This is a genomic window from Ruegeria sp. CDSB022 (assembly GCF_059611145.1).
Window position 1 is genome coordinate 1 of sequence record NZ_JBXWOZ010000001.1, and the last position, 55785, is coordinate 55785.

The window sequence follows — 55785 nt, forward strand, 5'->3', positions numbered from 1 at the left end:
CGGACGCGATCAATTCGATCTCGTCGCGCTGACGGCCCAGCTCGGACGTGATCGAGCCGAACAGCTCTGGGTCGCGCGCTGAGAGAGACTGGGTGAAAAAACCGGTATCACGTAGATTGGCGTTCATGGGGGCTCCACAATGCTGGGATTTCTTGCGGATTTCCTATCGGAAACGGGCCATCGGCAAAAGGCTTAAAGCGACGATTTGGCCAGCGGTGGCGTCAAGTCTGGTCTAAAGGGGAAAGGTATGATTGTTTCGGAACCAAATGTGCAGCACTGGAAACCACAATAGATGATTCAAAGAATCGCTTTTCTTGCCAGCGACGCCAAGGTGGCTCAAACCGCACGCGACAAACTGGTCAGGCGCTATGGCAATGCGGCGCCGCGTGATGCCGGTGTAATTGTCGCGCTGGGTGGGGACGGCTTTATGCTGCACACTTTGCACAACATGCAGCACCTCGATACGCCCGTATATGGCATGAATCGTGGAACAATCGGGTTCCTGATGAACGAGTTCCACGAAGAAGATCTGATGGACCGTCTTTCCGCCGCTGAAGAAGAGGTCATCAACCCGCTGGCGATGCGCGCGATGGATCAGTCCGGCAAGATTCATGAGGCGCTAGCCATCAATGAGGTCTCTTTGCTAAGGGCAGGCCCTCAGGCGGCGCGGCTGAGGATCAGTGTGGACGGTCGCGTGCGCATGGATGAATTGGTTTGCGATGGCGCTTTGCTGTCAACGCCAGCAGGATCGACGGCTTATAACTATTCCGCGCATGGGCCAATCCTGCCGATTGGATCGGATGTTCTAGCTCTGACCGCGATTGCAGCCTTTCGTCCGCGACGCTGGCGGGGCGCACTGCTGCCCAAAATCGCCCAGGTGCGGTTCGATGTGTTGGATGCGGACAAGCGGCCGGTCATGGCGGATGCGGATTCAAATTCATTTCCGGATATTGATTGGGTCGAAATTCGATCTGAACCGGCGATTCGGCACCGTATCCTGTTCGACCCGGGCCACGGCCTGGAAGAGCGTCTGATTTCGGAACAATTCACGTAAATGAAAGGCCAGGTACGAATTAATCGCGCTTGTGTGAACCAGTTCACACGAATCCGATTAACATTAAGGTAGTGTGAACTTGCCTGGAGAACACGCCATGGTGGAAGTGAGTGGCCATCAACAGCGGTTTCGAAATGAACGTGCAGTTTATGTGCGGGCGAGGGTAGGTGGTGCTACGCTCGTTATCGGATTTCTAGGCATATTTTAGAAAGCGGACCCCGGGTACAAAACCCCGGGGTCAATTTTTTTTGGACAACGTCTATTTAGAAGGACGTCCCCATTTTCTTCCACAATGGCAGGCACATTTGCCCTACCCGGTCTTCTATCGCCGCGGCGGCGTCTACGGCCATATCCTCGCGCCATCTGCGGGCTGCGATCTGGATGTTGATCGGCTGCGGCCCATGCGGCAGCTCGGCCAGCCGCGCCGGAACACATGCCGCGGGCAGGCCGATGAAGTTCATCGCATAGGAATAGACCGCACAGCCCAGAACTTCATGCACGCCCTCGGCGCCCTCGGTATCTCGGTCCGGTTTGAAGAACGGCTGTGGCAGGAATGGTGACAGGACCAGAGGATAGTTTTGCATGAACAGAGACCACTCGCGCGCATAGTGGCTGCGCTTGGCCAGCATTTCGATAAGGTCTGTGCCAACTATGGGTGGGAATTCCTGAAAGTAGACCTCGAATATGTCGCGGATTGTTTTAGATCCCGCAGCCTCGATATCGGCTTTCAACAAGGTCAGAACTTCGCCCATCAGGGCGCGGTACCCACCACGACCAGCTTCAAAGATATCGGGTGGTGCGACCTCTTCCACTACATAGCCTGCATCGATCAATGCATCGCATGCAGTATCCAGAGCCTTGTCGACTTCGGGATGCAAATCGTATCCAAAGGTCTGCTTGGTGAAGGCGACCTTGATCGGGCCGGTTTGGTCCTCACCCCGCCACGGCATCGGCACGTGAAACGGATCGCGCGGATCGGGCGCGATCAAGCTGGGCATGGACAGGTGCAGGTCCGCTGCGGAGCGCGTGATCAGACCCTGCACCGACATCGATTGTGCCAATATGCCCCGTTCTGCCGATTGGCTGGGATTCCACGCCGGAACACGACCCAGACCCGGTTTGACGGTGACCGCCCCATTGGCGGCGGCAGGAAATCGCAGACTGCCCCCTATATCGTTGCCATGGGCAAGCGCACCGATCCCAGCCATCACAGCCGCGCCCGCGCCACCAGAAGATCCCCCGGGCGAGATATGACGCCCCCAGGGGTTATACGTGCGGCCATGCAGTTCGTTGTCTGTGTCAGCACGGAACGAAAACTCGGGCGTGTTGGTGCGACCGATGACGATGGCGCCCGCCTTTTGCAGGTTGGATACAACCGGCGCATCATCCGGGGCGATCACGTCTTTCAGGGCAACGACCCCATTCGAGGTCGCATGTCCTTTTTGATCGACGTTGATCTTGATGGTGACCGGCACACCATGCAGGGGGCCGGGCTGCTCTCCGCCACCGACCGCCTTGTCCAGATATCGCGCACGGTCCAGCGCTTGTGAACTCAGATCTTCAACAACCGCATTCAGCGCAGGATTGACCTGATGCATCCGGTCGATGGAGGCTTTGACGGCCTCTTCCGCGCTGATTTCCCTGTTGCGCGTCAACGCGGTCAGATCGGTGGCGTTCAGACGCCAGATGTCGGTTTCTGTCATGGGGCCTCACTGTCTTGGTCAGACAGTAGAGGCCCGGTGTCAGGTTGCAAGAGGCGGCAGGCGCGCCGATTTTCTACTGGGCGTAGCCGATGGATTTGAGGGCCTCGGTGATCTCGTCCAGAATCGCCGGATCGTCGATGGTGGCGGGCATCTTGTAGTCCTTGCCATCCGCAATCGAGACCATGGTTCCGCGCAATATCTTGCCCGACCGCGTCTTGGGCAGCCGGTCGACAACCACGGCCAGCTTGAAGGCAGCGACCGGTCCGATCTTTTCGCGAACCAACTTGACGACATCCTGAACGACGTCACCATGGTCGCGGTCACAGCCCGCATTCAGACACAGGAAACCAACCGGCATCTGGCCCTTCAGCTGGTCCGACACGCCGATCACGGCGCATTCGGCAACGTCAGGGTGTGCGGCCAGAACCTCTTCCATGCCGCCGGTGGACAGACGATGGCCGGCGACGTTGATCACGTCATCGGTGCGCGCCATGATATAAAGGTAGCCGTCCTCATCGACCATGCCCGCATCGCCGGTTTCATAGTATCCGGGGAAGTGGTTCAGGTACGAGCTTTTGAACCGGTCTTCGGCGTTCCACAGCGTCGGCAGGGTGCCCGGGGGCAGGGGTAGTTTCACCGCAATCGCACCCAGCTCTCCGGGTTTCATCGGGTGGCCACCTTCGTCCAGGATCTGCACATCGTAACCGGGCATCGGCTTGGCAGGTGACCCTAGCTTGGTTGGCAGTTCTTCAATCCCCAGCGGATTGCCCGCGATGGTCCAACCGGTTTCGGTTTGCCACCAATGGTCGATAACCGGAACGTTCAGCGCGTCTTTAGCCCATTCGATCGTGTCGGGATCCGCCCGCTCTCCGGCCAGAAACAGGGCTCGCAGGCAGGAGAGGTCGTATTCAGGGATTAATTCCCCTTTGGGATCTTCACGTTTGACCGCGCGGATTGCGGTGGGAGCAGTGAAGAAACTGCGAACATTATGCTCGGATATCACCCGCCAGAAGGTGCCCGCGTCTGGGGTTCCAACCGGCTTGCCCTCGAACACTATCGTGGTGTTGCCGTGGATCAGCGGCGCGTAGCAGATGTATGAGTGGCCAACGACCCAGCCGACATCAGAAGCCGCCCAGAACACGTCGCCGGGATCCACGTTATAGATGTTCTTCATCGTCCAGTTCAGCGCGACCAGATGGCCGGCCGTCGGCCGTACGACCCCTTTGGGCGCTCCGGTCGTGCCTGATGTATACAGGATATAAGCTGGATCATTGCCATCGACAGGAACACATTCCGCAGGCTCAACACCGTACTGGAACCCGTGCCAGTTGAAATCACGCCCCTCGATCAAATGCGCAACCTCTTGTTCGCGCTGGAATATCACGCAGAAATCGGGCTTGTGGCTGGCAAGTTCGATGGCACCGTCAAGCAGCGGTTTATAATGCACCACACGGCCCGGCTCCATCCCGCAAGAAGCGGCGATGATTGCTTTTGGTTTGGCGTCATCAATACGGACCGCCAATTCGTTGCTTGCAAAGCCACCAAACACAACCGAGTGCACCGCACCCAGCCGGGCACAGGCCAACATCGCCTCAAGCGCTTCGGGGATCATCGGCATATAGATGATAACCCTGTCGCCCTTTTCGACACCTTTTGCCCGCAATGCCCCGGCCAAAGTAGCGACCCGATTGCGCAGTTCGACATATGAGATCTCGCGCTTGGTGTGGGTGATTGGGCTGTCATAGATGATGGCCGTCTGTTCACCGCGACCATTCTCGACATGGCGATCAACTGCATTCCAGCAGGTGTTGACCCTGGCATCACAGAACCATTCATAAAGAGGAGCATTGTCGTCAAACAAAGCCTTGCTGGGTGGCCGAACCCAATCAATTCCTTTTGCAGCTTCCATCCAGAATGCCTCTGGATCGGATTTCCAGCTCTGGTAAACGTCCTGATATGCCACTTTGGTCTCCTCCGAAAAATCCCTGCACCGTGTCTAGGGCGGGGTATAGGGGGCAGACAAGCGGTCGAAGTGACGGGGCGTCACTTTATCGCAAAATATTTGCAGATGTATAAGAATTTCCCTGCTAATTTTTGCAAACCTGTCGGCAATTTATGGATTTTGCGCGCCGAATTCACAGTTTTGCAAAACTGCAAATGTATTGGTGCAAATATGAAGGAATCAGTCCGGGCACCTGTTTCGGTGCCCGGAGGGGATCCGTGACCCTTTACCCGTAATGAGCGACAGGCGTTCCTGCGATCGCCGCCATGTTCAGTAACCCGCGTGCGGTGATCGAGGGGGTCACGATATGTGCCTTGTTGCCCATACCCATCAGGATCGGGCCAACTTCCAGCGCGTTGGCCTTCATCTTCAGGATGTTGCGCACACCGCTGGCGGCATCTGCGTGGGCAAATATCAGGACGTTGGCGACACCTTCTAGACGTGAATGCGGGAAGATGCGCGACCGCAGTTCAGGGTCAAGCGCTACGTCCAGATTCATCTCACCCTCATATGTGAAATCGCGCGGCTCCGAGTCCAGAATCTCCAAAGCGGCCCGCAGGCGCTTGCCCGAGCCTTCGGCCTGATTGCCGAATTGAGATTGCGAACAGAACGCGATTTTTGGCTCCAACCCGAAACGCCGGACATGACGGGCCGCGCCCAAGGTGGTTTCGGCAAGCTCTGCAGGCGTTGGTAATTGCCTCACATGTGTATCGGCGATGAACAAGGGGCCGTCCTCAAGAACCATCAGAGACAAAGCGCCATGTGCGCGCAGGTCGCCATTGGCCAACACCTGTTCGACATAGCTTAGGTGCCAGCGGTATTCGCCAAAGGTTCCGCAGATCAGGCTGTCGGCCTCGCCACGCTGGACCATGATCGCCCCAATGGCTGTGCTGTTGGTGCGCATGATGGCCTTGGCCAGATCAGGGGTGACACCGCGGCGCTGCATGATCTGGTGATATGAGGTCCAGTAATCATAGTAGCGATTGTCATGTTCCGGGTTCACGATCTGAAAATCCTCGCCGGGACGCACGGTCAGGCCCAGGCGCTCGCATCGCGCTTCGATGACTTCGGGACGTCCGATCAGGATCGGTGTTTCCGTGGTTTCTTCCAGAATGGCCTGAGCGGCGCGCAGCACACGTTCGTCCTCGCCCTCGGCAAATACTATTCGGCGCGACGCAGCTGCTGCGGCCTCGAAAACCGGGCGCATGATCAGGGCGGATTTGAAAACCGTCTGGTTCAGGCGCTCTTTATAGGCCTCCATATCTGGAATCGGACGCCTGGCAACGCCACTGTCCATAGCCGCCCGGGCCACTGACGAGGACACAACAGCGACGAGGCGCGGGTCAAAAGGTTTTGGGATCAAATAGTCAGGTCCGAATGTCAGTTGCTCGCCCTTATAGGCGGCGGCGGCTTCTGCACTGGTCGTTGCCCGGGCCATATCAGCGATACCGTCTACGCAGGCGATCTGCATAGCGTCGTTAATTTCGGTCGCACCAACATCCAGGGCGCCCCGGAAGATGAAAGGAAAGCACAGAACGTTGTTCACCTGATTGGGAAAATCACTGCGACCGGTTGCGATGATCGCATCGGGGGCCACTTCGCGAGCTGCGTCCGGCAGAATCTCGGGCGTCGGGTTAGCCAGCGCGAAGATGATTGGTCTGTTGGCCATTTTCGCGACCATTTCGGGTTTCAGGACATTCGGTCCGCTAAGCCCCAGAAACAGATCGGCATCCCCGATCACGTCATCCAGCGTGCGCAGATCAGTCTTTTGCGCAAATTGGCTCTTGTGCGGGTTCATGTCCTCGGCTCGCCCTTCATAGACAAGCCCGTGAATGTCACACAGCCAGATGTTTTCGCGTTTCACACCCAGCTTCACCAGCATGTTCAGGCAGGCGATCCCAGCCGCGCCTCCGCCGGTCGAGACGATTTTGATATCCTCGAACTTTTTCCCGGCAACGTACAGCGCGTTCTTGGCAGCGGCGCCCACGACGATTGCGGTGCCGTGCTGGTCATCGTGAAAAACGGGGATGTTCATCCGCTCGCGGCACAGTTTTTCGACAATAAAACAATCGGGGGCTTTGATGTCCTCAAGATTGATCGCCCCGAACGTGGGTTCCAGCGCGCAAACGATATCGGCCAGCTTTTCGGGGTCGGATTGGTCAACCTCGATGTCGAAACAGTCGATCCCTGCGAATTTCTTGAACAGAACCGCTTTGCCTTCCATCACCGGCTTAGAAGCCAGAGCGCCTATATTGCCCAGGCCCAGCACTGCTGTTCCGTTCGAGACCACGCCAACAAGATTGCCCCGCGCAGTGTAAAGCTCGGCGTTGGATGGGTCGGCCTTGATTTCCAGGCTGGCCTCGGCGACGCCGGGCGAGTAGGCGCGCGCCAGATCCCGACCGTTGGCCATGGGTTTCGTAGCCCTGATTTCGAGCTTTCCAGGCTTTGGGTGAGCGTGATAATCAAGCGCGGCCTGTCGCAGGTTGGGAGTGTCAGACATAGGCAATTCATCTCCGTTCCGAATTTGGTTGAAGGGTTAAACTATTTCTGGCGCCTTGGCTACGTGACGTCACTTCATAAATGGATTTTTGCCAAACACGGCCGTAGGTTGAATTATGTTCTAATATGGTTACGGTCGCGCATCTTCATATTCGGCACCGCTTCCACAGGAGATCGAAGGCCCAAGATGACCCCGGAAAAACAATCTCAGTCGATACCCGTCACAACCGATACCAAGCGGTCCTTTGGGCTGGACCAGCCGCTGTTTCGTGCAGCGATTGGAGTTGCGTTGCTGATCTTGGTGGTCCTCTGTATCTGGCCGGTGCAGGCGATGTCCCTCAGCCATGAGGGTGGCCCGTTCGAATCCATTTCGGCCGCGGCGCTTGTTCTGGCCGGGGGCATTGCGCTTTTCCGGTATCGCGGGATTTCCCGTCTCTATATCGGTCTCGTCTGTTTGCTGCTGGCAGAGCGCGAACTTGCTGCGGATATCTATGCCGTAGATAGCTTGCCATATGGGATTCTGAATGGGCTGGACACGCTGCTCGATATGAACGCGGTTCGCGTCATCCTGGCTGTTTTGGTTCTGGGCGGCTTGCTCTGGCACGGGGTGCCAAACGGGTGGCGTGCGTTCAAGCATCGGGTCCCGTTTCTAATGGTGTTCTTTCTGGCCGGTATGTGTGCGGTGGTTGCGCAGGGGTTGGAAGAAGTCAGTGGCGCACTGAAAGACGACCTGTCGGACCAGATGATCATGCGTTTGTTTGTGTTGGAAGAAACGCTTGAGATGTTCTTTTCGATTGGCATTTTGGCTTCTGTTCTGATCGGATGGCCCAAAGCCACGACCGAAGAGAACTTGAATGACCAGCAATCAGACCAAAGCTGAGATTCGTCTGCCGACGCAGGAATTACGTGACGACATCCCGTTTTTTACCAAGGTACTGGGGATGCGGATGGATATGATCTATCCGGCTGATGACCCTCGGGTCGCCGTGTTCTCGGGGCATGGATTGCGATTACGGATCGAACAGGATGCACCCGAGGCGCCCGGAATGTTGCGCATTCTGACCGAAAATCCGGATGAGTTTGCTGCTGGCCAGCGCAGTTTGGTCGCGCCGAACGGGACGCGTGTTGAAATTGATGAACTGAACCCGCCGATGGTGATGCCGGATACCGTGCATTCCTTTGTCGTGCGCAGACTCAAGGATCAGGCCCCGTGGGTCATCGGGCGCGCCGGAATGCATTATCGCGATCTGGTACCCGATCGCTTGGGCGGGTCGATCATTGCCAGCCATATCCGCATTCCTGATGGCGGTCCGGTTCCAGACATGGTGCATTTCCACAAGGTCGGGTTTCAGTTGATTTTCTGCATCCATGGCTGGGTCGATGTGGTTTACGAGGATCAGGGCGATAAGATGCGCCTGACCGCCGGCGATTGCTTTATCCAGCCGCCCGAAATCCGCCATCGTGTGTTGGAGGCATCGGACAATGTGCAGGTGATCGAAATTGGTGTTCCTGCCGAACATGTTACCGAAATCGACCACGAAATGCAGTTGCCGACCCCGCAATACCGCCCGGATCGCGAATGGCAGGGCCAGCGCTTTGTCTACAACCGGGCCGAGGGAGCAGAATGGGGGCCGTTCCGTTTGCCGGGCTATATCTGTCGCGACACCACGATTGCCCAGAACACGATGGGTGTCGCAGGCGTTCAGGTGGTGCGTCGGGGGCAGGGTGACACCGCCTGGGCTACACATGATATCGATATTCATTTCACCTTCGTTATGAACGGTGAGTTGACGCTCGAAGGCGAGGGGCGTGACCCCTATCGGCTGGAACAGGGCGATGCCTTTGTCATCCCGCCGGGTATGCGCACACGCCTGTCTGATCCGACCGATGATGTTGAACTGCTTGAGGTCACGCTGCCTGGCGTGTTCAATACGGTTCTGGATTAAGCATTTTGGCTCAGGAATTCTGCGCTCGGGGCTTCAATTCCCCGGGGGCTTTCATTTAGGGTATGACTTTCTGACCAGATGATCAAAAAATAGGGAATCGCCATGAGCTTGAAAGACGCAGCCTTGTCCGTGCGGGAAAACGCCTATGCGCCTTATTCCAATTTCAAGGTCGGCGCGGCGATCCGGTCCCTGTCGGGGCAGATCTACTCCGGTTGCAATGTGGAAAACGTGGCCTATCCCGAAGGCACTTGCGCCGAGGCCGGAGCCATTGCCGCCATGGTTGCTGCTGGCGAGCAGGAACTGACCGAGGTTTACGTGGTCGCGTCGTCTCCTCAGCCAGTACCGCCGTGCGGGGGGTGCCGCCAGAAACTGGCCGAGTTCGGCAAGCGTGACGTCAAGGTGGTATTGGCCAGCTTGGACGGGGCGGAGTTGAAAACCACTATCGGGGATCTGCTGCCAGGCGCATTTGACGCCTCGCATATGGAGGATGTCTGACCCCATGGACGCCCGCTCGATCATCGCAAAGTTGCGCCGCAAGGATATACCCTCCGCCGAGGAACTGCACTGGTTTGCCCAGGGGCTTGCCGATGGTGGGGTCAGTGACGCGCAGGCAGGGGCCTTTGCGATGGCGGTTTGCATGGGTGGGTTGGGTGCGCAGGGCCGTGCCGATCTGACCATTGCGATGCGCGACAGCGGCGATGTCCTGAACTGGGATGTGGAAGGTCCGGTAATCGATAAACACTCGACCGGGGGTGTGGGCGACAGCGTCAGCCTGGTACTGGCCCCCGCACTGGCCGAGCTTGGGGCCTATGTGCCAATGATTTCTGGCCGGGGACTGGGACATACGGGCGGCACGTTGGACAAACTTGAATCCATCCCCGGTGTGACCACCCAGATCAGCCAGGACCGGCTGGTGCAGGTGCTGAACGAAACGGGGGCAGCCATTGTCGGCGCCACCGGGCAAATCGCGCCAGCGGACAAACGGCTTTACGCCATTCGGGATGTCACGGCGACAGTAGAAAGCCTCGACCTGATCACCGCGTCGATCCTGTCGAAAAAGCTTGCAGCCAGCCCGGATGCACTGGTGCTGGACGTTAAGGTTGGCAGTGGGGCCTTTATGAAAACCCTTGATGACGCGCGCAATCTGGCACAGGCGCTGACGGAAACCGCCAACGCTGCAGGGTGTCGGACCTCGGCAGTCATAACCGATATGAACCAGCCGCTTGCCTCTGCGCTGGGCAATGCACTTGAGGTGGATGAGGTCATGAAGGTATTGACCCAAGCGCCTGACGCGCCGTTGGCTGTGATCTCTGCCGAACTGGGTGGGGTTCTGTTGGCTGACGCCGGTATGTTTGCCACTTCGGAAGAAGGCCGGGACAAAATCGCCAAGGTCATCCGCGATGGCCGTGCCGCAGAACGGTTTGGCCGCATGATGGCCGCAGTTGGGGCACCCATTCACTTTGTCGACGATTGGTCGCGCTATTTGCCCGAAGCCAGCGTGATCCTGGAAGTGCCCGCTCCCGCTGCGGGCTATGTAACCACGATAGACGGAGAGGCTCTGGGCCTTGCGGTTGTCGAATTGGGTGGCGGACGTCAGGTTGAAAGCGATGTGATCGACCCTGCGGTCGGGCTGTCAGATCTGGTGCGACTGGGCGACCGGGTCGAAAAAGGCGTTCCATTGGCTGTCGTCCATGCCGCCCGCGAGGATGCCGCGCGACGTGCGGCTGATGCTGTTCAAAAGGCGATCACGCTTGGAACGGGTAAACCAGTGGTGCCATCCCTTGTCCACGAGAGGATCACGCCATGAGCCGCGCCTTCCTTGTGGTGATGGATTCTGTGGGTATCGGCGGCGCGCCCGATGCTGATCAGTTCTTTAATGGCGACATGCCGGATACTGGGGCAAACACTCTGGCCCATATCGCGCAGGCTTGTGCACAAGGTCAGGCGGAAGAGGGGCGATCCGGGCCTTTGCATCTACCGCATTTGGATGCGCTGGGGTTGGGTGCTGCGGCACGGCTGGCCTCGGGTGCGGAAACGCCGGGTTTGCTGGCCCAGCCGACAGGTCTGTGGGGCTGCGCCTGTGAGGATTCTCCGGGCAAGGACACGCCATCGGGGCATTGGGAGCTAGCAGGGCTGCCTGTGCCGTGGGACTGGCATTACTTTCCCAATACAACACCATCATTTCCGGCTGATCTGAGCAAGGTCGCAGCCGAGGCCGCCGGAACCGAAGGGGTTTTGGGGGATTGCCACGCCTCGGGCACCACGATCATCGCCGAATTGGGGGCCGAGCATATGCGAACCGGTTGGCCGATCTGCTATACCTCGGCCGATAGTGTCTTTCAGATCGCCGCGCATGAAGAAAGTTTCGGCCTAGACCGTCTGCTTGACCTCTGCCGCGCGCTGGCCCCACGTTTGCACCAGATGAAAGTGGGGCGTGTGATCGCACGGCCCTTTGTCGGCTCGCCCGAACAAGGGTTCACCCGCACGACCAACCGCAAGGATTTTGCCATCGTGCCGCCCGCTCCGGTGCTGACGAACTGGTGTCAGGATGCGGGCCGCCGTGTTCATGCAGTGGGCAAGATCGGCGATATCTTTTCCATGCAGGGAATCGACACGCTGCGCAAAGGGTCGGATGCTGACTTGATGGGTCATCTGTCCGATCTGGTCGATGAGGCCGAAGAGGGCAGCCTGACATTCGCTAATTTTGTCGAGTTCGACAGTCTCTATGGCCATCGGCGCGACATCAGCGGCTATGCCAGCGCGCTGGAATGGTTTGACCAAGAGATAGGTGCAATTCTGACCCGGTTGCGCCCCGACGACCTGATGTTGTTGACCGCTGATCACGGCAACGACCCAAGCTGGATCGGCACCGACCACACGCGTGAGCAAGTACCTGTCCTGATTGCAGGGCAGGGGGCGGGGCAGATCGGTCAGGTCAAATTCGCCGACATTGCCGCCAGTATCGCACATCACCTGAATATCCCGGCACAAGGGCCGGGGCGGAGCTTTCTATGACTGTCGCTGACCTACCCAAGATCGAACTGCACTTGCATCACGAAGGTGCCGCGCCGCCTGCCTTCATCCGTCAGCTGGCGCATGAAAAGCGCATCGACCTGAGCGGGATTTTCAAACATGACGGGTCTTATGATTTCCGGGATTTCGCCCATTTCCTCAGCGTATATGAGGCCGCCTGTGAGGTGCTGAAATCGCCCGAGGATTTCCGCCGTCTGACGTTGGCTATTCTTGAAGAAAGCGCGGCGAACGGGGTGGTGTATTCGGAAAGCTTTCTGAGCCCCGATTTCTGTGGCGGTGGCGATTCGGTGGCCTGGCGCGACTATCTAAGTGCCATTCAGGATGCCGCTGATGAAGCCGAGCGGAAATACGATATCACTCTGCGCGGCGTGGTGACCTGTGTCCGGCATTTCGGACCCGAACAGGCCAAGCTCAGTGCATATTGTGCCGCTGAAACAGCGGGCGACTGGATCACCGGGTTCGGTATGGGGGGCAATGAATCCATGGGGGTTCAGGGCGATTATAAGTGGGCGTTTGACTGCGCGCGCGAGGCCGGACTACGCCTGACCACCCATGCCGGGGAATTCGGTGGGCCGGATAGTGTCCGCGATGCGATCCGTGATCTGGGAGTTGAACGCATCGGCCATGGCGTGCGTGCGATCGAAGATCTCGACCTTGTGCATGAGATCGTTGATCGTGGTGTGACGCTCGAGGTTTGCCCGGGCTCGAACGTGGTTCTGGGCCTGTTTCCCGACTTTGCCAGCCATCCGATTTCCAAGTTGCGCGAGGCAGGTGTCAAGGTCACCGTGTCCACCGACGATCCGCCGTTTTTCCATACCACAATGCGGCGTGAATATGAGATGTTGGCCAAGGCCTTTGGTTGGGAGGCCGAGGATTTTGCCGCCCTGAATGAAACCGCCCTGAATGCGGCTTTTTGCGATGAAGCGACCCGTGCGCGGGTCAAGAAAAGACTGGAGATATCATGAGCGAACACCTGACCGTCGTCGACCACCCGTTGGTGCAGCACAAATTGACGCTCATGCGGGACAAGGGCACTTCGACCGCCGAATTCCGTCAGTTGCTGCGTGAGATCACCTTGCTTCTGGCCTATGAGATCACGCGCGAAATGCCATTGACCACCCGGCACATTGAAACCCCGATGGAAGAGATGGACGCCCCCATCCTGGCAGGTAAGAAACTGGCGCTGGTTTCTATCCTGCGCGCCGGTAACGGAATGCTGGACGGCGTTTTGGAACTGATCCCCTCGGCCCGCGTCGGCTTCGTTGGCCTGTACCGCGATGAAGAGACTTTGAAGCCCGTCCAATATTACTTCAAAGCGCCCGAGGGGCTGAAGGACCGTCTGGTCATAGCCGTCGACCCGATGCTGGCAACCGGCAACAGCTCGGCCGCTGCGATTGATTTGCTGAAAGAGGCTGGCGCGACGGATATCCGTTTCCTCTGCCTGTTGGCCGCCCCCGAAGGTGTTGCCCGCATGAAAGAGGCGCACCCGGATGTTCACATCGTCACCGCCGCACTGGACCGTGAGCTGAACTCAAAAGGCTATATCATGCCAGGTTTGGGCGATGCGGGTGACCGGATGTTCGGGACCAAGTAAGCGGGCTTATCCGCCGCAGATATTCTGCAGCCGGACCCATTCGCGATCTGGCAGTATCTGTTGCAGGGGCTGGCCCGCCATCGGGTCGGCCTCGATCAGGCCCAGCACGGTTTCACCTGTGACGTCCGTCGCATAAGCAAAGGGGACTGAGGGCAAAGCTGCCTCGGCAAAAATTTCCAGCAGGTTCTCGTCTGGTACAGCCGGACGGGGTTCTGATAGAACTTCTTCGGTATAACTGTCGACAATCTGAGGTGTCAGCTCACCGGTTGTCAGCAGGCGGAACGCAGATCTGATGCCGGTCCGGTCCAGCAGATCATCCAGTGGGTCCTGTGCCTGCACACGTGCACGTTCCGCAATGATGTACCCGGCCACGACCGAGGGGTCTTCGTGATCTTCGACCAGAGATCGGTTCAACAGGACAATTCCACCCGGCAGGGTCAGGCTGGTCTGTACTCCGGCGGGTAGGATAACGATTGCGCGCACGCCCGTTCTTGCCGCCAGATGATCCAGTGCTTCCTGAGTGCCCTCGGACACGCAGGCGCGGCCTGACACTCTTTCGATGCGCCTCAGGATTGTGTCACCGATGTCGATACGTTTGATTTCGGGAACGACGGATACGACATGGTTTTGTAACGCTGACGGTAACCACAACAGCATGAGCGCGGCCACAGCAGCCACAACCCCGGCCACGCTGAACCACCGCAAACGCCCGGGGTGGGGGCGTGACCAGTCGATGGCACGCTGCAGACGGTCAATGGCTTCGATCATCGTGGTTTCGGATTGGGCCAGTTCCAACGTCTCTTGCGGGTCGCCATCCGGGTGGTAAATCGCAGGGAAAACACCGGGGTTCTGGCGCTCTAACGCAGCCAGCGACCAATGCGTCAGTGCCCGGTCGTTGAAATCTGATATCGTCAGAGTCGCTTCGCCAATCGACACAACAACCTCGCGCCGCTGAACATCGGGCGAGGGGCGCCACAGACCGGTGGCTTCGATCCGCTGGAACTGTTTCAGTGCCGTCATCGGGGTGATGTCTGCTCGTTCTTAATTGGAGCCAGCTTAACACGCTAAATTCAACCGGCGCAAACCTGTTGCGCGATGTTCAGGAAATGTGCTGGATACCTAGACGAGCGGAATATTCTGTTACCGCTCTCCATCATGCCGCGGGGAAAATGATGCAGGCGGACACCCAGACTTCACCGGTTTTGGCCTCGGTGCTGATGGTCAGTGCTATGGCAATCATCGGCGTAATTGATAATGTGGTCATCTTGGTGGCCGAAACGATCGGACTGTGGCAGTTCCATTTCAGCCGGGCTCTGCTCATGCTACCGCTGATAATGGGCCTGTCACTGCTTGGGCTGGGCCGCTTGCGCCCGATTAGGCTTGGCCCCGTGATCCTGCGTAGTGTTCTCATCACATTGGCCATGTTGTTCTATTTTGCCTCGCTTGCGCTGATGCCGATTGCTCAGGCGTTGGCGGGTTTGTTCACGTCGCCGATCTTTGTGCTGTTGATTACAACCGTCGCCATGAAGCAACGGATAGGCCCATGGCGTATTCTGGCCGTTGCAGTAGGGTTTGCCGGGATTTTGTGCGTGTTGCAGCCGAATCCCGGCGAGTTTGATGCAAAAACGCTGTTGCCGGTCGCCGGAGGGCTGTTCTACGCGTTCAGTTCAGTCATCACCCGAAGCCACTGCGCGCAGGAAAGCACAACGGCATTGCTGGCGGCTATGGTGACAACCTTGGGAGTGGCCGGAGCGGTAGGGCTGATCGTGTTATCCTTGTTTCCGGGGGTTCCGGTCGCTGGGCCGGAGGGCTTCGTCACCCGTGGCTGGGTCTGGCAAATGGGACCGGCAATTCCTTGGATTATAGTTCAGGCAATAGGGTCGACGATTGCGGTATTCATGCTGATCAAATCCTATCAGATCGGTGAGACCTCTTATGTGGCGGTGTTTGAATACTCGGTGATGATATTTGGACCCTTGTTCGCCTGGAGGGTCTTTGGGCAGAATATCGGTGTTCTGCAGATCCTCGGCATATGCCTGATCGCAACGGCCGGAGTTCTGCTGGCCTGGCGGTCCACGCGTCCCGCCGCTACAGAGGCCGCATCGTGATCATTTCGCGCGGTCGCTCTTATATCTTCGTCCACATTCCCAAAACTGGAGGGACATCTTTGTCGCTGGCTTTGGAACAGCGCGCGATGAAGGATGATATTTTGCTGGGAGATACGCCCAAGGCAAAGAAACGCAATAGGCGGATCAAACAGCTATCGGCGCGTGGCCGCCTTTGGAATCATTCAACCCTCGCCGATATCGAAGGTGTTCTTTCACCGGATGAGTTGTCGGGGATGACAGTCTTTACCCTGGTCCGAAATCCCTGGGATCGGCTTGTCAGCTATTATCACTGGCTCAAGGTGCAAGGCTTTGATCACCCCGCAATCGCGCTGGCCCGCGCCCATTCGTTTGAAGGATTTGTCTGCCACCCTGCGACGCAACAATCGCTCCGTCAACATCCGGCGCGGCACTACGTGACGCGAGCCGATGGTATCGAGCAGTGCCAGTATTTCATCAGACTCGAAGCGTTTGATCAGGACGCAGAGCCTCTGTTTGACCACCTGGGGTTCCGGATCACACTGCCGCATCTGAATCGATCAGAGCGGGCGAAAGATTACCGCAGCTATTATTCAGCCGCATCACAGGAGGCCATCGCCGAGGCTTGCGCTGAAGATATAGACAGATTCGGATACTCTTTTGATTAGATGACAGAAATATCGTTTCCCTGTGGGACTTAATACAGGGCGATTGCAGATCGTTGTTCCGCTTTTAGCGTTATCCAACGGGGTTTGGGACCCAAATCAGGCTCAAATGTGTCAAAATTTGGACGCGTGATCGGTTTGGATGCTAATGAATATCTATTGTTTTTGGTGCCAGCAGGGGGGGGAGGCACGTGTTTGAAGTAGTGAGTGACATGGGTATTTCAGATGTTCCGGAAAGCCGGACACAATTCGAAACCAGAGTAGAACTGAACGCGCGCCGTGGCGGCTTGATCCACGGGACCAGGGTTGCAACTGTCGACGGCTGGACGCCGATTGAAGACATTCAGCCTGGTGATCTGATCCGGACAGTCGAGAACGGCTTTAAGGCAGTAAGGCGCATTTCTGTCGATACGATTTCGGTTCCTACTGAAGAAAGTCGGATCGAGTATTTGCCAGTCCGCGTACCCCCAAGTGCCGTCGACAGCCCAGGTACGATTTGGATCATGCCTGAACAGGGTATAGCATTGGAGCATGGCACTGCAGATCTGACTGTTGTGGCAGCACGAAAGTTGAGCGGTTTGTTCCGCATCAAGTCGGACGTCCCGGCATCATCATTCGATGTCAGCGCACTGTTCTTTGACGAGGATGAAGTGGTCTATATGGAAGGCGGCATGCGCGCCTTCTGCCCGTCAGGGCGATTCGGCGGCCACAGCGGCACAAGTGCGGGCTATCAAATTGCCGAAAGCGAAACAGCGGCGGAATTGGTCGAAGATATACGAACCGAGGGCCGCGTGGCAGCCCTTGCCAACCCGTTGGGTGCGCTGCCTGCACCCATCTCGCTGGAACAAGTTGTCCCTTTGAGACCCAGCAGGGGCGCGCGTCGCCCGGGTCGTCCGGGCCGACCTCTCCCAGTGATCTGAACGGCAGACCAACCAAACACGACAAGCAGGGTGCTGGCGTAAGGTCTCTTACGCCAGCACCAACTGTTTAGGCAGCCTTGGCTTCGGGGTTGAAACGCCCGTAGAAGCTTTGGCCTTTATCTGCCATCTCACGCAGCAGCGGCGGGCAGGTAAACCGTTCCCCATATTGTGCGGTCAACTGATCGCAGCGCTCGGCCGCATAAGGGGTGCCGATGATGTCCAGCCAGCTCAGTGGGCCACCTGACCAAGGTGCAAAGCCCCAGCCCAAGATTGCGCCGACGTCACCCTCGCGGATGTCTTCCAGAACGCCTTCTTCCAATGCGCGGACGGCCTCCAGAACCTGAGCGAACATCAGGCGTTCCTGCACTTCGATCAGGTCGGGCTGATCCTCTGCCAGCGGATACTTGTCCTGCAGACCCTTCCAATATTCGACGCGCTTGCCTTTTTCGTCATAGTCGAAGAAGCCCGCGTTTGCCTTGCGGCCCAGACGGCCCTGTTCTTCCATCCAGAAGATCAGATCATCGGACGGGCTTTCAGGATATTCGTTGCCCATCGCGGCCTTGGTCGCGCGTGCGATCTTGGCACCCAGATCAATCGAGGTCTCATCAGTCAGCTGGATCGGCCCGACAGGGAAGCCCAACTGGCGTGCCGCGTTGTCGATCAGAACCGGGCTGACGCCTTCGGTCACCATCCGGGCACCTTCATTGATGTAGGGAATGATGCAGCGGTTGGCGTAGAAGAAGCGGGCATCGTTGACCACGATCGGCGTCTTGCGGATCTGGCGCACATAGTCCAGCGCCTTGGCCACTGCGCGATCACCGGTTTCCTTGCCTTTGATGATCTCGACCAAGAACATCTTCTCGACGGGCGAGAAGAAGTGGATGCCGATGAACTGATCCGCACGCACCGAAGCTTTGGCCAGGTCGCTGATCGGCAGGGTCGAGGTGTTCGAGGCAAAGATGCAGTCCTCGGGAATGATCGCCTCGACCTTTTTGGTCATCTCGGCCTTGACGCCCATGTCTTCGAAGACGGCTTCGATGATCAGGTCGCAGCCCTTCAGATGATCAAGGTCAGGGGTCGCGGTGATGCGGCCCAGCATGGCCTCTTTCTTTTCAGCCGTAACCTTGCCGCGCTTCATACCTTTGTCCAGGTACGTTTCGGTATAGGCTTTGCCTTTGTCTGCAGCTTCCTGATCGCGGTCGACCAGAACAACTTCCATACCGGCCTGCGCCGATACAAGTGCGATACCCGCACCCATCATGCCAGCGCCCAGAACACCGATCTTCTTGACTGACTGATCCGGTACGCCCGCAGGACGCACGGCGCCTTTTTCCAAGGCTTCCTTGTTCAGGAACAGTGATCGGATCATGGCACCCGAAGACGGGTTCATCAGAACGGAGGTGAACCAACGGGCTTCGATCTTCAGCGCGGTTTCGAAATCAACCAGCGCACCTTCGTAAACAGCGCTTAGCAACGCCTTGGCGGCAGGGAACGCACCCTGAGTTTTGCTATTCACCATTGCCGAGGCGCCGACGAAGTTCATGAAACCGGCAGGGTGGTAAGGCGCGCCACCGGGCATTTTGTAACCCTTGGCATCCCAAGGCTTCACAATGTCCGCATCTTTGGCGTTCAGCACCCAATCTTTTGCTGCGGCAACTGGATCCTCGGCGATCTCATCGATGTAGCCTGCACTTTTCGCCTTTTTGACGTCCAGCATCTTGCCTTCCAGCAACAGCGGAGCGGCTGCAATCGCACCGACCTTGCGGACCATACGGGTGGTGCCACCAGCGCCAGGGAAGATGCCAACCATGATTTCAGGCAGGCCGTATTTCGCCTTTGGGTTCTCGGCTGCAAAGATGCGGTGCGTCGACAGCGGTAGTTCCATGCCAATGCCTGCGGCTGTACCGGGCAGGGCGGTTGCAATCGGCTTGCCGCCTTTCTTGGTCTTGGGGTCCATGCCCGCCAGCTCGATCTTGCGCAGCACGCCGTGCATATTCATGGTGCCTTCGAACAGGCCCTTGGCGGGGTTGTCACCCGCCTGTTCTTTCATCACCGCAAGCAGGTTCAGGTCCATGCCACCGGCGAACGAACCTTCTTTCCCGCTGGTGATAACGATGCCTTTGATCTCGTCATCGGCAAGTGCCTGATCGATGCAATCGCTTAACTGTGCGAATCCGTCAAAAGACATCACGTTCATGGATTTTCCCAGGACGTCCCAGGTGATAATGGCGACGCCGTCCGCGCCTTTGCTCAGAGTGAAATCAGTCATTGTCATCTCCAATCTGGTCAGCCGTTAGCGGGCTGCCATCTTTCCGGGTGAAAGAGAATCCGTTCTCATCATCCTTCACCATCATGTCTAAGTCGCTGTAATAGCCGGTCTCGTTCGGGGTCCGTGTGCCCACCACCAGAAAGGTTGCAGGCGCATCGGTGTTGTTCACAAGGTGATGGCCGTTGGCTTCACCTGCGGGCCATGCGGCGCAATCGCCGGGCTGCATTTCATGCTCGCCATCGTCGTCGATCAGCGTACAGGTGCCGCTTAGCATGATTGCAAACTCGTCCTGCTCCATATGGTAATGGCGCAGCGAGGACATGCCCTGCGGTTCCAGCCGCACGATGTTCACACCGTACTGGGTTAGCCCGCCCGCATCACCGAGGCGCTGAACAAAACGGCCTGCGGTCGCCTCGGCCAGCTTGCCGGGATAGGCCGAGCCGCCCTGAAACGGAATCTGAGAGAGATCCAGCTTTGGCATCAGACGCGCTCGATGATCGTTGCTGCACCCATGCCGGATGCGATGCAAAGCGTGGCCAGCCCGGTTTCCTTGTCCTGACGTTCAAGCTCATCCAGCAGGGTGCCGATGATCATCGCGCCGGTCGCGCCCAGCGGGTGGCCCATTGCAATCGAGCCGCCATTGACGTTGACCAAAGCCGGATCGACATCGAATGCCTGCTGGAAGCGCAGAACAACCGAGGCAAAGGCTTCGTTCACTTCGAACAGGTCGAGATCGCTGATTTTCATGCCGTTGTCGGCGAGGATTTTCTCGGTCACCGGAACCGGACCGGTCAACATAATGGTGGGGTCGGTGCCGATCTTGGCCGTGGCCTTGATGCGTGCGCGCGGCTTCAGGCCGTATTTCTCGCCGAATTCCTTGTTGCCGATCAGAACTGCCGCCGCACCATCCACGATGCCCGAGCTGTTACCCGCGTGGTGGATATGATTGATCTTTTCCAGATGCGGGTATTTCAGCTTTGCGACGTTGTCGAAGCCGGGCATTTGCTCGCCCATCATCTGGAATGCGGGGTTCAAGCCACCCAGGCTTTGCATGTCCGTGCCGGGGCGCATGTATTCATCATGGTCCAGAATGGTCAGGCCGTTCTGATCCTTAACGGTGATGACCGATTTCGAGAACCGGTTGTCGTCCCACGCAGCTTTTGCACGGCGCTGCGATTCCATCGCCAGCGCATCAGCCTGATCGCGTGTGAACCCGTATTCGGTCGCAATGATATCAGCCGAGATACCCTGCGGAACGAAATAGGTGTTCATCGCCAGTGAAGGGTCAGCCGCAATCGCAGCGCCATCGCTGCCCATCGGAACACGGCCCATCATCTCGACCCCGCCTGCAATATAGGCGTCGCCTGCGCCGCCTTTGACCTGGTTGGCAGCCAGGTTCACAGCTTCCATGCCCGAGGCGCAGAACCGGTTGATCGCCAGCCCGGGGATCGATTCATCCAGATCAGAACCCAGCACTGCGGTTCGTGCCAGACAGCCGCCCTGTTCCATAACCTGGGTTACGTTGCCCCAGATGACGTCCTCTACGGCGTGGCCCTCTAGATTGTTCCGCTCTTTTACGGCGTTCAATGTCAGCGAGGACAGGCGCGCCGAAGTCAGCTCGTGCAGGCTACCATCCTTGCGGCCTTTGCCGCGCGGAGTACGCAGGGCGTCATAGATATATGCGTCGGTCATAGTTTTCTCCTTAAGCTCGATCCGGCACAGAGCCGGGCATCAGGTCGTAGGGGTGTTTCCAGCCAGGCTGCTGGGACAAGCGTGTCAGCCAGGCGTCGATATTTGGCCATTCGGTGCGGTCAAAGCCGAAGGGTTCAGGATAGTAGAGATAGCCACAGCAGCTGAGATCAGCATTGGTTACACCGTCCCCAACGATCCAGTCGCGACCGTTCAGATGTGCATCCAGGACTTGATACGCAGCCTTCAGGCGACCCTGGTTGAATGCGATCACATCTGGGTTGCGATGTTCTTCCGGCAGAAAGTTGATCAAAAAACGGGTCAGGCCTGCCACCGAGCTGAGTTTGTGGTTGTCCCACAGCACCCAGCGCAGTACCTCGTATTTCTCTTCCTGCGTCTTTCCTCCGAACATGCCTGTCTTTTCAGTTATATAAGTCTGAATGGCCCCGGACTGACTGGTGCGAAAGTCGCCATCAATCATGACGGGCGCTTCACCCATTTCGTTGATAGTGGCACGAAATTCGGGAGTGCGTGTCACTCCTTTGAAGAAGTCGACTTCGACGGCTTCCCATTCTAACCCTGATAACTCCAGAGCCAGCGCCGCCTTGTACGAGTTTCCGCTGACGCCGAAACAATGCAGTTTGATGGTCATCATTTGCCTCCCTTGGCACATGAGTCAGTGCGATGTGCTGTATCACGTAGCCCGCCCTTTTTCGGGCGGGTCTGGTTTCTTATCGTTTGCGCTCTTCAAGTTCGGAATTGAAGATACGCAAACGGTGCGTCAGGCTCTCTTCGTCGATGACGCTGTTGAAGTTCTCGAACAGGAATGACAGTGCCTCACCTTCGTCCAGACCAGCCTCGCGCGCGAACCCTCTGAGTTTGCGATAGCCATCTTCGGTCATGGCGACCGGGAAACGGCGTGTTAGGCGAAATCGTTTTGGCATATCGAGCCTTTCGAATGGCCGGCCCCAAGATGGTCTGGGGCCGGTCAGAGATCAGAAGCTTGCCGCGTCCAGGCCCATGACAGTATCCGCACCGCTCTGGATGCGTGTCAGATGAAGACCGGTGGCTGGCAAGCGACGCGCCATGTAGAACTGGCCGGTGGTAATCTTTGTCTCGTAGAACTCGGTGTCCGAAGTCCCGGCTTCAAGTGCGGCATAAGAAGCTTTTGCCATCTGTGCCCACATCAGGCCCAGGCAGACATGACCGAACATGTGCATGAAGTCATTCGACCCAGCCAGCGCATGGTTGGGGTTCTTGGTGCCGCTTTGCATAAAGTACATGGCAGCGGCCTGCAGATCCTTGGAGGCCGCTTTCAGCGGTTCGATAAACGCCGTATCATAGGCTTCGTTCTGACCTGCGTTTTCCTTGCAGAATTTTTTGACCACTTCGAAAAACGCCATGACGTGTTTGCCGCCATCCTGGGCAAGTTTACGGCCCACAAGGTCAAGCGCCTGAACGCCGTTTGCGCCTTCGTAGATCATCGCGATCCGGGCATCGCGGGTATATTGCGACATGCCCCATTCTTCGATGTAGCCGTGGCCACCATAGACTTGCTGGGCCTTGACCGTCATGTCATAGCCTTCGTCGGTCAGGAACCCTTTGAGGACCGGCGTCAGCAGTGAGATCAGGCCATCGGCGGCATCGTCACCAGAGCGGTGGGCCTTGTCGATCATGGTGGCTCCCCACAGAACAAAGGCACGGGCACCCTCGGTAAAGCTCTTCTGATCCATCAGGCTGCGGCGGATGTCGGGATGCACGATCAGCGGATCGGCTGGACCGTCCGGATTTTTCGCGCCGGTCACATCGCGGCCCTGCAGGCGGTCCTTGGCGTATTCCACCGCGTTCTGATAGGCCGCGTCGGCCTGGGACAGACCCTGCATGGCTACACCCATACGAGCTTCGTTCATCATGGTGAACATCGCGCGCATGCCTTTATGCTCTTCGCCCAAAAGATAGCCGGTTGCCTCGTCATAGTTCATGACGCAGGTCGAGTTGCCGTGGATGCCCATCTTTTCTTCGATGTTGCCGACCGATACGCCGTTGCGTTCACCCAGGCTGCCATCTTCGTTCACCATGAATTTAGGAACGATGAACAGGGATACACCCTTGATGCCTTCGGGGCCGCCCACGATCTTGGCCAGCACCAGGTGAATGATGTTGTCGGCCATGTCGTGTTCACCAGCCGAGATAAAGATCTTCTGACCGGAAATCTTGTAGGAGCCATCCGTTTGCGGTTCAGCCTTGGTGCGCATCAGACCCAGGTCGGTGCCGCAATGCGGTTCGGTCAGGTTCATGGTGCCGGTCCAATCGCAGCTAACCATGTTCGGCAGATAGGTTTCTTTCTGCTCTTGGGTGCCGTGCGCCAGAATGGCCGAGGCTGCGCCGTGGGTCAGACCTTGATACATGGTGAACGCCTGGTTCGAGGCGGAAAACATCTCGGCCACGGCAGAGCCAATGACATAAGGCATGTTCTGGCCGCCGAACTCTTCGGGCATGTCCAGGCCGGTCCAGCCGCCTTCCTTCATCTGACCGAATGCGTCTTTAAAGCCAGTAGGGGTATATACCACACCGTTTTCCAGACGACATCCTTCGGTATCACCGATTGTATTCAGCGGGTGCAGAACATTTGTCGCCACCTTACCGGCTTCTTCTAGGACAGCGCCGGTAAAATCAGGTTCAAGCTCGCTATAACCCGGGATGTCCGATCCCGATACATTGAGCACTTCGTGCAATACGAACTGCATGTCTTTGGTTGGTGCATTGTATACGGGCATTGGGAACTTCCTTAGTTTCGCTTGTCCGGTGGGTGGGTGCCGCCGGGGTTATTCTGCGGCCTTTTTGTCGCTCTTGATCGAGGCGATCACTTTCTCGCCCCATCTCAACTGTTCTTTTAGATCGTCAATGGCCTGGGTCAGCTCTTCACGCCGGGATTCCATATCGGCAAGCCGCTCGCACGCGATCTCATAGGTGCGGGTCATCTGTGTAACCTGCTGATCACCTACGTGATACAAATCAAGAAGCTGGCGAATTTCTTCCAGGCTGAAGCCAAAGCGTTTGCCTCGCAGGATCAGCTTGAGACGCGCCCGGTCGCTTTTGGTGAACAGTCGTTTCTGCCCTTCGCGGATCGGAAACAAAAGTTCCTTTGCCTCGTAAAAACGTAATGTGCGCGGCGTGACATCATAGGTCTCGCACATTTCACGAATGGTCATCAGATCTTCGGTCATGGTTTCTGCACTCTTGTAACTGGCCTTCGTTAAGCTGATTTGCGCAGTCGATGCGCGTCTTACAGCACGTAGATGCCGTTCACGTAACGCGAACGCTGCGTCACAAATAAGTTGACGTAACTTCCGTTCGCGTCAAGGTTTCTACTGCAGGGAATTTCAGGACGTCACGTCAGATCACCTTCCAGATGCAATTTTCCAAACACGGAAAAGCATGCTGAAAGGGTAAAAGAGCCCAGGAAGGGTCTGTTTTTGGCTTTGGCAAATCCGATAGTAAACGCGGTCAGCTGGGCAGCAATGCCTAGTCTAACAATTTCGCGGTCTGGTCACGCATTTGTTCCAAGGCATCTATGGCTTCATCTAACTGTTTTTTCTGATTGTTCAGTTCGACAAGCTGATGTTCGGCCATTTCGATGAAGGCCTTCATCTGTGCCTGATTCCCCTGATCTTCGTAGATCAGCAGCCACTGGCGGATATCTTCCAGAGGAAATCCGTATTTCCGTCCCCGCATGATCAGCGTCATCCGAGCGCATTCCCTAGGCCCGTAAAAGCGAGTTCGGCCTTCGCGGTCAGGCTGCAGAAGTTCGATATATTCATAGTAGCGCAGGGTACGTGGAGTCACGTCAAACTCGGCGCACATCTCTTTGAATGACAAACGGTTGTCGGGCATTCCTGGTCTCCTTCGAAACAGCGTAGGACGTGGCGACTTCAAGCGCAACAGGCGGGCTTGCTCTTTTGCTAGCCTGACGCTCATAAAGGGAGAAACAGAGAGGACACAAGTAGATGGTCGACAAAGCTGCTATAGCACGACAGTTTATTGAGGCCATTCCGCATGCCAAAGCTTTGGGTTTGACACTCACCAAAATGGGTAATGGCGAGGCCGAGATTTCGATGCCCTACAAGGCCGAACTGATCGGTGATCCACGCACGGGTGTGATCCATGGCGGGGCGGTTTTTGCCCTGCTTGACACCTGCTGCGGTTCCGCGGTCATGTGCCATCCTTCTTCGCCCGGCGCCACCGCGACAATAGATCTGCGGATAGACTACATGCGCCCGGCGACGCCAGGACAGAGCATTACGACACATGCTGTCTGTTATCACGTCACCAGAAACGTGGCCTTTGTCCGCGCAACTGCGATGGATGAGGACAAGGACCTGCCCGTGGCAACCGCCACCGGTTCATTCACAGTGGAGAGCCGATGATGTCACGACCTCGGCCCGAAGCCATGCAGCTCATCGAACAGCGTCGCGATGCAGCACTGAAGGCAATCGTGGATGGTGTTCCATATATTCAGTTTCTCGGAATCGAATTTGACCGGCGGGGAAATGAGTTGACCGGGGTACTGAACTTTGACCAAAAGCTGATCGGAAACCCGATGCTTCCGGCGCTTCATGGTGGTGTGACGGCTGCCTTTCTGGAAGTAACCGCGGTTATCACCCTGAGTTGGGAGTATTTCTTTCCCCGGATCGAAAACGGCGAATTGGATGCCAGCACGGTCTTTCAAGATGAAACCATCATGTTTCCAAAAACAGTAGATTTTACCGTTGATTACCTGCGATCGGGCTTGCCACGGGATGCCTATGCGCGTGCCTTTGTTCGCCGATTAGGGCGCCGGTATGCGTCGGTTCGTGTCGAAGCGTGGCAGGACAATCATCAGCGTCCTTTCGCACAGGCCAGCGGGCATTTTCTGATGCCGCAGTCCAAATCGAAAGCTGAGTAGATTTCCATGCAAGACGCCTCGGCACCCATCACGCACAGGCGCGTGCTTAAAATTGCAGCGCCCATCGTGCTGTCGAATGCCACGGTTCCGATCCTTGGGGCCGTGGATACTGGCGTAGTCGGGCAGATGGGTCTGGCTGCGCCGATTGGGGCTGTTGGGATGGGGGCCGTGATTCTGGCCTCGATCTACTGGATATTCGGCTTTCTGAGGATGGGGACCACCGGCCTGGCGGCGCAGGCGCGCGGGGCAGGTGACACTGCAGAAACCGGTGCGCTGCTGATGCGGGGCATATTGCTGGGCAGTGCGGCAGGTATGGTTTTCATATTGGCCCAGGTCCTTTTGTTCAAAGGGGCTTTTGCCCTTTCCCCCGCCAGCCCCGAGGTTGAGGCGCTGACCCGCGACTATCTGCGGATACGCATCTGGGGTGCGCCGGCAACGATTGCGCTGTTCGCCATCACTGGCTGGTTGATTGCGATTGAACGTACGCGTGGGGTCTTTGTCCTGCAGGTCTGGATGAACGGACTGAATATTCTGCTGGATCTGTGGTTTGTGCTTGGTCTGGGTTGGGGCGTCGAGGGGGTGGCCATCGCGACGCTCATCGCCGAGTGGAGCGGGCTGGCACTGGGTCTCTGGCTGTGCCGCAGTGCTTTTACCGGGAATCAATGGCGTGACTGGCCGCGAATTTTTGATCCCACGCGTCTGCGTCGGATGATGCAGGTGAATGGTGACATCATGGTCCGTTCGGTATTGCTGACCGGCGCCTTTACCACATTCCTCTTCGTCGGGTCGGATCTGGGGGATGTTAATCTGGCAGCCAATCAGGTCTTGCTGCAGTTTCTCGAAATTACCGCCTTTGCACTGGATGGGTTCGCCTTTTCCGCCGAAGCACTGGTCGGCGGCGCCATTGGCGCGCGGGATCGGCATCAGGTGCGCCGAGCCGCGGCCATGGCTTCGCAATGGGGGGTAGGGGGTGCATTTGTACTTGGTGCGGTTTTCTATCTGGCCGGGCCAGCGTTGATCGACCTGATGTCAACTGCACCTGAGGTGCGACTAGCCGCACGCGAGTATCTGGTCTGGGCGGCGCTGGCACCGGTGATCGGTGTGGCAAGCTGGATGTTTGACGGCATCTACATAGGTGCGACCTGGACGCGCGCAATGCGCAATGCGATGATCCATTCGGTTGCGATTTATGTTTTGGCCCTGTTCATATTGGTGCCTGCGCTCGGCAATCACGGCCTTTGGGCCGCGCTGATGATCTTGAACATCGCGCGTGCCTGCACGCTGGGATGGCGATACCCCAAGCTTGAGGCTTTGGTCGCTTAAAGAAGGTCCAGAAGGGATTCAGTAGGGCGACCAATGGCTGCGTTGTCCCCTTTGATTGCAAGCGGACGCTCGATCAAAATCGGATGGGCCGCCATTACTGTGATCAGGTCATCCTGAGCGGTATTCTTGGTTAGGCCCAGTTCCTTGAACAGCTTTTCGCTAGTCCGCATCAGGTCGATGGCGGGGATATCAAGGCGTGTAAGTACGGCCCGGATTTCGTCTGCCGAGGGCGTGTCCTCAAGGTATTTGCGAATTTCGACCCGCGCTCCGTTTTCCTCAAGCAAAGCGAGCCCTGCGCGAGACTTAGAGCATCTGGGATTGTGCCAGTATTCGATCATATCCAGTCCTGTCTTTTGCTTCCAACGGCCTGCGCAACGGTTTCAAACCCGTCGCGCGCCAGCAAGTCATCCAAACCTCGCGCGATTTCCGCCGCAAGTGAGATACCACCGAAAACCATCGCGGTGTAGAATTGCACGGCCGAAGCACCGGCGCATATCTTGGCATAGGCCTGTTCTGCTGTGCTGATGCCACCAACACCGATCAACGGAATCTGACCGTCGGTCAAATGGCTAAACCGGGCAAGAACGCGGGTGGATTTTTCGAACAAAGGTGCGCCGGACAGGCCGCCTGCTTCGTCTCTGTGTGCGCTGCGCAACCCATCGCGCGACAAAGTGGTGTTCGAGGCGATGACCGCATCAACGCCCGATTCATGGGCCACTTCGGCGATATCCCGCAGCTCATCCTCGGTCAGATCGGGGGCGATCTTGAGGAATACTGGTAGAGGGCGCATTAGGGTGTTTCGGGTTTCGATCACGCCGCTCAACAGAGCGCTCAGCGCCGCTTTGCCTTGCAAATCCCGCAGCTTTTCAGTGTTCGGAGATGACACGTTGACCGTAGCGAAATCCAGATGCGCCCCACAATGGGCCAGTACCTTGGCAAAGTCGCCGGGGCGATCATCGCTGTCTTTGTTCGCACCAAGGTTCAGTCCGATCACCGCATCCCTGGGGCGCGCCGCCAGACGACGGGCCATGGCCTCCATCCCTTCGTTGTTAAAGCCAAAGCGGTTGATGGCAGCCTTGTCTTCGGTCAGGCGGAACAGGCGCGGCCTGGGATTGCCGGGCTGCGGGCGTGGGGTAACGGCACCGACTTCGATGAACCCAAACCCGGCGCGAGACAGGGGGCCAAGAACCTCTCCGTTCTTGTCGAACCCTGCGGCCAGACCAACCGGATTGGGCAGATCCAGCCCGGCGATTTTGGTCTGCAAACGCTGTGACGTGACCGGCCCTGGTGCAGGCGCAAGCCCTGCCTTCAGGGCTTTGATCGACAGGGCATGTGCAGTTTCCGGGTCCAAGCGGTGCAGGGCAGCCAGCCCCAGCTTTTCAGTCAGTTTCATCCAAAGATTTCTCCGCCTTCGGTCGGCGCGCACCGGATCAGGCGAGAGGTCTTCACCGCAGCCTGACGATGCACGACCGCCTGTTTGTAGTCAGGGTCGGATATCATTTCCAGAAAGGCATGGGCCGATGGGTAACGCGCGATAAATACCGCGTCCCATGCCTCATCCTTCGGGCCAATCAACGTAGTCTGAAACGCGCCGCGCCAAATGATCTTTGCCCCAAGGCGGGTAATGATCGGCGCGGTTTCGATCCCATAATTGCGATAGGCCTGAGCGCCCGACAGACCGCTTCTGGCCAGTTCGTGCCCCGATGGATATTCGGCCCGGCTGCGGAACCTCACCAGGTTCAGCATCTCAATAGACTGGTCACGATCCAGCACCTTGAAGGCTTCGAACTGGGCGCGATCCGGGTCGATATATTCCGTCATTTCATGTCGTCCGGGAAGCGATGCGCGTTGCCGTCAAAGGGCAGGGGGCAGGACCAAGCTATGTCGGTCATGCGGATCTGACGGTAGAGATGCGGAAACAGAGCGCCCCCGCGCGAAACCTCCCACTCCAGTTCCTCGCCCATCGCGTCAGCATCGCAGGCCAACAGCGTCAAACCTTCGGCGCTGGCAAAATGCTTGGCAGCGGTTTCCGCAGCTTGTTCAGCTGTCGAAAAGTGGACAAAACCGTCCGAAACATCAATCGGAGCACCATCCGTGGCGCCATCGGTCTGCAGCGCCGTCCATTCGTTGGCGCGGAAAATCTTGTAAATCAGCATAGAACGGTCATGCCCCGCGCTGCGGCTAGATTCAAGCCGGATTTCCCCCTTTGACTCTTTGCTGAAGGCGGCGCAACATCTTGGCAATTAACAAAGGGAGTTAAAATATGTTCACCCGTTTCCTAGCCTCGGCTGCTGTGCTGGGTTTGACTGCAGGAATGGCCGCCGCCGAATATAAACTGACCATTCTGCACACCAACGACTTTCATTCGCGTATCGAGCCGATCAACAAATATGACAGTGGCTGTAGTTCAGATGACAACGCCGAAGGCAAGTGTTTTGGCGGATCTGCCCGTCTCGTAACAGCAGTGGAAGAAGCCCGCGGACGTGCCGAAAACTCGATCCTGGTAGATGGCGGCGATCAGTTTCAGGGCTCGTTGTTCTATACCTATTACAAGGGCAAGGTCGCGGCCGAGTTCATGAACAAATTGGGCTATAACGCTATGACCGTGGGCAACCACGAATTCGATGATGGCCCGGAAGTCCTGCGCGGCTTTATTGACACGGTTGATTTCCCGGTGCTGATGTCGAACGCGGATTTTTCCGGCGAAGAATTGCTGAACGGCAAGATCAAAAAGTCTACAGTGATTGAAGTCGGCGGAGAAAAAGTCGGCCTTGTTGGTCTGACGCCGGAAGACACGCATGAACTGGCCTCTCCTGGCCCGAACATCACATTCTCGGACCCGATTCCCGCGGTTCAGGCCGAAGTGGACAAGCTAACCGCGGAAGGCGTGAACAAGATCATCGTTCTCAGCCATTCGGGATATGCTGTCGACCAGCGTGTTGCACAGGAAACGACCGGCGTTGACGTAATCGTAGGTGGGCATTCCAATACATATTTGTCCAACGTTTCCGACAAGGCTGTTGGTCCCTATCCGACAGTGGTCGATGGCGTGCAGATCATTCAGGCCTATGCCTACGGCAAATTCCTGGGCGAGCTGAATGTCACTTTTGATGACGACGGAAATGTTGTCGCGGCGGCTGGTGAGCCGCTGATCATGGACAACAACGTGGCCGAAGATCAGGCCTCGCTGGACCGTATCGCGGAACTGGCCGCTCCTTTGGACGAAATCCGCAATAAGGTCGTGGCCAGCACGTCTGAGGCGATTGAGGGTGACCGTTCGATCTGTCGTGTTCAGGAATGTCAGATGGGCAATTTGGTCGCTGATGCTATGCTTGCGCGGGTTGCTGATCAGGGCGTTCATATCGCGATTGCGAACTCTGGCGGCTTGCGTGCTTCGATTGACCCTGGCGACGTGACCATGGGTGAAGTTCTGACCGTGCTGCCGTTCCAGAATACGCTTTCAACCTTTGAGATCAGCGGACAAGGCATCGTTGACGCGCTTGAAAACGGCGTGAGCCAGGTAGAAGAGGTCAAGGGCCGCTTTCCGCAGGTTGCCGGTCTGACCTTTGTTTGGGACGCATCGGTGGCACCAAACGAAGGGCGCGTATCAGAGGTCATGGTATCCAACGGCGATGGGCTTACCCCGATTGATCCGGCGGCGACTTATCTTGTCGTTACCAATAACTACGTCAGAAATGGCGGTGACGGGTACAGTATGTTCGAAGGCGACGATAAAAATGCCTATGACTTTGGCCCGGATCTTGCAGATGTCACGGCGGAATACCTAGCCGAAAACGCGCCTTACCAGCCTTATCTGGACGGTCGCATCAAGCAAAAGTAAGGCGACCAGAGCGAAACGAAAAGGGCCGCACCTTGGGATGCGGCCCTATTTCATTCAGCTAACCTTCAGCCTTGATCGATATCGTATTCCGGCCAAAGCCCTGTATCAAAACCCGCAAGCATGGGCTGGATATGTTCCGACACAGATCGCCATCCCCCAATGGATTTGGTTGAGATTTTGTTGCGAACCTGGTCGATACTGGCAGTCCGGACCTGTTTGGTATTCTCTTCCGGATGCATCATCGTCTCGGTCCATTCCAGGTCGCAGAAAGCGGCGACCTGCTTGCTATAGGTTTCGGGGTCCGCGACAAGCTTTTCATATGGAACGGTCAGGATCTTGTCGCCAAAAACAGCATCCCAATGCGCCATATAGCGACGATATAGGTTGGCAGAATGGGCAATGGTCTCAAGATTCGAGGCATAGTTCATGCCACCCGCAGGGAACCGGCGGATCCATTTCGAAAGACCAACATCGCGCGGATCACGCAGCATGTTTATTATCTTGGCGTTTGGGAATGCCGACAACAGGAAGCCGACCCGCTGAAAATTGTGGGGCATCTTGTCAACAAAAGCGGTCGAGCCATCGGGGATCGGCGGCATCAACTCTCGGAACTCTTTGGCATATTTCGCTGCGGCAGTGGAATCGAAGGTCTTGCGATGTTGTGCGTAGTCGCGCGAAAGATCGGCCCCAACCGTCAGTTCGCCGCAGCCAGCAATGTCTGGCGCGGAGCTCAGCATCATTTCCATGAGCGTCGTGCCAGAGCGCGGCTGGCCCAGAACGAAGATCGGAACCGGCTGATCGGTTTGTTCGGACCAAGGAACTCTTCCTCCTACAGGGAACAGGCCAGTGATACGTTCGAACTTCTGTTCTTCCGCCTCTAAATCATAGGGTTTGACGTTGTGTTGGATGGCATTGGCACGTGCAAATTGCGGCAGTGCTGCGCCAAGGCTATCGGTTTTTTGGATCAGGTGGGCCTTGGCAAATTCCAGTTCCGACAGCTCGTGTACGCTTTCGGATATCGCTGCTTCAACCGCCTCCATCAGTTTCGGGGCGTCCTCTTTGCTGGACATTGTCGAAAGCTGAAGAAGGGTGGCAACATGGAAGGGTTCTTTGGCGTAGATGCCCTGCAGAATATTGGCGCATCCCTTTTTGTCGCCACTCTGGTGCAGATTTACGGCTTTTTGAAAGGCTATCTTTTCGTTGTCCGGTGCCAATTCATACGCCTTGGTTATATCGCGTGAGTTGTGCTCGATATAACCGATGCGGCCATAGGCGCGGGCACGAGTCGACAACAGGCTGACATTTTCAGGGTCGCTTTGAAGTTTTTTGGTCACGTGATCAATGATCAGGCGCCAATTCTGTCCTTTCAGCGTAATCTCATCAATGACCCGGTTCAGTTCCTTGCTGGCTGGGAATTTTTCGGCCTTGAGTTCGGCATATTCCAAGGCTTTGGCCATCTGGCCGGTTTGCATAAGAGCATTGGCGAGGTTTTCGACGAATTGCGGATCGTCAGGTTTCATCCGCGCGGCTTCGACAAAATGCGGGATCGACCTTTTATACTGTTTCATCTCGGTCAGAACAAAACCGGAAATGGCATGAAAATCCGAGTCGGTCGGAAACTTTTTTACGCCAAGTTGAGCCTTTTTCAGCGCAGCCTGGAATTTGCCTTCTTCCAGCGCTGCGACAGCTTTGACTTTTAAGGTTTTCGCCGTTTGATTTTGCATATGACCCCGTGAGAACCTGTGCCTGTAGAAAACGATTGTTGAAAGTTCATTACCTATGTGCGGACGGTTTGCAATAACCCTTCCAAATGATGCCATGGCCCAGTTGTTTTCTGCGCGCCCGGCCAATGCTCTGCCTGTTGTCCCGAATTTCAACGTTTGTCCGACATGTCAGGTGCATGTGGTCAGGGCAGGCGAAACCGGGCGTCAGTTGGATGCCTTGCGTTGGGGGTTTTTACCACACTGGTACAAGTCCAAAACCGCTGGGCCATTGTTGATCAATGCCCGCGCCGAAACGCTAGCTGAAAAACCGGCGTTCAGGGTGGCCTGCAGAGAACGCAGATGTCTGATCGTTGCCAGCGGGTTTTATGAATGGACCAAAACCGAGAGCGGAGACCGGCTGCCCTGGTATATTTTCAGAAAAGACGGGGCCCCGATTGCTTTTGGCGGGGTATGGCAAGATTGGGGACCCGAGGGCGACCAGAAGGGAACATGCGCTATCGTTACGACACCAGCGAACCGCAATCTGGGCATAATTCATCACCGCATGCCCCTGATTGTTGAACCTGAAAACTGGCCTTTATGGCTGGGTGAAGTGGGCAAGGGGGCTGCGCGGCTGTTGTCTCCGGGGCAGGAAGATATTCTTGGCTTTCATCGTGTCGATCCGGGCGTCAATTCCAATCGGGCCAGTGGACCGACGCTTGTCGATCCCATCACAGGTTGACACCGTGCCTTTCCATCCGGTTCAACGCGGGTTAGATCGTTGACATGGTTCTGAAAATCACCAGCCTTCAGCAGTTATACGCGCATGAGTTCGACACAACCATAGACGTGCGCAGCCCGGCTGAATTTGCCGAGGATCATTTGCCCGGGTCTATCAACCTGCCAGTTCTGGATAACGACGAACGGGCGCGCGTCGGGACGATCTATGTCCAGGAAAGCCCGTTTCTGGCCCGCAAGCTGGGGGCGGCTCTGGTTTTCAGGAATGCGGCCAACCACATTGAACACAGCCTGTCCCATCACGAAGGGGGGTGGAAACCCCTTGTATATTGCTGGCGCGGTGGGCAGAGATCTGGTTCGTTTACCTGGATGCTACAACAGATTGGCTGGCGGGCCGAGGTTGTCGAGGGCGGCTATCGGGCTTATCGCCGCTTGGTGAGCCGGTATCTGTATGACGATCCGTTGCAGTTTCAATTCGTCCTTCTGGATGGGTATACGGGCACAGCAAAGACCGAGCTGCTTACACACCTTCAGGAACGTGGTGTCCAGGTTCTGGATCTCGAAGGGCTTTCCAATCACCGGGGGTCGTTGCTGGGGGCAATGCCGGGCGGACAACCCAGTCAAAAGGCATTCGAATCCGCGCTGGCCGCAGAACTTTGTGGTTTTGACCCCACCCGTCCCGTCGTAGTCGAAGCGGAATCGTCCAAAATCGGCTCTTTGATCCTGCCGCCGAGGCTTTGGTCCGCCATGTGTGCGGCCGTGCGCATTCAGATTGATGCCCCGATAGAAGCGCGCGCGGAATATCTGGTCTCGGCATATGACGATGTCCTCAGCGATGCCGAGCGGTTGAAAGATCTCCTGTCGCCGCTGAGGTCTCACCGTGGGCATGAGGTGGTGGATGGGTGGTTTGCGCTGATTGACGGCGGTAACAAGTTGGCCCTTACACGGTCACTTATGGAACAGCATTACGACCCAGCTTATGCCAAGTCCGCGCGCGTACACAGCACCGAGATTGTGGCCTCGATCCAGGTTCCCTCGCTGGCAAGTACCGGTCTGAAAGAGGTCGCTGTGCGGGTCGAACAGGTCCTGGATCAGCTCTGAAGTTTTAAACCCGGCGTATCGTCGATCATGCCGATGATTGATGCCGGATATCCAGCCGCACGTAGGTCTGCACACAGGCCTGGCGCGTCATCGGCTTGGACAGCGGCCAATAGCCCTCCGGCGGTTTGAGGGTCGAAAAGAAGATCAGCCTTGGGTCTGTTGGCGAGTTCAGGCGCAATGGCGCGGTTGTCTTCGAAGATCGTGGACCGAACACCGCTTGCGCTAAGCTCCACAGCCCCGGCCATCACGGGAACCGCATCCAGAGCAATTACCGCACCGCAGCCCGAGGCACCGCAAATACCTTGCAGATGCCCTGCCAGACCAAACCCGGTCACATCGGTCATAGCATGGGCGCTGAACAGAATGCGCGCGGCTTCGCCCTGGGGCTGGACCATGTGGCGGAACGCCTCGGCGACCCAGATGCCATTGGCCAAACCGGCCATTTCGGCGGCCATGATCACGCCGCTGCCAATCGGCTTGGTCAGGATCAAAGCGTCGCCCTTGCGGGCTCCGGACAAGATGATCGGGTCGTTTTCGCACAGGCCGGTCAGAGTGAACCCGATGGTCATCTCATCCCCCATCGAACTGTGGCCTCCGACGATTTCGGCCCCGGTTGCGCGGATGACGTCACTGGCGGTGGCCATGATTTCTGACATTGTACGTAGTTGCAGTGCGGGTGACATCCGAGGCAGAATAATCGTTGCGGTGGCGGCCTGCGGTGCCGCACCCATCGCCCAGATATCACCCAATGCGTGAATGGCCGTGATCCGTGTCATCAAAACCGGATCATTGGTAAAGCTGCGCAAATGGTCCGAGGTCATCACCTGTCGCGCGCCGCCGGTGAGAAGCAAAGCCGCATCGTCACCTGAAAGCGGTATAACGTCTTGCCGATCGGGGGGCGGCAAATCAGACAGAACACTGCGCAAAGCGCGACGCCCAATCTTTGCGCCGCACCCACCGCACATGGGCTTTTCACCCAGGACTTCGGGCACGCCCAAAGCGTGGTCGCGGGGCAACTCTGCTGCTTTCATCGGCGGCAGATTCCGGAACTTATTCATGAAATTCTGGTCGATATGGTTCTTCCATTTCCACATCAACGGACCACTGAGCGAGGTTCCCAATCGCTCGGCCAATGCGGATTTCCCACCCAGCGATATCAGCTTGAGGTAATCTTTTTGCGGATGATAGGGGCGCATCTTTCCGACACCCAGCGAGGCCCGAAGATTGTCATAAAGAATCGGGGCTTCTCGGACGGCATAGACACCTGCTTTTGGTCTGGGGTTTTCTGACAGATGGGCACAATCGCCGGCTGCGAACACAAAAGGATTGCTGGACTGCAGCCGGCTATTCACCGTGATATAGCCATCGTGAAGATCCAGCCCGGACTGCGCCATCCAACCATAGGGTTTGGCCCCCGCCGCCCCCGTCACGAATCCAGCCGCAATCTGGCGCCCGTCCTCCAACCGGATGTGATCCGCATGAATTTCGACGATGGCGGCCTGTTCGATCACGTCGATGCCAAGGTCAGCCATCGCATTGCGAATGATCGAGGCCGCCTTAGCGCCAATCGCGGTCAGGGCCCGAGCATTGTCGATCAGGGTCAATCGGGCGCTGCGGTTTGCGGAACGCAGAGCGTGCGCCATCGCCATGATCAACTCGACACCGGCAACACCACCACCGATCACGGCAACCGAGGCGGCGCCTGCGCCAGATTGGTACTCGGCCCACCTGGCGGCAAAAGACCCTAACGGTTTTGCGGGGACCGCATGGTCGGAAAATCCAGGCAGGGCCGGCATGTCGGATGTAATGCCAACATTAATCGAGGCTACATCATAGGCGACGGGCGGTCGGCCGGGCACATGTACCTCTTGCCGGTCAGGGTCTAACCCTTCGACGGCACCCAATATCACCCGTGCCCCGGCAAAGCGAGCCAGACGCACCAGATCAATATCCAGGTCACCCCGGCGGTAATGACCGGCAACGAAACCGGGCAGCATCCCTGAATAGGGGGCTGAAGGCGTGGGGTTGATGACCGTCAGGCGCGCGCCAGGCAGGGGGTTCATTCCCCATTTTCGCAACACCAGCGCGTGCGTATGACCGCCGCCGATAAGAACCAGATCGCGGGTCAGGGGTAGTGGAGGTCTATGCATAGGTATCAGGTGTTTCTGTGATCAGGAACGTCTTCGACCTGTTCGACCGCATGTGTAGCCCAGATTTTGTCCTCACCCGCGTCCGGCAGATCCTGGGGCTTTTCATGGCGGTGAATATGCCATTTGGCAATAAACAGGGCCGTGATCGGAGCAGTCAGGAACAGAAACAGCGTGATCAGCAGCTCGTGCAGAGACAGGTGATGTTCGATCAATACGGAATGGATGATTGAGGCGATCAGAACGCCACCCACCCCAAGCGTTGTCGCTTTGGTGGGGGCGTGAAGCCTGGACATCGGGTCCTTTAGCTTGATCATCCCGTACGATCCGACAAAACCAAATATGCCTGAAACAACCAGGAAGAAGGCGACCAGAATTTCAAAGATTACCGACATGTCGCCCTCACTCGATGATATTGCCGCGCAGCATAAAGCGCGCGTAGGCAACGGTTGAGACAAAGCCGAGCATGGCGATGATCATGGCAGCCTCGAAGAAGATTTCGGTCCCCAGAAACAGCCCGTAAAGCACCATAAGGGCAATTGTGTTGATCACCATCGTGTCCAGCGCCAGAACCCGGGTGCCCACTCCATCGGCCGTAATGATCCGCCACAGGCACATCATGATGGCTGCGCCGAAACAGGCAAAGGCAAAGTAGATTGCTAGCTCGATCATTCGAAAATCTCCTTTAGCCTGCGCTCGTATCGTTGCTTGATTTGATCGCGTACTTCGTCCGGGTTTGGCGCATCGAGGCAGTGGACCAGCAGGTTGTGACCCTGCGCGGACAGATCGCAACTGACGGTGCCGGGGGTCATGGTGATTGTCCCGGCCAGAACCGTAATCGCCTCTGGTGTGCGCAGTTCCAGCGGAATGCAGACCCAGTTCGGTTCACGGTCGGAATCCCGTTTGAAGAGGATGATCCTAGCAACTGTCATGTTGGCGACAACAATGTCCCATAGAACCACCAATATGTATTCGGCGATCATCGGCCAATTCCGAAGAATGGGCCGGTCTGGCCAATACGGCTGTGTGACGAAGGGGATGATAATTCCCAGCACAAGGCCAAACACCAGTGAATTCAGCGATGGTGTGTTTGCCAGCAAAATCCACACGACCGTCAGCAGGAAAGTCAGATGCGGGTGCGGGAATATCCGGTGAAGCAGTTTTTTCATTCTTCCACCCCTAACACGGCCGAGATGTAGTTTTCGGGTGCAAACAACTGTTCCGCTGTGCTGGTAGCGTAGTTCATTGCAGGCCCGGCAAACAATGTCAGCATGACCAGACCGATGATCAAAGCAAATACCGACGTAAAGGCCAACCCGGGCGAAGGTTCCGGGGCTGCCTGAAAGGCGGTCTCGCCGCCAGTTGTATCGGCTTGGTCGGTGGCCAAGCTGGCGTCATGGCTTTTCCAAAAGATCAAAGTTCCGGCGCGGGCTAGCCCTACTATGGTTACGAATGAGCCGATCAATACCACAGCCCAGACCGTATTTGCGTCTGGTGCATCTCGCGCGGCGTCCAGGACCAGCAGTTTGCCAATGAACCCGGACAGGGGCGGCATCCCGGCCAAAGCAATCGCACCAATAAAGAACAGTGCGGAAATCAGTCCGGTCTGTGCCATAGGGTGCTTTGGGGCAATCGCGCCTCCGCGCCGCTCGATCACCAGATCAGCAATCAGGAACAACAGCGCCGTCGCAAGCGTCGAATGGTAGATATAGAACAAAGCGGCGGCGGTTGCTGTTTCGGTGAACAGGGAAATTGCGATCAGCAGGGTACCCATTGACGCGATGGCGCAAAAAGCCACTAGGCGCGCGATGTGTCGTGAGCCCAATATGCCGATTGTACCAACGGCCAGAGTTACCAAAGCGGCAGGTTGCAGCCAGTTGATCACAAGATCATGCGCAACCAATACCTCGGGGCCAAAGCCAAGCGTGTACATGCGCAAGATCGAGTAGGCCCCGACCTTTGTCATGATCGCAAACAGCGCTGCAACTGGCATAGGAGCATTCGCATAGCTGGCCGGTAGCCAGAAATGCAGCGGTAGAACTGCAGCCTTAATGCAGAATACCAGCAGCAACAGGGCAGCACCCACTCTTATCAGAGCGGTGTCTTCGAACGGAAGCTCGGCAATCCGTACAGCCATATCCGCCATGTTCAGCGTGCCGGTCACTGAATAGAGCGTGCCAAGGGCAAACAAAAACAGCGTTGAGCCCAAAAGGTTGTAGGCGACATATTGCACGCCTGCCTTGAGCCGAACGGCTCCACCGCCGTGCGTCATCAAACCGTAGGACGCGATCAGCAATACCTCGAAGAACACGAACAGGTTAAAGGCGTCACCTGTCAGAAAGGCACCGCATACGCCCATAAGCTGAAAGTGGAATAAGGGATGAAAGTGCTTGCCGCGTGCATCCCATCCGGAGGCAATCGCATAAAGCACTATCGGAAGGGCTAAAAGCGCGGTCAGCAAGACCATCATGGCAGATAACCGATCCAGCACCAGCACGATTCCAAAGGGCGCTGGCCAGTTGCCCAACTCATAGACCAGAATGTCTCCACCTGCGGCCTGTGCGGTGATTGTCAGGGCGATGCCAAGCAGTGTCACGACACCGGCGACCGAGAATATGCGCTGCAAATCAAGGTGGTATCGCAGGACCATGATGATGAACGGAGCCAGAATCGCGGGCAGGACGACTGGCGCAACGATCCAATGGTTCATGCGTCTTCTCCCGGCGCGTCCGTATTGTCATGAGCGGCCATGTCGATGTGGTCATCCTTGGCCGACAGGTAAGCCGAAAGCGAGATCATCACGATCACCGCAGTCATCCCGAATGAAATCACGATGGCGGTCAGCACCAGGGCCTGCGGCAAGGGATCGGTATAGGCGACCTCTTCATATTTGTTCAGAACCGGCGGCGCGTCCAAAGCCAGCCGCCCGGTGGCAAACAAAAAGACGTTCACCGCATAGGTCAGCAGAGACAGGCCCAGAATGACCGGAAAAGTCCGGCGACGCAGGATCAGGAAAATCCCGGCGGCGGTCATCACGCCAACCGCAGAGGCTACGAGCGCTTCCATCAGACCTGCTCCTTTTCTTCTTGTTCTTCTTCAGGCGGATCGTCCCGCAGCGGGTTGATATCCATTGGGAATTCCTGCGCCATGCCGGGCTGCCAGGCCAAGCGGGACAGGCTATCCAGTGCCAGCATCACCGCGCCCAAAACCGCAAGGAACACGCCGGTATCGAACAGCATGGCGGTTGCCCATTCGAACTCTTCCAGTGGCGGCCAGTTCAGATATCCGAAATCGCTGGTAAGGAAGGGACGTTCATTGAACCATGCGCCAATTCCAGTTGCTGCGGCGATCAGAACGCCCCAGCCGATTGTGCCGTGGTAATAGAACCGTTGCCGTTCGATGGCCCAGGTATAGCCGCTGGCCATATATTGCATCAGATAGGCGATGGCGACGACCAGACCGGCGATGAACCCTCCGCCTGGTTGGTTATGGCCGCGGAAAAAGATATAGGCCCCGACCATCAGCGCGATCGGCATCATCACTCTTGTCGCCACGACCATCATCAACGGATGAGAGTCGCCCGATTGCGGCCAGTGCGGTTTACGGTTCAGCAAATACCCCCGGACATTGGTTTCCAGAACCGCCTCGGTCAGGGCAAAGATGATCAGGGCGGCGATGCCCAGAACGATGATTTCGCCGAAGGTATCAAAGCCACGGAAATCCACCAGGATCACGTTGACCACATTGGTGCCTCCGCCGCCCTTATACGAGTTGGCCAGATGGAATTCGGAAATGCTCGGGAAACCGAAATCCCGCAGCATCAACGCGTAGATCAACGCACCTGATCCGATGCCTGCCACGACCGAAATTGCCGCATCCCGCCAACGCCGCGCCGCGCTGCTGTCCCAGGGCGTGTCCGTGGGCAGGAAGTTCAGTGACAACAACAGCAGGATCATCGTCACTACCTCGACAGAAATCTGTGTCAGGGCAAGGTCGGGTGCGGACAGATAGTTGAAGGCCATCGAGACGATCAGGCCAACGACTCCGATCAGCACCAAGGACAGCAGCCGGTTGCGGTGGAACCACATGATGGCCAGCGTCGCGGCGATCAGGCAGATCCAGCCAATGAACGGAATGATCTGAACGGGTAGGGGCGTGCGTGTTTCAACGCCAATAGATCCGGTGGCGAATGCATAATATCCCAGCCCAACCGTAAAGACGATCAGGATGGCCGCATACCGGCTGAGGACCCCGTTATGCAGAGTATCTGTGACCCAGCGGCTGGTCGCCGTAAGCGCAGCGATCACTGCGTCAAAAATGGTTTTCGCCTCGGGTCTGGGCAGGGCATTCCAGATGAACTCACCACGCCGATGCTGTGCCAGCAAGGCCAGGCCACCCAGTGTGGCGAACGCGGACATATACAAGGCAGGCGTAAACCCGTGCCAGAGTTTCAGCGAATAATAGGGCAGCTTCTCGCCCCCGATTACCGCACTTGAAACAACTGCCACCAGCGGACCTACGATGGCGTTGGAATAAAGACCGATCAGGACGACAAGCACGACCAGGAAAGCGGGTGCAAGCCAAAGCCCGGCCGGTGGGTCATGTGGATGGGTTGGGTAATCGTCGCGTACTGGACCAAGGAACACGTGACCAACAAAGCGGAACGAATAGGCTGCAGAGAACAAGGCCGCCAGCAGCGCCAGTCCGGGCACAAGATAATGCGAATGCAGCCAGGTTGTGTGGACCGTTTCCTCCAGCATCATCTCCTTGGACAGAAACCCGTTCAGCGGAGGTAGACCGGCCATGGAAAGTGCGGCAATCGTCCCGATGGTGAAGGTGATGGGCATCAAATGGCGCAATCCGCCCAGTCGCTTGATATCCCGCGTACCGGTTTCGTGATCCACGATCCCGGCGGTCATGAACAGGGCTGCTTTGAACGTCGCATGGTTGATGATGTGGAAGATGGCAGCAACGGCGGCGATCTTGGTTCCAAACCCCAGCAGCATGGTTATCAGGCCCAGATGCGACACGGTCGAAAACGCCAGCAGCGCCTTGAGATCGTCTTTGAACAGGGCGATGCAGGCCCCGATCAGCATGGTTACCAGGCCGGTTGTGGCCACAATGTAGAACCACGCATCAGTACCCGCCAGAACGGGCCACATGCGGGCCATCAGGAACAACCCTGCCTTCACCATCGTGGCCGAGTGCAGATAGGCTGATACTGGCGTAGGGGCGGCCATCGCGTGTGGCAGCCAGAAATGGAAGGGGAACTGTGCCGATTTGGTGAAACACCCCAGCAAAATCAGGATCAGCGCTGGCATGTAATAGGGTGAAGACTGGATCAGTTCTTTGTTCTGGAGAATGACGCTTAGGTCATAAGAGCCAACGATATTGCCCAGGATCAGCATCCCCGCAATCATCGCCAAGCCGCCAGAGCCGGTCACAGCCAGCGCCATACGTGCGCCCTGTCGTCCCTCAGGGAGGTGTTTCCAATATCCGATCAAAAGGAATGAACTAAGCGAGGTAAGTTCCCAGAATATCAGCAAAAGTAGGATATTGTCCGACAGAACGATTCCCACCATCGCGCCCTGAAACAGCAGCAAATAGGTGTAAAACTGCCCCATCGGGTCTTCGCGCGACAGGTAGAACCGCGCGTAGAGGATGATCAGCAAACCGATGCCAAGGATCAGCAGCGCGAACAGAAACCCAAGGCCGTCCAACATGAAATTGGCGTTTAGGCCCAGTGCCGGAATCCAGTCGAACCGGGCCGTAACGACCTCGCCGCGCATCACGGTTGGGATGTGAATCAACAGCCCCATCAGCGCCAGAAAAGTAGTCAACCCAGCGGCCGAGGCTGCTGCGTTTCGTCCAGCCCGGATCAAAAGGGCTGGGAATACAGCTCCGAGGAAGGGAAGGGCCGCGATGAGGAATAGGGACAACTGCGATACTCCGGTCTGGGCGGTCAAAAGTGCTATTGATTTTGTAAGGATAATTCGCGGAGTGTCCAGCGATTGCAAGCCATTCTGCCTGTTCAGGGGCCCCAAGGCAGAGGATGGTACAGGTAAAGCGGCGATGACACGAACTTGAACAGGCAGGTTAATTTCGACACGGAACTGGATAAGCTGCTGTGATACATAGGACCGCATCGGATCAGGAGGGATTACAGTGGCTGCTGGGGCAAACCGGACACGGCGAAAGGTTCTGCTGTTTGGTGCGGCTGCTGTTCTGGGCGGTTTTGCAGTCCGTGAATACCGCCTGATCCCGCAAAGCTATGCGGGCGGTCGGATCAGTGTCGGGGATGCGCATCAACAAGCTAGGCTTGGAGATATATTTTTGGTGGACATCCGTACCCCACGCGAATGGGATGCCTCGGGCGTGGGCGAAGGCGCGCATCCCCTAGACATGCGTCGCGATGATTTTGAAGAGGCGCTGCTGCAGATTGTCGGCGGAGACCACGATGCCCCAATCGCCCTGATCTGCGCGCGCGGTGTGCGCTCGGCCCGGCTGAGCAACCAGCTGTCCGAGGCGGGGTTCGCAAATATCATCGACGTGCCCGAGGGTATGTTAGGCTCAGCAGCAGGGCCGGGCTGGGTCAGGGCAGGCCTGCCGGTTCAACACTATGATGGGAAAGCAGAATGATCCGAAGCTTGTTTCTGTCGGTCGGGATGGCCGTGATCGCGAATGCAGGAATGGCCGCCTGTGTCGATCAGGAAGACATGTGCGAAACGCCGTCGGGTGGGTACCATATCGAACTTCCCGAAACCGAAAACCCACCGCTGGTGGTGTTTCTGCACGGTTATGGCGGGACTGCGACCGGAACGCTGAAGAACCGCAGCTTGGTTGATCCTCTGCTTGCGCGCGGATATGCGGTTATGGCACCGGAGGGGTCCGAGCGTAACGGCCGCCAAAGCTGGAATTTCTTCCCGGGTTGGGAAGGGCGTGACGAAACGGCTTTTCTGCGCGAGGTGGTTCAGGATGCGTCGGACCGGTTCGGGGTCGATGATGACCGCGTCGTGTTGGGCGGGTTTTCTGCGGGGGCCTTCATGGTCTACTACCTCGCCTGCGCGGCGCCGGATACGTTTTCGGCCTATGCTCCGGTTTCAGGTGGGTTTTGGCGACCGCATCCCGAGGCCTGCGATGGCCCGGTGCGCATGTTTCACACCCATGGCTGGATCGACAATGTAGTCCCGCTGGAAGGGCGTCTTTTGGGCGGTGGTCGATTCCATCAGGGCGATATCTTTGCCGGTCTGGAAATTTGGCGGGTCGCAAACGAATGCGCCGATACCAAACCCAGCGGATTTTCCACGACCGGGCAATTCATGCGCCGCAAATGGACCGGATGCGCCGATGGCGCGATGTTGGAATTCGCACTTTTCCCAGGTGGTCACAACGTGCCGCAGGGATGGTCGGATATGATGGTAGAGTGGTACGAGGGCCTGCCGGGTGGTTGATCACTCGGCAGGAGTCATGACGGTTTTGCCTTCGACCAGGCGCTTCAATTCATCCCTGTGGAGACGGGCGGACCGGGTGATTGCCGGTTCCTGAACATCTTCTTTCATTCCGACCATGCGCCGCGCCGGTGAGGTTGAAACACCGCTGAGTGCGGAAAGCGGGATGGCAAAGGCCAGGCTTATGGCAATCGGAGCCAGCCAGATTGACACCAGACCCGATAGGATGCCGGCGCCCAAGGCTATACCGCTGATAGTTTCCAGCGTGTGACATAAGATCAGCGTCCGCAGTCCATAGCTGCCACCATCCCGCGCCTGAGGAGACCAGCCTTTTTGAATACCAAGAATTGTCCGGAAGACGGCGATCATCTGTTGCACCATAAGGATCGGCGCATAGAGGATCGACAGGATGACTTCCGAGATGAATGAGGTCATGAATTTACCTGCGCCACCGAAATCCGCATAGCGCACACCGCTAAGTGGCAGGGCAAGTACGCCAAGTACCTTGGGGGCCAGCAACATAGCATACATGACCAGAATGATCAGCACGTGGCGGGTTTCCGACATCTCGGGCCATTGCGGGAACAGCGGATTGTCGGGGCTGAAATAATGCAGGACCGAGGCATCCTCGCCCTGACCGATCAGCGCCCACATCACCAGCAAGGCAAACCAAAGCGGCGACATCAGATATCCGACTGCTCCATGGAACATGTGGAACCGCGACACAGCGCGGAATCCGGTTGAGCCCAGCAACTTCAGGTGTTGCAAATTGCCCTGACACCAGCGCCGGTCACGCAACGCGTGGTCGATCAGCGTTGGTGGGGTTTCTTCATAGGATCCTCGGATGCGCGGTAGGAACCGCACGCCCCATCCGGCGCGACGCATGAGGCCGGCCTCGACGAAATCGTGGCTCATGATCAGTTTTTCCTGACCATTCATTGCGCGCAGTCTTGGCAGCCCCGCGCAGTTGGCAAAAGCCTTGGTGCGGATGATCGCGTTATGGCCCCAATAGTTACCTTCCTGACCACACCAGCGGGCTAGACCTTCGGCGAAGGCGATACCGTAAACGCCATTGGCAAATTGCTGCATCCGGGCAAAAACCGACTGAGCACCAATTAACTGAGGGTAACTCTGGATCAGGCCCGCACCGGGGTCTCGCGCCAGAGAATCCGTCAGGCGCAGGATGGCGCGGCCGGTCATCAGGCTGTCGGCATCCAGCACGAGCATCGCATCCCAATCCGCACCCCAACGGCTGACCCAATCTGCGATATTTCCGACCTTGCGGTCTGTGTTCTGTTCTCGCCGACGATAATACAGTTCCAGTCCCGGCGCGAGGGTGGTGCGCAACGCTTCGACGCTGGCTTGTTCCTGTGCCGCGATCTCGGGGTCGCGGGTGTCAGAGAGGATGAACATCGCATAGTGGTGCTGACCATCCCGCGCGCGCAGGTCTTCCAGCATGGTGCGGGCGTTGCCCAGCACGTTCCAGGGTACTTCATTATAGACCGGCATAAGAAGCGCGACGCGCAGCGCCTGTGGGCGGCCCTGACGTTTGGGCTGTTCCTGCCGCGACAGGGAAATCATACCCAACAAAACGGTGCAGACCGTGAAAGAGATCCAGAAAAAGTTGAATGAGATCAGAGCCAACAGAATCGCTTCGATCAGATTGATCCCTTCGGCTCCGAACCAGTCGGTCATGACCCAAAGCAAGCCCAGCGTAGCCGCCATCGCAGGCGAGAACGCCAGCGCACGCCAGAATCCCGCAGATGCCTGCCTGCTGCGGGGCGCCTGAGCGTCACGGAACCCAGCGCTGAAATTCTGCTCCGGCATCGCCAGGGGTGCCTCAGGCGGCATGATATGCAGATCGTTGCTCATGATGTCCAACGATACAGCCAGACTTCGGAGGCAGGCTGCTTGTCTTTCAGCAACTGCGCACGCAGTTCCACATGGTTCCGGTCTCCCGGCTCGAAGGAAAAGGCCAACCGCAGGCCGCCAGTATCGGGGTTGCGCTGCAGGACGCCATCCGAGGTCTCTGCATGGGGCGAGTCCACAAAGATCGTCATCGCCTCAGGTTCGTCGAATAGCTCGCTGGCTTCAAAGTCGATCACCGCCAGACGGCCCTCGCCAAATGTGTTGTCACCCATCGCAGTGTTGATCACGCGTGGCATCGGGGTGCGCTGTGGTTCTTCACCCCAGATCAGGCGGTAGGACAGGTCCACCTGGCTTCCGGCCGCATAGGGCTCCATCGGACGCCAATAGGCGACGATATTGTCGTAGATTTCCTGATCGGCAGGGATCTCGACCAGAGTGACCGCACCTTTGCCCCAATCGCCAGTTGGTTCGACCCAGAGGCCGGGGCGTTTGTGGTAACTCGCTTCAAGATCGGCATAATCCGAGAACGCGCGTTTCCGCTGCATCAGGCCAAACCCGCGCGGGTTCATGTCAACAAAGGACGAGAACTGCAGGCGGGTCGGGTTTGCCAAAGGCCGCCACAGGACCTCGCCAGCGCCGTTGCGGATCAACAACCCGTCGCTGTCATGCACCGCAGGGCGGAAATCGTCGAAACGGCTGTGATTGGTCTGATCGAACAGGAACATCGACGTGCCGGGCGCAATGCCGACATGGGTCAACTCGGTGCGCGGGAAGAGCGTCGCCTCGACCTCCATCACGCAATCAGCGCCTGCCGTGACATTGAACCGATAGGCCCCTGTCACGCTCGGGCTGTCCATCAGGGCGTGAACCACCATATTGCGCTGACCGGGCTTGGGACGTTCCAGCCAGAAACGAATGAATTCGGGAAATTCTTCGCCATCCGGATCGCCGGTTTTCAGCGCCAGCCCCCGGGCCGACAGGCCGTAGACCTCGTGAAGGCCGATCGCCCGGAAGTAACTGGCGCCCTGAAACACACAGAACTCATCGGTTTTTCCGGGGCGGTGCATTTCAGTCCGCAGGCGCAGGCCCGAAAAACCCAGCGTGTCGTCGACGGGCAACTGAGGAACCTCGGTCGACTTGTCAAACATCGACAGATCGAAGGCTACGGGTTTAGCCATGCCGTCTTCTACAGTCGACACCTGAACCGTGCGGGGGAAATAAAGCCCAGGGGTGAAGAAATCTACGTTGAAAGGCGTCTCAGATTCGAACCAAAGCGCACGATCCAGGCGGAACCGGATCGAGCGGTATTGCTCATAGGTCAGGTCCTGCCATTCCTGCGGGACCATCTTGCGCTCGGCAAAGGGCTTTGCGGCCAACTCGCGGGCCAGCGAGATCACGTCACTGCGGTCAAACGGGACCTCTCCGCCCACGGCAAAGGTGGCCGGGGCGAAGGCAAGCGCCGAAGTCGTGGCCAAAAATGCGCGACGTGTGAATTTCATTTCTTTGATTTCCAGGGTTGTGACTTAAACCACGCGGCCAAATAGGCCACGCTGATGATCATGGCAAAGCCAATCATATTAGCGACAAAGACAGTGGCAAAATCCCGCCCAAACAAATCGAGCCCAACGCCGATAAGTCGTGCTGCTGCCATGGAAAATACGAATACGGCAAGTGATTGCTGACCCACTTTGGTGACCAGGGTCAGCACGATTTGCCAAGCTTTGGCGCCTGCGCTCTGACCGGTTGCGATCAGGCGGTGTCCATGCTCGCCAGCAGCGACCCAGCCCAGATAGGCCAGCGACAGGAAATGCATGTAGCGAAACAGACCGAAATCGGTCTTGTCGCGGAATTCCTTCGTGATGGGCCAGACTTTGCGGATTTCATCGGCCAAATCCGGGGCTGCGGCATTCACCCATGTGAACACTTTCCACGACCCGAAAGGCATTGAAAAGATCAGGAACAGCGCCGCTGCCCAAATCAACGTTTTTGACACCGGAGGGGCCGGGATCCAGCCGCGCATGAATGCAAAGCCAGTAAAGAAAAGCAACTGCCAGCCAAAAGGGTTAAAGAACCACTGACGATCCGACCAGGGCTCGGCGGGCAGGTCCAGAACGTCGGTCTGCGCCACGAGCCAGATAGCAACGGATGTGGCTGCAACCGCCCAGAATCCGATGCGGGACAGGCCCATAAACAGCGGCATCATTGCAAGAACCACCAGATACATGGGTAGAATGTCGAAATAATTCGGCACGTAGGTCAGGGTGAACAGGCCGACGATCTGCGGAGCAGGATCATTGAAGAAATGCTGCAGGTTCAGGGACGAGATGTAGTTCTTCTCAAACAGGCCTGATTGATTCAGCGCAGCCATCGTCATCGCGACAAAGAAGAACAGGCCGATATGCGCCCAGTAAACCTGCCAGATCCGGTATGATACCCGCGCAGTGCCCATCCACCAGCCCTTGCGCAGGAACGCGCCGCCAAAGGCGATGGCCGAGGCCATGCCCGAACAAAAAACAAAAATCTCGGTTGCATCCGAAAAACCAAACCGGGCAGGGATCCACTTGGCCCAGGGGTCGTTGGGAATATGCGCAATCAGGATGATGAACATCGCGATTCCGCGATAGAAATCCAGACGCGGGTCGCGCGTACTAACAGGGGCGGCCGAGGTGGCTGCCACAGGTGCAAAATCAGAAGCGGGCGATAGAGTCGCCATACGAGTTCTGTCCTTCTTCAGTCTTTTTGTTTTGTTATTCTGCCGGAACGCTTTGTGCGTCTTGGTTATCGCGAGCCGCGTCGATCAATGCGCGGCGCGCCATAGCATAATTGTCCTCACCCCCGGCCCGCTTGGCACGGCGGTCGTCTAGAATGCGCTCGACAGCATCCAAACGGCCGGCACGCAGGCCGGAATCAATAGTGATGCGCTCGAATACATCACGTTGGGCGTGGCTACCACCGGCCAGTTGCATTCCGTCCCGTGCATTCGACAGGAAATCAAATGCTTCGCCGTAAAGGCCGTCGCCAAAAGCCTCAAGCCCTTTGGCTGCGGCAATACCGGGATCCGACATCCGGATCGGAGTGTCGCCCTGATTGCGCTGGGCATCTTTCTGGATGCGCTGCAGCATTTTGCCGGTCGCTTCGGTCCGGTTGTCGCCGGTCAGGGCCAGCAGATAGTGAAGATCGGCGAAGATCAGGCAGCCATCTTCGGTCCGGGCGGCGCTGAGGTCGGCCAGTTCCTCCCAGCGGTTTCCAACTTTGACGCCCTCAAGCTCGAGCCGGGACAAAAGCGACGTGGCATTCGATATGTCACGGTAATCGTCGGTTTTGTCCTGCCGGACATACTGGTCATACAGTTCCATAACCTGATCGACCTGACCCAGGTCCAGATGCATCAGCGCCTTGTGCCACCAGACATGATAGCGAAAGTTGTTGCAATGCGCCCAGGCATCCTCGCGTCCGGCCAGCCAATCAAGACCTTGCTGCGCATTGCCGGTCATCTCGTGCACATGGGCCACTGCGTGCAGACCCCAGGCATCATCCGACACCATCCACAGTGCCTGACGTCCGGCGATTTCGGCTTTTTCATAGGCCCCGGTTTCCTCAAGCGCGAAGGAATGGCACCCCAGAAGATATCCGCGGCCGGCGTGGTCGGGTTCATAAGCAGGCAGGACACGTTCGATCGACCGTCGCATACCAGCGGCATCTCCCAAGACAAACCGTGTTGCGTGGCTGAGTTTCATCGCCAGCGAGTCCTGTGGGTGGAGGCGCAGAATTTCTTCAAACTTCTGGATTGCATGTGAGGGCAGGTCGGACAGGTAAAGGGCCAACGCGTCGACATAAAGCCGCTCGCGATCAGTTACCGGTTGGCGATCCATAGCGGTGTTGGCAGCATTCAACGCTTCCGCTGCAACTGGCATCATCTCTCGCCGGCCCAGCAAGACCAGGAACAGGCCTTTGACGGCGTGACCAAGCGCGAAATCGGGCTCAAGCTCTAGCACTTTGCCCAGATGCAGGGGTGTGACAGCTGAATGCGCCATGAAACCAAGCAGAACACCATTCCACGCCTCGACACTGGCCGAATGGCAAAGAGTGTTCATCTGTCCGAAAACATCTTGTTTCATGCGCGGGATCCAATCCATTTGCGATTTATTACTTTATTCGATTTAGCAGAGAGTCAGGCGGGGTCGTATCAGTATCGGCCCTGCTCTCGAATTGGTGAAAAGCTGTGTGTGGAAAACGTGAAAAAATCCGCCGATTCAACGGCATGTTTCAGCAATATGCCGCCTAGTAAGGCATTGTGTTTCAATCTTCAAATGGGTTCTTCGCGTTCAAGACTGCTGCAGTGTCCGCTCCGAACTGTGGCGGAGCCGTCCGGTAGGTAACCGGTGTCCGCGACAATTTCAGCGGGTTTCCGATCAGTTTTACCTCGGCCGGGGCAGCCTGCATCGCGATCTGCATTTGCCGCGCCGCGACCTGCTCGGTGTCAAAAACCTGATCCAGGGTCTGGACCGGCCCAACTGGTACTTTGCGTGCCTCAAGTTCTGCGATGACGGTTGTTGTGTCATATGACTGAACCGCAGGGCGCAATAGGGCGTTCAACGCATCCCGGTTTTCCAGCCGCGCCGGATTCGTCGCAAAGCGGACGTCATCCGCCAGATCAGGTTGGTCGATGAATTCGCAGAACCGGCGGAACTGACTGTCATTACCTACAGCAAGGATCACATGGCCATCAGCGGTTTCGTAAACGTCATATGGAACGATATTTGGATGACCATTCCCACGGCGTTGTGGCACATTGCCGGATGTCAGATAATTCACGCCTTCATTGATCAGCCACGCAATCTGGGAATCGACCAGAGCCAGATCAATTTGCTGTCCCTCTCCGGTCTGGTCCCGATGGCGCAATGCTGCCAAAATGCCAACGCAGGCATACATACCGCACATGACATCAGCGATACCAACTCCAACTTTCATCGGCGCCCCTTGGGGATCGCCGGTCAGAGACATGACACCGCCATAGCCCTGCGCCATCAGATCATATCCGGGCTTTGATGCGTTAGGCCCATCCTGCCCGTAGCCTGAGATCGAACAATAGACGAGGCTAGGGAATTCCTGCGAGAGCGATTTGTAATCCAGCCCGTATTTCGCAAGCCCGCCGGGTTTGAAATTCTCGATCAGGATGTCCGCAAACGAGGCCAGCCGCCGAATTTCCGCCTGACCTTCGGGTGTGGTGATGTCGATGGCGACCGATTTCTTGTTGCGGTTGGCTGACATGAAATAGGCACTAAGATCCGATGGAACCCCGTCGGCATCAGCGACATAGGGTGGGCCCCACTGGCGCGTGTCGTCCCCTTTAGTAGCAGGGTTTTCGATCTTGATAACGCTGGCACCCAAATCGCCCAGCAACTGTGTGCAGGTCGGTCCGGCCAGAATGCGGGACAGGTCCAGAACCTTGACGCCCTTCAGCGGTCCTTCAGATCCGGCCATCATATCCTCCGCGGTCAATCTCAGCAGCGATTACGGTGAACCTATCAGACTTGGTTGCCGCTTCCAGAGCATCCCTCAGTTCGGCGCGGGTGCGCACCGTGTGACCATTCCCACCGAAGGCCCGGCCCATAGCTGCAAAGTCGTGGCGGTCGAAATCGACGCCTACGTTCCCCATTTGCCGCTGACGCTGTTTCAATTCGATCAGGGCAAGGCTGGCGTCGACGAACACCAGGAAAATCGGGTTACCACCCATCTCGGCAACGGTCGACAGTTCTCCGGCGACCATCAGGAACCCGGCATCGCCGGAAAAGCTGATGACCGGGCGCGTGGGTTCGGCCAGTTTCAGCCCGATGGCCATTGGCAGAGCGCAGCCCATGGTGCAGAGCGCTGAAGATTGGATCAGCCCGCGTTCTTCGGAACATCCCCACATCTGGCTGAGAAGGATGCGATGTGCGCCACTGTCAGCGGTGGCCAATGTCTCGGCAGGAAGAACCGCGCGGGTTTCCGCAATTACCGCGGCGGGACCCCATACGTCATCAGTAGGGAAGGCTCGCGCCAGGGCGGCCCGAACCTGTTCGGGCTCACCGCCGGGCCAGGTGGCGCGGGCAGGGTTGCCCTTTGCAACGGCCTCGAGGGTCGCGCCGGTATCAGCCACCAGGTTCAACCCGGCCTGATGCATGTAGTGATCGTTCGGAACCGCCGAAATGTCGATGACGCGCTTTTCTTCGGGGTCCCATATCTCGCGCCAGCCAGGGCGCATTTCGATCGGGTCATAGCCCAGACACAACACCAGATCGGCCTGTTCAACCAGCGGCACCAGATGGGTGTCAGCAAGCGGCGACAGGCCCGCGCCGCCAAGGCACAGTGGATGATCCTCGGGAACCACGCCCTTGGCCTTGTAGGTTGTCACAAAAGGAATGCCAAAATGTTCAAGGAACGCCTGCACCACATTGCGCGAGTCGTCATATAGAACATCCAGGCCGATAATCGCGATGGGCCGTTCGGCCTGTGCCACCCAGCGGCGGGCTTTTTCAACGCAATCCCCCTCGGGCGCGACGGCGGCAGGTTTGACAAGACGGCGGCGTTTGACATCGGTCACAGGCGCATCCGCAACCGAAATCGGCACGTCGATATGCACCGGCCCTGGGCGCGGCTGACTGGCCAGCGACACCGCTTTGTCTGCGATAACATCCGCGCCTTTGGCGGTCAGCATGAATGTCCCTTTGGTGATCGAGCGATAGACCCGTGCGTGATCCATGACCTGATGGGTGTATGTCAGCGCCTCATCTGCGTCGACACAGCCGGTCAGCACGATCATTGGCACCCGGTCCTGCAACGCATTGGCGACCACATTGATCCCGTTCATCGCGCCTGGACCGAGTGTGGCCACCAGAATGGCCGGGGCACCGTCGCGGTGATGCACCGCCTCGGCCATAAAGCCGGCCGCGTTCTCGTGTTTGGTCAGGTGAAAGGTTATCCCCGCCTTTTCCAACGCATCCACTAGGGTCAGCACCTCGCCACCTGGCATGCCAAAAGCGTGGCGGCAGCCAGCCTCATAAAGCCGTTGGGCCAGAATGTCCGCAGCGCGGGGCGACGAGTCCTGCATCAGTAAAGCTCCGAAAACTGTTTCAACGCAGATTGCGGAGGACAGACCCGGACGCAAGGCGCATCACGCCAGTGTGACTATTTGACAGCGGCTTCGGCCACGATCTGAAAGGTGTCATCCAATTCCTGGGCAATGTCCCTCAGGGGGTCTCCGCCCTCATAGATATAGGGCGCGAATACAAAGCTGGGCGTTTTATAGGATAGGGTGGCGGTGCCGTCCTCGTTTTCGGTCACGTAAAACCGGATCGGTGCTTCGATCATTGCGCGCACCGAGGTTTCCAGCACGCGCACCGCATAGTCATTGTTGAAGGCGCCGATCACCAGATTGCCTGGGATTGTAATTCCCCGCGCGGCGGCGGCTTTGGTGGGGCCGGCCTGCGTGACCACGATCAGACCGTTTGCCTTAACCGCCGATTTGGTGTCCGAGACTAATTCATCATAGCTTTTGCCCGTTGGATACACGGCCCATCCCGAGAGCGGTTCGTCGGCCCAGGCGGGCAGGGCCAGCAGGGCGAAGACGGTCCAAAGCAGTTTCATCCAGAGGCTTCCTTTTAAGGTGTCTGCAGGAATCCTGCCAGAAATGTGAGAACGTCGCACTCACAATCTTGTGTGCATTCGGGATTGCGCCGCGCCGCTTAAAGCCGCAGAAACGGGCGCAGGACGAAGGGAAAGGTCTGGATCGGATGCGCCTGATGATCTGCAAAACCTGTGGCACCGCACGCGATCGGGCGGCCGAGGTGCAGGCTGTGAAGGACGCACTGAAAAGGGCTGGATTGACGGATCAGGTCGAATTGAGCGAACACGCCTGTTTCAGCAGCTGCGCGGAACCCACGGCCCTAGCTATACAGGCGCTGGGGCGCGCATCTTATGTGTTTTCGGGTGTCGATGTGGTGGCGGATGCTGCGGATATCGCTGAAACTTGCCGTACTTACCTGAACAGCCCGCAGGGCTGGATCGAAGACGCCCGACCCTGCGGGCGGCTTCGGATGTGTTTGCGTGCGCGTATTCCGGCGCTTTAGTCAACCTGAACCGTAACCGCAGCACGAACCGGCACGTTATCGACCGAAAGCGGGCTATGGCTGTTGGAATTCAGCGAAACCGAAACCTCGACCTCACCTTTGGGCAACTGATCAATGTGCATCCAACTGCCGTAAAGCCGGGCGAGCTTTTCTCCGTTGATGTAAACATGCGCGTGCCCTTCGCCTGCCATGTCTGCGGTCGATGCGTTCTGCGGTGCGAAGGTAAAGTTTTTTGGCATAACATGCAGGTTCCAGCCAGACATAGGATCCTGTGTCAGAGCGATGTCCAGTGTAGGTGCATCTGTGCCTGCCGGTAGGTTCAAGGCCGTGGAATGATCGTGGGCCATGGTCTCAGTGGGTGAGGCTCCGTGAAGAGACGGATCAGAATGGTCGTGGCCATCAAATGTGACGCCGTTTGCAGCAGCAATTACAAATCCTGTACCGCCGCCAAAGACCAGACCGATCACGAATAGAGCAAGTGAACGGGTCATTGTATTTCCTTGAAAACATAGGGAAACGCGCCAAGTTTACACCCGGCGCGTTCAATCGAAGTGCGATCAGGCCGTTGCTTCGGAAGGTTGCGCTTCTTTCTGCCAGAAATAGCCAGCGAACGCGCCAACCAGAACCCATGCAACCAGACCGATTCCAAAAGCTCGTGCCGCGAACAACGCGCCAATTTCAGTCGGCACAGGGCCGGTGAAAACATCGGGCTCGGGTGCACCTATAAGATGTGGCACCAACAGAAGTACTGCGGCGATCACATAGCTGATCAGGTTACCTCCAAAGGCGATCAACCACATGGCGACAAGGGCTGCTGCAACCGTTGCGAACCACCAGACCTGACGTGCATAGACATCGGCTGCCGCGACACCCGGCACTTCGGGCGCCAGGGTGAAACCTGGTGCAAGATGGAAGGCGATAAATCCGGCCAAACCCCAAAGGACGCCGGTCCGGCCATCAATCTGATGCCCTTGACCTTCGGCTACCGACATCAGCGCAACCATCACCAGCGCATAGCCGGTATAGGTCAGCATGGTAAAGATGACACTCAGCGCATCACGCGTCAGTTCAGAGAACATGCGCGGCAGTTCGGGATGAGCCGAT

General features: G+C 57.4%; 53 protein-coding genes (1 of these 53 only partly in view). 20 read left to right on the forward strand and 33 right to left on the reverse strand.

Translation table 11 applies throughout. The annotated features are described in order from the left end of the window. Positions 1-292 precede the first annotated feature (292 nt). The gene (locus tag AC2FIZ_RS00005) at positions 293-1054 is read left to right on the forward strand and encodes an NAD kinase (protein ID WP_142632779.1); all 762 of its coding nucleotides are present in this window, start codon (positions 293-295) and stop codon (positions 1052-1054) included. Between the two features lie 263 nt (positions 1055-1317). On the opposite strand, the gene AC2FIZ_RS00010 is transcribed toward AC2FIZ_RS00005, so the two are convergent. The 3 genes from AC2FIZ_RS00010 to AC2FIZ_RS00020 all read right to left on the reverse strand — a co-directional run bounded on the left by AC2FIZ_RS00010 (position 1318) and on the right by AC2FIZ_RS00020 (position 7259). After that, positions 1318-2757: an amidase family protein gene (locus AC2FIZ_RS00010; RefSeq protein ID WP_496790394.1), complete on the reverse strand. Its 1440-nt coding sequence runs from the start codon at positions 2755-2757 to the stop codon at positions 1318-1320. A gap of 73 nt (positions 2758-2830) precedes the next feature. Beyond that, entirely contained in the window at positions 2831-4720 is a 1890-nt protein-coding gene (prpE, locus tag AC2FIZ_RS00015; RefSeq protein ID WP_271948034.1) for a propionate-CoA ligase PrpE, read from the reverse strand. 265 nt (positions 4721-4985) lie between these two features. Next, entirely contained in the window at positions 4986-7259 is a 2274-nt protein-coding gene (locus AC2FIZ_RS00020) for an NADP-dependent malic enzyme (protein WP_142632785.1), read from the reverse strand. A gap of 186 nt (positions 7260-7445) precedes the next feature. On the opposite strand from AC2FIZ_RS00020, the gene AC2FIZ_RS00025 reads away from it, so the two are divergent. From AC2FIZ_RS00025 to upp, 7 genes are all read left to right on the forward strand, one after another. Further along, complete coding sequence (locus AC2FIZ_RS00025; RefSeq protein WP_271948030.1) at positions 7446-8138, forward strand: hypothetical protein; 693 nt, start codon at positions 7446-7448, stop codon at positions 8136-8138. Beyond that, positions 8113-9204 (forward strand): cupin domain-containing protein, encoded by a 1092-nt coding sequence (locus AC2FIZ_RS00030; RefSeq protein WP_496790395.1) that lies wholly within the window; start codon positions 8113-8115, stop codon positions 9202-9204. Before AC2FIZ_RS00025 ends, AC2FIZ_RS00030 begins: the two co-directional genes overlap by 26 nt. A gap of 102 nt (positions 9205-9306) precedes the next feature. Further along, positions 9307-9699, forward strand: a complete 393-nt coding sequence (locus AC2FIZ_RS00035) for a cytidine deaminase (RefSeq protein ID WP_142632791.1) — start codon at positions 9307-9309, stop codon at positions 9697-9699. Positions 9700-9703: 4 nt separating this feature from the next. Then, positions 9704-11011: a thymidine phosphorylase gene (locus AC2FIZ_RS00040; protein WP_281994990.1), complete on the forward strand. Its 1308-nt coding sequence runs from the start codon at positions 9704-9706 to the stop codon at positions 11009-11011. Then, the gene (locus AC2FIZ_RS00045) at positions 11008-12219 is read left to right on the forward strand and encodes a phosphopentomutase (RefSeq protein WP_496790396.1); all 1212 of its coding nucleotides are present in this window, start codon (positions 11008-11010) and stop codon (positions 12217-12219) included. Before AC2FIZ_RS00040 ends, AC2FIZ_RS00045 begins: the two co-directional genes overlap by 4 nt. After that, positions 12216-13202: an adenosine deaminase gene (locus AC2FIZ_RS00050; protein WP_496790397.1), complete on the forward strand. Its 987-nt coding sequence runs from the start codon at positions 12216-12218 to the stop codon at positions 13200-13202. The genes AC2FIZ_RS00045 and AC2FIZ_RS00050 overlap by 4 nt, the downstream gene beginning before the upstream one ends. Further along, complete coding sequence (gene upp / locus AC2FIZ_RS00055; RefSeq protein ID WP_142632797.1) at positions 13199-13831, forward strand: uracil phosphoribosyltransferase; 633 nt, start codon at positions 13199-13201, stop codon at positions 13829-13831. Before AC2FIZ_RS00050 ends, upp begins: the two co-directional genes overlap by 4 nt. A 6-nt stretch (positions 13832-13837) precedes the next feature. Here the strand turns inward: upp and AC2FIZ_RS00060 are convergent, their stop codons facing one another. After that, the gene (locus AC2FIZ_RS00060; protein WP_496790399.1) at positions 13838-14851 is read right to left on the reverse strand and encodes a hypothetical protein; all 1014 of its coding nucleotides are present in this window, start codon (positions 14849-14851) and stop codon (positions 13838-13840) included. Positions 14852-15003: 152 nt separating this feature from the next. Between AC2FIZ_RS00060 and AC2FIZ_RS00065 the strand changes: the two genes are divergently transcribed. The 3 genes from AC2FIZ_RS00065 (at position 15004) to AC2FIZ_RS00075 (ending at position 17500) form a co-directional block, all read left to right on the forward strand. After that, positions 15004-15939: a DMT family transporter gene (locus tag AC2FIZ_RS00065; RefSeq protein ID WP_142632801.1), complete on the forward strand. Its 936-nt coding sequence runs from the start codon at positions 15004-15006 to the stop codon at positions 15937-15939. Beyond that, positions 15936-16583, forward strand: coding sequence for a sulfotransferase family 2 domain-containing protein (locus tag AC2FIZ_RS00070; RefSeq protein WP_496790400.1), 648 nt, complete (start codon positions 15936-15938; stop codon positions 16581-16583). The genes AC2FIZ_RS00065 and AC2FIZ_RS00070 overlap by 4 nt, the downstream gene beginning before the upstream one ends. A 188-nt stretch (positions 16584-16771) precedes the next feature. After that, on the forward strand, positions 16772-17500 hold the full coding sequence (locus tag AC2FIZ_RS00075; protein WP_246097113.1) for a Hint domain-containing protein: 729 nt from the start codon (positions 16772-16774) through the stop codon (positions 17498-17500). Positions 17501-17567: 67 nt separating this feature from the next. On the opposite strand, the gene AC2FIZ_RS00080 is transcribed toward AC2FIZ_RS00075, so the two are convergent. The 8 genes from AC2FIZ_RS00080 to AC2FIZ_RS00115 form a co-directional block, all read right to left on the reverse strand. Then, the gene (locus AC2FIZ_RS00080) at positions 17568-19769 is read right to left on the reverse strand and encodes a 3-hydroxyacyl-CoA dehydrogenase NAD-binding domain-containing protein (RefSeq protein WP_496688645.1); all 2202 of its coding nucleotides are present in this window, start codon (positions 19767-19769) and stop codon (positions 17568-17570) included. Beyond that, the gene (locus AC2FIZ_RS00085) at positions 19762-20250 is read right to left on the reverse strand and encodes a cupin domain-containing protein (protein WP_142632807.1); all 489 of its coding nucleotides are present in this window, start codon (positions 20248-20250) and stop codon (positions 19762-19764) included. The genes AC2FIZ_RS00080 and AC2FIZ_RS00085 overlap by 8 nt, the downstream gene beginning before the upstream one ends. Next, positions 20250-21461: an acetyl-CoA C-acetyltransferase gene (locus AC2FIZ_RS00090; protein WP_142632809.1), complete on the reverse strand. Its 1212-nt coding sequence runs from the start codon at positions 21459-21461 to the stop codon at positions 20250-20252. Before AC2FIZ_RS00090 ends, AC2FIZ_RS00085 begins: the two co-directional genes overlap by 1 nt. 10 nt (positions 21462-21471) lie before the next feature. Beyond that, the gene (locus tag AC2FIZ_RS00095; RefSeq protein WP_281994367.1) at positions 21472-22110 is read right to left on the reverse strand and encodes a glutathione S-transferase family protein; all 639 of its coding nucleotides are present in this window, start codon (positions 22108-22110) and stop codon (positions 21472-21474) included. A 79-nt stretch (positions 22111-22189) separates the two neighbouring features. After that, on the reverse strand, positions 22190-22402 hold the full coding sequence (locus AC2FIZ_RS00100) for a hypothetical protein (protein WP_142632813.1): 213 nt from the start codon (positions 22400-22402) through the stop codon (positions 22190-22192). Between the two features lie 51 nt (positions 22403-22453). Beyond that, positions 22454-24235, reverse strand: coding sequence for an acyl-CoA dehydrogenase C-terminal domain-containing protein (locus AC2FIZ_RS00105; protein WP_496688641.1), 1782 nt, complete (start codon positions 24233-24235; stop codon positions 22454-22456). Between the two features lie 48 nt (positions 24236-24283). Then, a complete protein-coding gene (locus tag AC2FIZ_RS00110; protein WP_142632817.1) occupies positions 24284-24685 on the reverse strand; it encodes a MerR family transcriptional regulator in 402 nt (133 codons plus the stop codon). A 298-nt stretch (positions 24686-24983) separates the two neighbouring features. After that, complete coding sequence (locus tag AC2FIZ_RS00115) at positions 24984-25352, reverse strand: MerR family transcriptional regulator (protein WP_142632819.1); 369 nt, start codon at positions 25350-25352, stop codon at positions 24984-24986. 113 nt (positions 25353-25465) lie between these two features. Between AC2FIZ_RS00115 and AC2FIZ_RS00120 the strand changes: the two genes are divergently transcribed. From AC2FIZ_RS00120 to AC2FIZ_RS00130, 3 genes are read left to right on the forward strand one after another with little or no spacing between them, the layout of a single operon-like run. Beyond that, positions 25466-25885, forward strand: a complete 420-nt coding sequence (locus AC2FIZ_RS00120) for a PaaI family thioesterase (RefSeq protein WP_496677957.1) — start codon at positions 25466-25468, stop codon at positions 25883-25885. After that, positions 25885-26403 carry a PaaI family thioesterase gene (locus AC2FIZ_RS00125; protein ID WP_271948008.1) on the forward strand — a complete coding sequence of 173 codons (519 nt, stop codon included), beginning with the start codon at positions 25885-25887 and terminating at the stop codon, positions 26401-26403. Before AC2FIZ_RS00120 ends, AC2FIZ_RS00125 begins: the two co-directional genes overlap by 1 nt. A 6-nt stretch (positions 26404-26409) precedes the next feature. Further along, complete coding sequence (locus tag AC2FIZ_RS00130; protein WP_142632825.1) at positions 26410-27726, forward strand: MATE family efflux transporter; 1317 nt, start codon at positions 26410-26412, stop codon at positions 27724-27726. Here the strand turns inward: AC2FIZ_RS00130 and arsC are convergent. The 4 genes from arsC to AC2FIZ_RS00150 are packed head-to-tail and all read right to left on the reverse strand — an operon-like array spanning position 27723 to position 29882. Next, positions 27723-28064, reverse strand: coding sequence for an arsenate reductase (glutaredoxin) (arsC, locus tag AC2FIZ_RS00135; protein ID WP_496790401.1), 342 nt, complete (start codon positions 28062-28064; stop codon positions 27723-27725). The two genes, AC2FIZ_RS00130 and arsC, sit on opposite strands and share 4 nt — an antisense overlap. Next, positions 28061-29119: a quinone-dependent dihydroorotate dehydrogenase gene (locus AC2FIZ_RS00140; RefSeq protein WP_281971803.1), complete on the reverse strand. Its 1059-nt coding sequence runs from the start codon at positions 29117-29119 to the stop codon at positions 28061-28063. Before AC2FIZ_RS00140 ends, arsC begins: the two co-directional genes overlap by 4 nt. Next, complete coding sequence (locus AC2FIZ_RS00145; protein WP_281971804.1) at positions 29116-29547, reverse strand: DUF1330 domain-containing protein; 432 nt, start codon at positions 29545-29547, stop codon at positions 29116-29118. Before AC2FIZ_RS00145 ends, AC2FIZ_RS00140 begins: the two co-directional genes overlap by 4 nt. Next, positions 29544-29882 carry a DUF952 domain-containing protein gene (locus AC2FIZ_RS00150; protein WP_281994369.1) on the reverse strand — a complete coding sequence of 113 codons (339 nt, stop codon included), beginning with the start codon at positions 29880-29882 and terminating at the stop codon, positions 29544-29546. Before AC2FIZ_RS00150 ends, AC2FIZ_RS00145 begins: the two co-directional genes overlap by 4 nt. Positions 29883-29989: 107 nt before the next feature. Between AC2FIZ_RS00150 and AC2FIZ_RS00155 the strand changes: the two genes are divergently transcribed. Beyond that, positions 29990-31567 carry a bifunctional metallophosphatase/5'-nucleotidase gene (locus AC2FIZ_RS00155; protein ID WP_496790402.1) on the forward strand — a complete coding sequence of 526 codons (1578 nt, stop codon included), beginning with the start codon at positions 29990-29992 and terminating at the stop codon, positions 31565-31567. Between the two features lie 65 nt (positions 31568-31632). Here the strand turns inward: AC2FIZ_RS00155 and AC2FIZ_RS00160 are convergent, their stop codons facing one another. Then, positions 31633-33291, reverse strand: coding sequence for a tetratricopeptide repeat-containing sulfotransferase family protein (locus AC2FIZ_RS00160; RefSeq protein WP_281971806.1), 1659 nt, complete (start codon positions 33289-33291; stop codon positions 31633-31635). A gap of 55 nt (positions 33292-33346) precedes the next feature. Between AC2FIZ_RS00160 and AC2FIZ_RS00165 the strand changes: the two genes are divergently transcribed. Further along, on the forward strand, positions 33347-34012 hold the full coding sequence (locus AC2FIZ_RS00165) for an SOS response-associated peptidase (RefSeq protein ID WP_281994370.1): 666 nt from the start codon (positions 33347-33349) through the stop codon (positions 34010-34012). 44 nt (positions 34013-34056) lie between these two features. Then, the gene (gene mnmH, locus AC2FIZ_RS00170) at positions 34057-35109 is read left to right on the forward strand and encodes a tRNA 2-selenouridine(34) synthase MnmH (RefSeq protein ID WP_281971808.1); all 1053 of its coding nucleotides are present in this window, start codon (positions 34057-34059) and stop codon (positions 35107-35109) included. Here the strand turns inward: mnmH and selD are convergent. Genes selD through AC2FIZ_RS00205 form a run of 7 tightly spaced genes read right to left on the reverse strand, consistent with a single transcriptional unit; the run spans position 35100 to position 43195 of the window. Continuing rightward, positions 35100-37259: a selenide, water dikinase SelD gene (gene selD, locus AC2FIZ_RS00175; RefSeq protein WP_496790404.1), complete on the reverse strand. Its 2160-nt coding sequence runs from the start codon at positions 37257-37259 to the stop codon at positions 35100-35102. The two genes, mnmH and selD, sit on opposite strands and share 10 nt — an antisense overlap. Before the next feature lie 5 nt (positions 37260-37264). Beyond that, positions 37265-37651: a Na+/H+ antiporter subunit G gene (locus tag AC2FIZ_RS00180; protein ID WP_271947999.1), complete on the reverse strand. Its 387-nt coding sequence runs from the start codon at positions 37649-37651 to the stop codon at positions 37265-37267. A 7-nt stretch (positions 37652-37658) separates the two neighbouring features. Beyond that, positions 37659-37928, reverse strand: a complete 270-nt coding sequence (locus tag AC2FIZ_RS00185; protein WP_142632846.1) for a K+/H+ antiporter subunit F — start codon at positions 37926-37928, stop codon at positions 37659-37661. Next, positions 37925-38425: a Na+/H+ antiporter subunit E gene (locus AC2FIZ_RS00190; protein WP_142632848.1), complete on the reverse strand. Its 501-nt coding sequence runs from the start codon at positions 38423-38425 to the stop codon at positions 37925-37927. The genes AC2FIZ_RS00185 and AC2FIZ_RS00190 overlap by 4 nt, the downstream gene beginning before the upstream one ends. Further along, positions 38422-39966: a monovalent cation/H+ antiporter subunit D gene (locus AC2FIZ_RS00195; RefSeq protein ID WP_282027859.1), complete on the reverse strand. Its 1545-nt coding sequence runs from the start codon at positions 39964-39966 to the stop codon at positions 38422-38424. Before AC2FIZ_RS00195 ends, AC2FIZ_RS00190 begins: the two co-directional genes overlap by 4 nt. After that, entirely contained in the window at positions 39963-40322 is a 360-nt protein-coding gene (locus AC2FIZ_RS00200) for a Na+/H+ antiporter subunit C (RefSeq protein WP_142632852.1), read from the reverse strand. Before AC2FIZ_RS00200 ends, AC2FIZ_RS00195 begins: the two co-directional genes overlap by 4 nt. Further along, positions 40322-43195, reverse strand: coding sequence for a monovalent cation/H+ antiporter subunit A (locus AC2FIZ_RS00205; RefSeq protein WP_281972385.1), 2874 nt, complete (start codon positions 43193-43195; stop codon positions 40322-40324). Before AC2FIZ_RS00205 ends, AC2FIZ_RS00200 begins: the two co-directional genes overlap by 1 nt. A 226-nt stretch (positions 43196-43421) precedes the next feature. On the opposite strand from AC2FIZ_RS00205, the gene AC2FIZ_RS00210 reads away from it, so the two are divergent. Next, positions 43422-43895, forward strand: coding sequence for a rhodanese-like domain-containing protein (locus tag AC2FIZ_RS00210; protein WP_142632854.1), 474 nt, complete (start codon positions 43422-43424; stop codon positions 43893-43895). Continuing rightward, entirely contained in the window at positions 43892-44707 is an 816-nt protein-coding gene (locus tag AC2FIZ_RS00215; protein WP_281971811.1) for a CE1 family esterase, read from the forward strand. The genes AC2FIZ_RS00210 and AC2FIZ_RS00215 overlap by 4 nt, the downstream gene beginning before the upstream one ends. Here the strand turns inward: AC2FIZ_RS00215 and mdoH are convergent, their stop codons facing one another. The 7 genes from mdoH to AC2FIZ_RS00250 all read right to left on the reverse strand — a co-directional run bounded on the left by mdoH (position 44708) and on the right by AC2FIZ_RS00250 (position 54199). Next, complete coding sequence (gene mdoH, locus AC2FIZ_RS00220; protein WP_281971812.1) at positions 44708-46576, reverse strand: glucans biosynthesis glucosyltransferase MdoH; 1869 nt, start codon at positions 46574-46576, stop codon at positions 44708-44710. After that, complete coding sequence (locus AC2FIZ_RS00225; protein WP_496790405.1) at positions 46573-48072, reverse strand: OpgD/OpgG family glucan biosynthesis protein; 1500 nt, start codon at positions 48070-48072, stop codon at positions 46573-46575. The genes mdoH and AC2FIZ_RS00225 overlap by 4 nt, the downstream gene beginning before the upstream one ends. Then, a complete protein-coding gene (locus AC2FIZ_RS00230) occupies positions 48069-49286 on the reverse strand; it encodes an OpgC family protein (protein WP_142632862.1) in 1218 nt (405 codons plus the stop codon). The genes AC2FIZ_RS00225 and AC2FIZ_RS00230 overlap by 4 nt, the downstream gene beginning before the upstream one ends. A 34-nt stretch (positions 49287-49320) precedes the next feature. Beyond that, entirely contained in the window at positions 49321-50691 is a 1371-nt protein-coding gene (locus tag AC2FIZ_RS00235; RefSeq protein ID WP_142632864.1) for a tetratricopeptide repeat protein, read from the reverse strand. A gap of 181 nt (positions 50692-50872) precedes the next feature. Then, positions 50873-52057, reverse strand: a complete 1185-nt coding sequence (locus AC2FIZ_RS00240) for a CaiB/BaiF CoA transferase family protein (protein ID WP_142632866.1) — start codon at positions 52055-52057, stop codon at positions 50873-50875. Beyond that, positions 52044-53663, reverse strand: a complete 1620-nt coding sequence (locus AC2FIZ_RS00245) for a thiamine pyrophosphate-binding protein (RefSeq protein ID WP_496731796.1) — start codon at positions 53661-53663, stop codon at positions 52044-52046. The genes AC2FIZ_RS00240 and AC2FIZ_RS00245 overlap by 14 nt, the downstream gene beginning before the upstream one ends. A gap of 77 nt (positions 53664-53740) precedes the next feature. After that, entirely contained in the window at positions 53741-54199 is a 459-nt protein-coding gene (locus AC2FIZ_RS00250; protein WP_271947979.1) for a DUF302 domain-containing protein, read from the reverse strand. Between the two features lie 68 nt (positions 54200-54267). On the opposite strand from AC2FIZ_RS00250, the gene AC2FIZ_RS00255 reads away from it, so the two are divergent. After that, positions 54268-54681 (forward strand): DUF1636 family protein, encoded by a 414-nt coding sequence (locus tag AC2FIZ_RS00255; protein ID WP_496705815.1) that lies wholly within the window; start codon positions 54268-54270, stop codon positions 54679-54681. On the opposite strand, the gene AC2FIZ_RS00260 is transcribed toward AC2FIZ_RS00255, so the two are convergent. Further along, positions 54678-55172, reverse strand: a complete 495-nt coding sequence (locus tag AC2FIZ_RS00260; protein WP_496692424.1) for a hypothetical protein — start codon at positions 55170-55172, stop codon at positions 54678-54680. The two genes, AC2FIZ_RS00255 and AC2FIZ_RS00260, sit on opposite strands and share 4 nt — an antisense overlap. A gap of 66 nt (positions 55173-55238) precedes the next feature. Then, positions 55239-55785: the 3' portion of a CbtA family protein gene (locus AC2FIZ_RS00265; RefSeq protein WP_496692423.1), read on the reverse strand. Its footprint extends 152 nt past the window's final position; only the last 547 of its 699 coding nucleotides appear in the window; its start codon lies beyond the right edge, outside the window; it ends in the stop codon at positions 55239-55241.

What these genes read in the sequence shown, in the direction of transcription:
- AC2FIZ_RS00005 (WP_142632779.1), top strand. Translation starts at nt 293, where the DNA reads ATGATTCAAAGAATCGCTTTTCTTGCCAGCGACGCCAAGGTGGCTCAA.
- AC2FIZ_RS00145 (WP_281971804.1), bottom strand. Translation starts at nt 29,547, where the DNA reads ATGACGGAATATATCGACCCGGATCGCGCCCAGTTCGAAGCCTTCAAG.
- AC2FIZ_RS00185 (WP_142632846.1), bottom strand. Translation starts at nt 37,928, where the DNA reads ATGATCGAGCTAGCAATCTACTTTGCCTTTGCCTGTTTCGGCGCAGCC.
- AC2FIZ_RS00090 (WP_142632809.1), bottom strand. Translation starts at nt 21,461, where the DNA reads ATGACCGACGCATATATCTATGACGCCCTGCGTACTCCGCGCGGCAAA.
- AC2FIZ_RS00240 (WP_142632866.1), bottom strand. Translation starts at nt 52,057, where the DNA reads ATGGCCGGATCTGAAGGACCGCTGAAGGGCGTCAAGGTTCTGGACCTG.
- AC2FIZ_RS00235 (WP_142632864.1), bottom strand. Translation starts at nt 50,691, where the DNA reads ATGAAACAAGATGTTTTCGGACAGATGAACACTCTTTGCCATTCGGCC.
- AC2FIZ_RS00125 (WP_271948008.1), top strand. Translation starts at nt 25,885, where the DNA reads ATGTCACGACCTCGGCCCGAAGCCATGCAGCTCATCGAACAGCGTCGC.
- mnmH (WP_281971808.1), top strand. Translation starts at nt 34,057, where the DNA reads ATGGTTCTGAAAATCACCAGCCTTCAGCAGTTATACGCGCATGAGTTC.
- AC2FIZ_RS00095 (WP_281994367.1), bottom strand. Translation starts at nt 22,110, where the DNA reads ATGACCATCAAACTGCATTGTTTCGGCGTCAGCGGAAACTCGTACAAG.
- AC2FIZ_RS00050 (WP_496790397.1), top strand. Translation starts at nt 12,216, where the DNA reads ATGACTGTCGCTGACCTACCCAAGATCGAACTGCACTTGCATCACGAA.
- AC2FIZ_RS00140 (WP_281971803.1), bottom strand. Translation starts at nt 29,119, where the DNA reads ATGAAACTGACTGAAAAGCTGGGGCTGGCTGCCCTGCACCGCTTGGAC.
- AC2FIZ_RS00130 (WP_142632825.1), top strand. Translation starts at nt 26,410, where the DNA reads ATGCAAGACGCCTCGGCACCCATCACGCACAGGCGCGTGCTTAAAATT.
- AC2FIZ_RS00225 (WP_496790405.1), bottom strand. Translation starts at nt 48,072, where the DNA reads ATGAAATTCACACGTCGCGCATTTTTGGCCACGACTTCGGCGCTTGCC.
- AC2FIZ_RS00160 (WP_281971806.1), bottom strand. Translation starts at nt 33,291, where the DNA reads ATGCAAAATCAAACGGCGAAAACCTTAAAAGTCAAAGCTGTCGCAGCG.
- AC2FIZ_RS00105 (WP_496688641.1), bottom strand. Translation starts at nt 24,235, where the DNA reads ATGCCCGTATACAATGCACCAACCAAAGACATGCAGTTCGTATTGCAC.
- AC2FIZ_RS00250 (WP_271947979.1), bottom strand. Translation starts at nt 54,199, where the DNA reads ATGAAACTGCTTTGGACCGTCTTCGCCCTGCTGGCCCTGCCCGCCTGG.
- AC2FIZ_RS00200 (WP_142632852.1), bottom strand. Translation starts at nt 40,322, where the DNA reads ATGGAAGCGCTCGTAGCCTCTGCGGTTGGCGTGATGACCGCCGCCGGG.
- selD (WP_496790404.1), bottom strand. Translation starts at nt 37,259, where the DNA reads ATGCATAGACCTCCACTACCCCTGACCCGCGATCTGGTTCTTATCGGC.
- AC2FIZ_RS00060 (WP_496790399.1), bottom strand. Translation starts at nt 14,851, where the DNA reads ATGACGGCACTGAAACAGTTCCAGCGGATCGAAGCCACCGGTCTGTGG.
- AC2FIZ_RS00020 (WP_142632785.1), bottom strand. Translation starts at nt 7,259, where the DNA reads ATGTCTGACACTCCCAACCTGCGACAGGCCGCGCTTGATTATCACGCT.
- AC2FIZ_RS00030 (WP_496790395.1), top strand. Translation starts at nt 8,113, where the DNA reads ATGACCAGCAATCAGACCAAAGCTGAGATTCGTCTGCCGACGCAGGAA.
- AC2FIZ_RS00150 (WP_281994369.1), bottom strand. Translation starts at nt 29,882, where the DNA reads ATGCTGATTTACAAGATTTTCCGCGCCAACGAATGGACGGCGCTGCAG.
- AC2FIZ_RS00115 (WP_142632819.1), bottom strand. Translation starts at nt 25,352, where the DNA reads ATGCCCGACAACCGTTTGTCATTCAAAGAGATGTGCGCCGAGTTTGAC.
- AC2FIZ_RS00100 (WP_142632813.1), bottom strand. Translation starts at nt 22,402, where the DNA reads ATGCCAAAACGATTTCGCCTAACACGCCGTTTCCCGGTCGCCATGACC.
- mdoH (WP_281971812.1), bottom strand. Translation starts at nt 46,576, where the DNA reads ATGAGCAACGATCTGCATATCATGCCGCCTGAGGCACCCCTGGCGATG.
- AC2FIZ_RS00215 (WP_281971811.1), top strand. Translation starts at nt 43,892, where the DNA reads ATGATCCGAAGCTTGTTTCTGTCGGTCGGGATGGCCGTGATCGCGAAT.
- AC2FIZ_RS00045 (WP_496790396.1), top strand. Translation starts at nt 11,008, where the DNA reads ATGAGCCGCGCCTTCCTTGTGGTGATGGATTCTGTGGGTATCGGCGGC.
- AC2FIZ_RS00260 (WP_496692424.1), bottom strand. Translation starts at nt 55,172, where the DNA reads ATGACCCGTTCACTTGCTCTATTCGTGATCGGTCTGGTCTTTGGCGGC.
- AC2FIZ_RS00195 (WP_282027859.1), bottom strand. Translation starts at nt 39,966, where the DNA reads ATGAACCATTGGATCGTTGCGCCAGTCGTCCTGCCCGCGATTCTGGCT.
- AC2FIZ_RS00065 (WP_142632801.1), top strand. Translation starts at nt 15,004, where the DNA reads ATGCAGGCGGACACCCAGACTTCACCGGTTTTGGCCTCGGTGCTGATG.
- AC2FIZ_RS00080 (WP_496688645.1), bottom strand. Translation starts at nt 19,769, where the DNA reads ATGACTGATTTCACTCTGAGCAAAGGCGCGGACGGCGTCGCCATTATC.
- AC2FIZ_RS00110 (WP_142632817.1), bottom strand. Translation starts at nt 24,685, where the DNA reads ATGACCGAAGATCTGATGACCATTCGTGAAATGTGCGAGACCTATGAT.
- upp (WP_142632797.1), top strand. Translation starts at nt 13,199, where the DNA reads ATGAGCGAACACCTGACCGTCGTCGACCACCCGTTGGTGCAGCACAAA.
- AC2FIZ_RS00230 (WP_142632862.1), bottom strand. Translation starts at nt 49,286, where the DNA reads ATGGCGACTCTATCGCCCGCTTCTGATTTTGCACCTGTGGCAGCCACC.
- AC2FIZ_RS00165 (WP_281994370.1), top strand. Translation starts at nt 33,347, where the DNA reads ATGTGCGGACGGTTTGCAATAACCCTTCCAAATGATGCCATGGCCCAG.
- AC2FIZ_RS00025 (WP_271948030.1), top strand. Translation starts at nt 7,446, where the DNA reads ATGACCCCGGAAAAACAATCTCAGTCGATACCCGTCACAACCGATACC.
- AC2FIZ_RS00040 (WP_281994990.1), top strand. Translation starts at nt 9,704, where the DNA reads ATGGACGCCCGCTCGATCATCGCAAAGTTGCGCCGCAAGGATATACCC.
- AC2FIZ_RS00085 (WP_142632807.1), bottom strand. Translation starts at nt 20,250, where the DNA reads ATGCCAAAGCTGGATCTCTCTCAGATTCCGTTTCAGGGCGGCTCGGCC.
- AC2FIZ_RS00190 (WP_142632848.1), bottom strand. Translation starts at nt 38,425, where the DNA reads ATGAAAAAACTGCTTCACCGGATATTCCCGCACCCGCATCTGACTTTC.
- AC2FIZ_RS00010 (WP_496790394.1), bottom strand. Translation starts at nt 2,757, where the DNA reads ATGACAGAAACCGACATCTGGCGTCTGAACGCCACCGATCTGACCGCG.
- AC2FIZ_RS00155 (WP_496790402.1), top strand. Translation starts at nt 29,990, where the DNA reads ATGTTCACCCGTTTCCTAGCCTCGGCTGCTGTGCTGGGTTTGACTGCA.
- AC2FIZ_RS00035 (WP_142632791.1), top strand. Translation starts at nt 9,307, where the DNA reads ATGAGCTTGAAAGACGCAGCCTTGTCCGTGCGGGAAAACGCCTATGCG.
- AC2FIZ_RS00120 (WP_496677957.1), top strand. Translation starts at nt 25,466, where the DNA reads ATGGTCGACAAAGCTGCTATAGCACGACAGTTTATTGAGGCCATTCCG.
- arsC (WP_496790401.1), bottom strand. Translation starts at nt 28,064, where the DNA reads ATGATCGAATACTGGCACAATCCCAGATGCTCTAAGTCTCGCGCAGGG.
- AC2FIZ_RS00180 (WP_271947999.1), bottom strand. Translation starts at nt 37,651, where the DNA reads ATGTCGGTAATCTTTGAAATTCTGGTCGCCTTCTTCCTGGTTGTTTCA.
- AC2FIZ_RS00245 (WP_496731796.1), bottom strand. Translation starts at nt 53,663, where the DNA reads ATGCAGGACTCGTCGCCCCGCGCTGCGGACATTCTGGCCCAACGGCTT.